General features: G+C 73.7%; 43 protein-coding genes, 1 rRNA gene and 1 pseudogene (1 of these 45 running past the window's edge). 22 read left to right on the top strand and 23 right to left on the bottom strand.

Features of this window, described 5'->3' with window-relative positions; genetic code table 11:
- The 3 genes from ACFPCY_RS26045 to ACFPCY_RS26035 all read right to left on the bottom strand — a co-directional run.
- Positions 1-344, bottom strand: partial view of a hypothetical protein gene (locus tag ACFPCY_RS26045; RefSeq protein WP_378259459.1) — the start only. The gene continues 532 nt to the left of window position 1, outside the view; only the first 344 of its 876 coding nucleotides appear in the window; the start codon lies at positions 342-344; its stop codon lies beyond the left edge, outside the window.
- 211 nt (positions 345-555) lie between these two features.
- Positions 556-1,605: a hypothetical protein gene (locus tag ACFPCY_RS26040; protein WP_378259458.1), complete on the bottom strand. Its 1,050-nt coding sequence runs from the start codon at positions 1,603-1,605 to the stop codon at positions 556-558.
- A 61-nt stretch (positions 1,606-1,666) separates the two neighbouring features.
- Positions 1,667-3,385 carry an LLM class flavin-dependent oxidoreductase gene (locus ACFPCY_RS26035; protein ID WP_378259457.1) on the bottom strand — a complete coding sequence of 573 codons (1,719 nt, stop codon included), beginning with the start codon at positions 3,383-3,385 and terminating at the stop codon, positions 1,667-1,669.
- A 198-nt stretch (positions 3,386-3,583) separates the two neighbouring features.
- Between ACFPCY_RS26035 and ACFPCY_RS26030 the strand changes: the two genes are divergently transcribed.
- Both ACFPCY_RS26030 and ACFPCY_RS26025 read left to right on the top strand, forming a co-directional pair.
- Positions 3,584-4,663 carry a CaiB/BaiF CoA transferase family protein gene (locus ACFPCY_RS26030; protein ID WP_378259456.1) on the top strand — a complete coding sequence of 360 codons (1,080 nt, stop codon included), beginning with the start codon at positions 3,584-3,586 and terminating at the stop codon, positions 4,661-4,663.
- Between the two features lie 43 nt (positions 4,664-4,706).
- Positions 4,707-7,610, top strand: coding sequence for a helix-turn-helix transcriptional regulator (locus tag ACFPCY_RS26025; protein ID WP_378259455.1), 2,904 nt, complete (start codon positions 4,707-4,709; stop codon positions 7,608-7,610).
- Between the two features lie 669 nt (positions 7,611-8,279).
- On the opposite strand, the gene ACFPCY_RS26020 is transcribed toward ACFPCY_RS26025, so the two are convergent.
- The 3 genes from ACFPCY_RS26020 to ACFPCY_RS26010 form a co-directional block, all read right to left on the bottom strand.
- Positions 8,280-9,101, bottom strand: a complete 822-nt coding sequence (locus ACFPCY_RS26020; protein WP_378259454.1) for a class I SAM-dependent methyltransferase — start codon at positions 9,099-9,101, stop codon at positions 8,280-8,282.
- Positions 9,102-9,301: 200 nt separating this feature from the next.
- Positions 9,302-10,303, bottom strand: coding sequence for a lipoate--protein ligase family protein (locus ACFPCY_RS26015; RefSeq protein WP_378259453.1), 1,002 nt, complete (start codon positions 10,301-10,303; stop codon positions 9,302-9,304).
- 227 nt (positions 10,304-10,530) lie between these two features.
- The gene (locus tag ACFPCY_RS26010) at positions 10,531-12,606 is read right to left on the bottom strand and encodes an acyl-CoA dehydrogenase family protein (RefSeq protein WP_378259452.1); all 2,076 of its coding nucleotides are present in this window, start codon (positions 12,604-12,606) and stop codon (positions 10,531-10,533) included.
- A 189-nt stretch (positions 12,607-12,795) separates the two neighbouring features.
- On the opposite strand from ACFPCY_RS26010, the gene ACFPCY_RS26005 reads away from it, so the two are divergent.
- From ACFPCY_RS26005 to ACFPCY_RS25995, 3 genes are all read left to right on the top strand, one after another.
- A complete protein-coding gene (locus tag ACFPCY_RS26005; protein WP_378259451.1) occupies positions 12,796-13,554 on the top strand; it encodes an IclR family transcriptional regulator in 759 nt (252 codons plus the stop codon).
- Positions 13,555-13,649: 95 nt separating this feature from the next.
- On the top strand, positions 13,650-14,882 hold the full coding sequence (locus ACFPCY_RS26000) for an MFS transporter (RefSeq protein WP_378259450.1): 1,233 nt from the start codon (positions 13,650-13,652) through the stop codon (positions 14,880-14,882).
- A gap of 93 nt (positions 14,883-14,975) precedes the next feature.
- Complete coding sequence (locus ACFPCY_RS25995; protein WP_378259449.1) at positions 14,976-16,427, top strand: polysaccharide lyase 6 family protein; 1,452 nt, start codon at positions 14,976-14,978, stop codon at positions 16,425-16,427.
- Positions 16,428-16,492: 65 nt separating this feature from the next.
- On the opposite strand, the gene ACFPCY_RS25990 is transcribed toward ACFPCY_RS25995, so the two are convergent.
- The 3 genes from ACFPCY_RS25990 to ACFPCY_RS25980 all read right to left on the bottom strand — a co-directional run bounded on the left by ACFPCY_RS25990 (position 16,493) and on the right by ACFPCY_RS25980 (position 20,698).
- Entirely contained in the window at positions 16,493-17,275 is a 783-nt protein-coding gene (locus ACFPCY_RS25990; RefSeq protein ID WP_378259448.1) for an enoyl-CoA hydratase/isomerase family protein, read from the bottom strand.
- A gap of 141 nt (positions 17,276-17,416) precedes the next feature.
- The gene (locus ACFPCY_RS25985; RefSeq protein ID WP_378259447.1) at positions 17,417-18,550 is read right to left on the bottom strand and encodes an acetyl-CoA C-acetyltransferase; all 1,134 of its coding nucleotides are present in this window, start codon (positions 18,548-18,550) and stop codon (positions 17,417-17,419) included.
- Positions 18,551-18,676: 126 nt separating this feature from the next.
- On the bottom strand, positions 18,677-20,698 hold the full coding sequence (locus ACFPCY_RS25980) for an MDR family MFS transporter (protein ID WP_378259446.1): 2,022 nt from the start codon (positions 20,696-20,698) through the stop codon (positions 18,677-18,679).
- A 215-nt stretch (positions 20,699-20,913) separates the two neighbouring features.
- On the opposite strand from ACFPCY_RS25980, the gene ACFPCY_RS25975 reads away from it, so the two are divergent.
- The 3 genes from ACFPCY_RS25975 (at position 20,914) to ACFPCY_RS25965 (ending at position 23,213) form a co-directional block, all read left to right on the top strand.
- The gene (locus ACFPCY_RS25975; RefSeq protein WP_378259445.1) at positions 20,914-21,075 is read left to right on the top strand and encodes a hypothetical protein; all 162 of its coding nucleotides are present in this window, start codon (positions 20,914-20,916) and stop codon (positions 21,073-21,075) included.
- A gap of 222 nt (positions 21,076-21,297) precedes the next feature.
- Positions 21,298-22,131 carry a class I SAM-dependent methyltransferase gene (locus ACFPCY_RS25970; protein WP_378259444.1) on the top strand — a complete coding sequence of 278 codons (834 nt, stop codon included), beginning with the start codon at positions 21,298-21,300 and terminating at the stop codon, positions 22,129-22,131.
- Positions 22,132-22,232: 101 nt separating this feature from the next.
- Positions 22,233-23,213 (top strand): zinc-dependent alcohol dehydrogenase family protein, encoded by a 981-nt coding sequence (locus tag ACFPCY_RS25965; RefSeq protein WP_378259443.1) that lies wholly within the window; start codon positions 22,233-22,235, stop codon positions 23,211-23,213.
- Positions 23,214-23,248: 35 nt separating this feature from the next.
- Here ACFPCY_RS25965 and ACFPCY_RS25960 read toward each other — a convergent pair whose 3' ends face one another.
- The 4 genes from ACFPCY_RS25960 to pdxH all read right to left on the bottom strand — a co-directional run bounded on the left by ACFPCY_RS25960 (position 23,249) and on the right by pdxH (position 28,895).
- Positions 23,249-25,519, bottom strand: a complete 2,271-nt coding sequence (locus tag ACFPCY_RS25960; RefSeq protein ID WP_378259442.1) for a SpoIIE family protein phosphatase — start codon at positions 25,517-25,519, stop codon at positions 23,249-23,251.
- 255 nt (positions 25,520-25,774) lie between these two features.
- Positions 25,775-26,473 carry a metal-dependent transcriptional regulator gene (locus ACFPCY_RS25955; protein ID WP_378259441.1) on the bottom strand — a complete coding sequence of 233 codons (699 nt, stop codon included), beginning with the start codon at positions 26,471-26,473 and terminating at the stop codon, positions 25,775-25,777.
- A gap of 185 nt (positions 26,474-26,658) precedes the next feature.
- Entirely contained in the window at positions 26,659-28,239 is a 1,581-nt protein-coding gene (locus ACFPCY_RS25950; protein ID WP_378259439.1) for an MFS transporter, read from the bottom strand.
- Entirely contained in the window at positions 28,236-28,895 is a 660-nt protein-coding gene (gene pdxH, locus ACFPCY_RS25945; protein WP_378259437.1) for a pyridoxamine 5'-phosphate oxidase, read from the bottom strand. Before pdxH ends, ACFPCY_RS25950 begins: the two co-directional genes overlap by 4 nt.
- A gap of 107 nt (positions 28,896-29,002) precedes the next feature.
- Between pdxH and ACFPCY_RS25940 the strand changes: the two genes are divergently transcribed.
- The 3 genes from ACFPCY_RS25940 to serC all read left to right on the top strand — a co-directional run bounded on the left by ACFPCY_RS25940 (position 29,003) and on the right by serC (position 31,781).
- Entirely contained in the window at positions 29,003-30,115 is a 1,113-nt protein-coding gene (locus ACFPCY_RS25940) for a citrate synthase 2 (RefSeq protein ID WP_378259435.1), read from the top strand.
- An 84-nt stretch (positions 30,116-30,199) separates the two neighbouring features.
- Positions 30,200-30,583: a hypothetical protein gene (locus ACFPCY_RS25935; RefSeq protein ID WP_378259433.1), complete on the top strand. Its 384-nt coding sequence runs from the start codon at positions 30,200-30,202 to the stop codon at positions 30,581-30,583.
- A 61-nt stretch (positions 30,584-30,644) separates the two neighbouring features.
- Entirely contained in the window at positions 30,645-31,781 is a 1,137-nt protein-coding gene (serC, locus tag ACFPCY_RS25930; RefSeq protein WP_378259431.1) for a phosphoserine transaminase, read from the top strand.
- Between the two features lie 248 nt (positions 31,782-32,029).
- Here the strand turns inward: serC and ACFPCY_RS25925 are convergent, their stop codons facing one another.
- On the bottom strand, positions 32,030-32,998 hold the full coding sequence (locus ACFPCY_RS25925; protein WP_378259429.1) for a class II glutamine amidotransferase: 969 nt from the start codon (positions 32,996-32,998) through the stop codon (positions 32,030-32,032).
- A gap of 155 nt (positions 32,999-33,153) precedes the next feature.
- On the opposite strand from ACFPCY_RS25925, the gene ACFPCY_RS25920 reads away from it, so the two are divergent.
- Together ACFPCY_RS25920 and ACFPCY_RS25915 are read left to right on the top strand one after the other, a co-directional pair.
- The gene (locus tag ACFPCY_RS25920) at positions 33,154-34,383 is read left to right on the top strand and encodes a hypothetical protein (RefSeq protein WP_378259427.1); all 1,230 of its coding nucleotides are present in this window, start codon (positions 33,154-33,156) and stop codon (positions 34,381-34,383) included.
- Positions 34,384-34,475: 92 nt separating this feature from the next.
- Positions 34,476-36,800: a hypothetical protein gene (locus tag ACFPCY_RS25915; RefSeq protein ID WP_378259425.1), complete on the top strand. Its 2,325-nt coding sequence runs from the start codon at positions 34,476-34,478 to the stop codon at positions 36,798-36,800.
- A gap of 22 nt (positions 36,801-36,822) precedes the next feature.
- Here ACFPCY_RS25915 and thpR read toward each other — a convergent pair whose 3' ends face one another.
- The 3 genes from thpR to ACFPCY_RS25900 form a co-directional block, all read right to left on the bottom strand.
- Positions 36,823-37,398 carry an RNA 2',3'-cyclic phosphodiesterase gene (thpR, locus tag ACFPCY_RS25910; protein ID WP_378259423.1) on the bottom strand — a complete coding sequence of 192 codons (576 nt, stop codon included), beginning with the start codon at positions 37,396-37,398 and terminating at the stop codon, positions 36,823-36,825.
- Between the two features lie 208 nt (positions 37,399-37,606).
- Positions 37,607-38,848, bottom strand: coding sequence for an MFS transporter (locus tag ACFPCY_RS25905; protein ID WP_378259876.1), 1,242 nt, complete (start codon positions 38,846-38,848; stop codon positions 37,607-37,609).
- A gap of 206 nt (positions 38,849-39,054) precedes the next feature.
- Complete coding sequence (locus ACFPCY_RS25900; protein ID WP_378259421.1) at positions 39,055-39,501, bottom strand: MarR family transcriptional regulator; 447 nt, start codon at positions 39,499-39,501, stop codon at positions 39,055-39,057.
- Positions 39,502-39,612: 111 nt separating this feature from the next.
- Here ACFPCY_RS25900 and ACFPCY_RS25895 point away from each other — a divergent pair, with 111 nt between their 5' ends.
- Complete coding sequence (locus ACFPCY_RS25895) at positions 39,613-39,867, top strand: DUF2530 domain-containing protein (RefSeq protein WP_378259419.1); 255 nt, start codon at positions 39,613-39,615, stop codon at positions 39,865-39,867.
- Positions 39,868-40,089: 222 nt separating this feature from the next.
- Here ACFPCY_RS25895 and ACFPCY_RS25890 read toward each other — a convergent pair whose 3' ends face one another.
- Both ACFPCY_RS25890 and ACFPCY_RS25885 read right to left on the bottom strand, forming a co-directional pair.
- Entirely contained in the window at positions 40,090-43,080 is a 2,991-nt protein-coding gene (locus tag ACFPCY_RS25890) for a sacsin N-terminal ATP-binding-like domain-containing protein (protein ID WP_378259417.1), read from the bottom strand.
- 619 nt (positions 43,081-43,699) lie between these two features.
- Positions 43,700-44,470 (bottom strand): annotated as a pseudogene (locus ACFPCY_RS25885) (DUF3027 domain-containing protein); the annotation flags it as partial.
- 193 nt (positions 44,471-44,663) lie between these two features.
- Here ACFPCY_RS25885 and ACFPCY_RS25880 point away from each other — a divergent pair.
- The gene (locus ACFPCY_RS25880; RefSeq protein WP_378259415.1) at positions 44,664-46,205 is read left to right on the top strand and encodes an MFS transporter; all 1,542 of its coding nucleotides are present in this window, start codon (positions 44,664-44,666) and stop codon (positions 46,203-46,205) included.
- A gap of 73 nt (positions 46,206-46,278) precedes the next feature.
- On the opposite strand, the gene ACFPCY_RS25875 is transcribed toward ACFPCY_RS25880, so the two are convergent.
- Together ACFPCY_RS25875 and ACFPCY_RS25870 are read right to left on the bottom strand one after the other, a co-directional pair.
- On the bottom strand, positions 46,279-46,677 hold the full coding sequence (locus ACFPCY_RS25875; RefSeq protein ID WP_378259413.1) for a cold-shock protein: 399 nt from the start codon (positions 46,675-46,677) through the stop codon (positions 46,279-46,281).
- A 108-nt stretch (positions 46,678-46,785) separates the two neighbouring features.
- Complete coding sequence (locus ACFPCY_RS25870; protein ID WP_378259411.1) at positions 46,786-47,475, bottom strand: HAD family hydrolase; 690 nt, start codon at positions 47,473-47,475, stop codon at positions 46,786-46,788.
- A gap of 303 nt (positions 47,476-47,778) precedes the next feature.
- Here ACFPCY_RS25870 and ACFPCY_RS25865 point away from each other — a divergent pair, with 303 nt between their 5' ends.
- Positions 47,779-48,165, top strand: a complete 387-nt coding sequence (locus ACFPCY_RS25865; RefSeq protein ID WP_378259409.1) for a hypothetical protein — start codon at positions 47,779-47,781, stop codon at positions 48,163-48,165.
- A gap of 161 nt (positions 48,166-48,326) precedes the next feature.
- Here the strand turns inward: ACFPCY_RS25865 and ACFPCY_RS25860 are convergent, their stop codons facing one another.
- Positions 48,327-48,860, bottom strand: a complete 534-nt coding sequence (locus ACFPCY_RS25860; RefSeq protein ID WP_378259407.1) for a GNAT family N-acetyltransferase — start codon at positions 48,858-48,860, stop codon at positions 48,327-48,329.
- Between the two features lie 176 nt (positions 48,861-49,036).
- On the opposite strand from ACFPCY_RS25860, the gene ACFPCY_RS25855 reads away from it, so the two are divergent.
- The 6 genes from ACFPCY_RS25855 to ACFPCY_RS25830 all read left to right on the top strand — a co-directional run bounded on the left by ACFPCY_RS25855 (position 49,037) and on the right by ACFPCY_RS25830 (position 57,489).
- On the top strand, positions 49,037-49,657 hold the full coding sequence (locus tag ACFPCY_RS25855; RefSeq protein ID WP_378259405.1) for a TetR/AcrR family transcriptional regulator: 621 nt from the start codon (positions 49,037-49,039) through the stop codon (positions 49,655-49,657).
- Between the two features lie 14 nt (positions 49,658-49,671).
- Positions 49,672-52,038, top strand: a complete 2,367-nt coding sequence (locus tag ACFPCY_RS25850) for a helicase-associated domain-containing protein (protein ID WP_378259403.1) — start codon at positions 49,672-49,674, stop codon at positions 52,036-52,038.
- A gap of 405 nt (positions 52,039-52,443) precedes the next feature.
- Complete coding sequence (locus tag ACFPCY_RS25845) at positions 52,444-54,000, top strand: TROVE domain-containing protein (protein WP_378259401.1); 1,557 nt, start codon at positions 52,444-52,446, stop codon at positions 53,998-54,000.
- Between the two features lie 181 nt (positions 54,001-54,181).
- Positions 54,182-55,834, top strand: a complete 1,653-nt coding sequence (locus tag ACFPCY_RS25840) for a DNA repair helicase XPB (RefSeq protein WP_378259398.1) — start codon at positions 54,182-54,184, stop codon at positions 55,832-55,834.
- Positions 55,835-56,185: 351 nt separating this feature from the next.
- Positions 56,186-56,350, top strand: a complete 165-nt coding sequence (locus tag ACFPCY_RS25835) for a hypothetical protein (RefSeq protein ID WP_378259396.1) — start codon at positions 56,186-56,188, stop codon at positions 56,348-56,350.
- 47 nt (positions 56,351-56,397) lie between these two features.
- The gene (locus ACFPCY_RS25830) at positions 56,398-57,489 is read left to right on the top strand and encodes a DUF6528 family protein (RefSeq protein WP_378259394.1); all 1,092 of its coding nucleotides are present in this window, start codon (positions 56,398-56,400) and stop codon (positions 57,487-57,489) included.
- A gap of 55 nt (positions 57,490-57,544) precedes the next feature.
- Here ACFPCY_RS25830 and rrf read toward each other — a convergent pair.
- Positions 57,545-57,661: ribosomal RNA gene (rrf, locus tag ACFPCY_RS25825) — 5S ribosomal RNA — on the bottom strand.
- Positions 57,662-57,671: the final 10 nt, after the last annotated feature.

The following is a 57,671-nucleotide window of genomic DNA, read 5'->3' as shown; positions in this document are numbered from 1 at the left end:
TTCTTCGCGTCCTCGGCGTCGTGGGTGATGACGATGAGCAGGACGTCGCACTCGTACTTGTCGTGGACGAACGCGACGTAGTACGGCCAGCGGCTCTGCTTGATCTCCTTGTTGTCCAGCTGCGCCTCGAAGATCATCGCGATGTCGCGGGCGTCCGTGCGGAGCTTGACGAGCGAGTCGACGCGGCGCTCGACGGCTTCGATGGTGGTGAGGTCGACGTTGAGGATCTCCGCGTCCCGCACCCGGGGGAGGCGCAGGCCGTGGACGCGTCGTAGAGCCCGCTCGACGGTCTCGGGGTTGTCGCGCGCTATCTGGTGCAGCGCTTCGTGTCTGGGGGTGACCATGACGCGAAGTTACCCACCGCGCTCGTTCGATTGCAGAGAATGACGGTTAATGGCTCGATGTGATCAGAGCCCACCCGCCCAGCCGGAACTGGGGGGTGACTCAGTTCGTCAGCAACTGACTCTCGGAACTATTTCGCTTCGGCGCCCGGATTACGAGGGTTGCCTTAGGCAGCGCCTAGTGGTTCCGCTTGGGCGCGGCTACGGACTTTACTCAGCGTCCCAGTTTAAGGATCGCGTCGTAGCGAGCTACCTCGCGCTTGTCCTGCAGCGCTCCGACCGCCCATACGGACGTGCCGCCCGGGATGAACGCCATCCCGTAGACAGCCGTCTTGTAGCCGCTGCGGGACGGCACGGGCGTGCTCGTCCACTTGCCCTTGCTGTAGTGGAAGAAGCGGCCATCCGCCTCGGCCCAGAACCCGGACGCGCCGTCCTTCGTGAGAGCGGTCAGTCCTTGCTTCGTCTTGGGCGCGGCGACCTGCTTCCAGGACGAGCCGTTCCAGTGCGCGAGGAACGGCGTGCTGGTCTCGCCGCTGGTACGCCGCCCGGAGACCCACACGTCCTTGGCGCTCTTGGCGACCACGCTGGAGTAGTCGGCGTAGGACGTCAGCGGCAGTGGCCGGAACGTCTTCCAGCTCTTCCCGTTCCAGTGGTAGACGCCCCCGGCCATCCCCGCGCGGTACGCGTTCGCGCCCACGGCCCAGATGTCCTTGGACGAGAGCGCCCTGACCTCGAAGACGATCCCCGGCCCCGCGACCTTCGACCAGCGGCTTCCGTTGTAGTGCCGGACGTCCGGGTAGAAGGGCCCGTCGCCCTTCCAGCCGAAGCTCCACACGTCCTTGGCACTGATGGCGAGGAGTTTCGGAGCCACCGGCTCGCTGAGGTCGGGGCCGGTGATGACCTTCCAGGTACGGCCGTTCCAGTGCAGCCAGAACTGCGTGGACCTGCCGTTGTGGCCGCCGATCCACACGTTGGACGACGACGAGGCGCTGACGCTGAGGAGGGAGGCTCCGGCAGCGGCCTTGGGCAGCGCGACCTTGGTCCAGGTGCGGCCGTTCCAGTGCCGCACGAGGGGGCCGGCCTTACCGCCGCCCACCGCCCAGGCGTCCTTTGCGCTCACCACGGCGACGTCGTGGAGTTCGGCGCCTGCGTCCGGAGCCGCGGTGAGGCGCCAGCCCGTGGCCGCCTCGGCGGTGGTGGCCGGAGCGAGGGCGGCGACGGCGACGGCCGCGGCGATGATCGCGGCCTGTACCCGATTGTTCACATGTTTTCCGTTCGACTGGTTCGTCCGAAGTCGGCGCAGCCTAACGGAGGTAAGGAAGGGGTCAGTACGGGGAGGGGCCGCCGAACATTTCGCTGAGGCGGGGGGCCAGCTCGAAGTCGCCGCGGATCTTGAGGCGGCCGTCCATGAGGAGGGTGGCGGGGTTGGCGTCGCCCGCGAGGACGCGCAGGAAGTCGGGGGTGGACGCGGTGATGGTGAGGGACGGGTCGCCGGACGGGCCCGGGCGCGGGTGGGCGCGGTCGCCGGCGATGGTCATCGTCCAGGTGGTGGACGAGCCGTCCGACCTGGTCAGGCGGAAGTCGATGTCGCCCTTGAAACCGCCGGACATGGACGGGTCGTAGGCGCGCGCCATGCCGGTGAAGAAGAGGCGCTGGGCGCGGGGGCCGAAGCGGCGTTCGATGGCTTCGTCCGAGGCGCTGTGGACGATCCGGTACAAGCCCTTCTGGGCGCGGTGACGGGCCTCGTGCCGGACGTCCGACAGGGTGGGACGGCGCAACCGCGGGCCTTTGTGGGCGCGGGCCACTTCGGCGTCTTCGTCCATGCGGTAGCCGATGGGCAGAGAACGGGCGGGTTCACGGCGCGCCAAGGCTCGTTCGATGGCGGGCGCTAGGCGAGCGGCTTTTTCGGCTTCTCGTTCGTCGCGTCCTTCGGTGAAGCGCGGCAGGACGGATTTACCGAACAGTTCGAGTGCTTCACAGATGTGCTCGTGTTTGTTGGGTCCGGCTTGCAGGACGAAGCCGATTTGGTCCACGCCTACGTTTTCGTAGCGGTGGATGAGGTCGGCCACTTGGTCGGGTGTTCCGATCGCTCCGCGTAGCGAACCTACGTTTACGCGCAGCGTTTGGGAATTGGCGATAATTTGCTCTCGGTCGAACCCTTGGGCGGCTCGTCGTTGCTGGAACGCCTCCCAGACATTGGTGCGTCCGGGGTCGTGGGGGGTCGTCCCGTAGTAGTGCGCTAGGGCGAAGCCGAAGAAATGCGCGCCGTCAATGCCGCGGTCGATCGCTGTGGCCTCGTCCTCGTGCAGCATCATCGGCAGGACGACGCACACGTTCGGGTTCACGGCGAAGCCCGCCGGGACGCATTCGTCCGACTCGATGATGCGGTAGTACTCCTCGACCCACTTCGCGGCGTCCTCGGGCTCGACGAACGAGAACGAGAGCGCGCCGATGCCGTTGCGGGCGGCGAACTGGATGGTCTCGCGCCGCGAGCAGGCCACCCACAGCGGCGGATGCGGCTTCTGGACGGGTTTGGGGATCACGTTGCGCGGCGGCATCCGCAGGGACGGCGAGTTCCAGCCCGCGAACGGCTCCTCCACGAACATGCGGGTGACGGCGTCGATCGAGTCCTGCCACTGGGCGCGCTTGTCGGTGCGCCGCACCCCGAATCCGCCCAGCTCGGCGCTCGACGACGACTCCCCCGTGCCGAATTCGACGCGCCCGTTCGACACCAGGTCGAGCGTGGCGATCCGCTCCGCGACGCGCGCGGGATGGTTGACGGCGGGCGGCAGCTGGACGATCCCGTGCCCGAGCCGGATCCGTTTCGTCCGCTGGGAGGCCGCCGCCAGGAACACTTCGGGGGCCGACGAATGGCTGTATTCCTCAAGGAAGTGATGTTCCACTTCCCAGCAGACGTCGAAGCCCACCCGGTCCGCGATCTCGATCTGGTCGAGCGCGTCCTGGTACAGCCGTCGTTCCCGCCCGTCGTCCCAGGGGCGCGGCAACTGGTGTTCGTAGAAGAGGGAGAACCGGATCTCGACCACCTCCACCGTCCTGACCAGGCACGACGGCCCGGTCGACCTTGACCGCCCCCGGCCAGCGTCTCCCCCGTTGGACGCGCCGTCAACACCCGTGAGCGAGAATGTGAACAAGCGCTCGCTTGACGCATCGTCCGCGGCACCGGCACCGTGGGAGCCACCAAGCCCTCGGATCGAAGCCCCGCGAGCCCCGGGAGGAGCGCGATGGCCCCGCTGTCCGGACTGCGCGTCCTGGACCTGACCATGTGGCGACCCGGCCCGTACGCCACCCAGCTGCTCGCCCAGCTCGGCGCGGACGTGCTGAAGGTCGAACCGCCCGGCGGCGAGCCGATGCGGGCGTTCCGGTCCCATTTCGACCTCCTCAACCAGCACAAACGCAGCGTCGTGCTCGATCTCAAGAGCGCGGAGGGACGGGCCCGGTGCCGGGAGCTGGCCGCGGCGGCGGAGGTGTTCGTCGAGGGTTTCAGGCCGGGCGTCGCCGACCGGCTCGGGGTCGGGCACGCGGAGCTGCGCCGGGCGAATCCGGCGCTCGTCTACTGCTCGCTGTCCGGCTACGGCGCCGAAGGGCCACTGGCGGACGTCCCCGGACACGACATCAACTACCGCGCGCACGCCGCCGCCCTCGCCCCCGACGCGATCTCCCCCACTGCCGACGAACTGCCCGTCGCGGACATGTCAGCCGCGACGATGGCCGCGTTCGCCATCACCGCGGCCGTCCTGCACGCGCGCGCGACGGGCGAGGGCGAGCGCATCGACCTCGGCATGGCGGACGTCCTGGCCCACTGGGTCGCGACCGTCCCGGAAGCCACCACTACGACCGCCCCAAGCACAGAAGCCCCCGTACCGAACGCGACGCAGCATCGCGTGGGGCCGGTCCCGGGCTACGGCGTGTATCGCACGAGCGACGGACGGGGGATCACCCTGGGCGTCGTCTCGGAAGACCGCCTCTGGGCCGCCGTGTGCCGGGCCCTCGAACTCCCCGACCTCGCGGGGCTGGGCTTCGGAGAACGCCTCAAACGCGTCCGCGAGCTGGACGAGACCGTCGCGGCGGCCGTCGCCCGGTTCCGCGCAGATGAGGCCCTGAAGCGCCTGCGGGCCGAGGGCGCGCCCGTCGCGCCCATCCTCACCAGAGCCGAGATGATGGCGCACCCGCACTTCGTCGCGCGGGGCGTCGTGGCGGACGGGACGGTCGGCAGCCCGGTGCGGACGGCCGTGGCGAAGCCGCTCCCACCTGGGGAGGCGCCCGAGCTGGACGCCCACCGCGGGGAGTTCTGGCGCGGCTGAAATAGGGACGAGAATGTCGGATCCGGCTGGCATGCTGGAGGGCGTGAGCGCACACGGGACGTCCCCCATCATGGTCGGCCGGGCCGGGCAGCTCGACCTGCTGACCGAGGCCCTCGCCGCGGCGCCCGGCGCGGTGCTGGTCGGCGGCGAGGCCGGGCTGGGCAAGACGCGGCTGGTCCGCGAGTTCGGCGCGGCCGTCAAGGACGGCGCGCGGATGCTGGTCGGCGGCTGCCTGGAGCTCGGTTCGGAGGGCCTGCCGTTCGCGCCGTTCACGACCGTCCTGCGCGGCCTCGTCCGGGACGTCGGCGTGGACGGCGTGGCGGAGCTGCTGCCGCACGGCGCGCCGGGCAAGCTGGCGCGGCTGCTGCCGGAGTTCGGCGAGCCGGAGTCGGACGCGGCGTCCGGCGAGGAGCGCGCCCGGCTGTTCGAGACGATGCTGACGCTGCTGGAGCGCCTGGCCGAGCGGTCCCCGGTCGCGCTGGTGATCGAGGACGCGCACTGGGCCGACCGCTCCACCCGCGACCTGCTGTCGTTCCTGATCCGCAACGTCGGCGCCGCGCCGCTGCTGATCGTGGTCACCTACCGGTCGGACGAGCTGCACCGCACGCATCCGCTGCGCCCGCTGCTCGCCGAGCTCGCCCGGCTCGACCGGGTGCGGCGGCTGGACCTGCCGCGCCTGTCCCGCGAGGAGGTCGGCGAGCTGGTCGCCGACATCCTCGGCCGCACGCCGGACCCGGAGTTGATCGACACCGTCTGCTCGCGCAGCGAGGGCAACCCGCTGTTCGTCGAGACCCTCGTCGACTGCGACGAGGGCGCGCTCGTCTGCGAGCTTCCCGAGACGCTGCGCGACCTGCTGCTCGCCGGGGTGCAGCGGCTTCCGGAGGAGACCCAGGAGGCGCTGCGGGACGCGTCCGGCGGCGGCACCCGGATCGAGCACCGGCTGCTCGCCGCGGTGACCAGGCTGGACGACGCGGCGCTGACCCGCGTGCTGCGCCCGGCGGTCGCCGCGAACGTCCTGGTGGTGGACGGCGACGGGTACGCGTTCCGGCACGCCCTGATCCGCGAGGCGCTCCACGACGACCTGCTGCCGGGCGAGCACACCCGGCTGCACACCCGGTACGCCGAGGCGCTGGAGAACGACCCGGACCTCGTCTCCGCCGACCGCCTCTGGCACGAGCTCAGCCACCACTGGCACGCCGCGCACGACGCGCTGTGGGCGCTCGTCGCGTCCTGGCGGGCGGCCGGGGAGGCGCGCCGCCGGGTCGCCTACGCCGAGTGCCTGGACATGCTCGCCCGCGTCCTGGAGCTGTGGGACCGGGTGCCCGACGCGGCGACGCGCATCGGCGCGTCCCGGATCGAGGTGTTCGAGCAGGCGATCATGGCCGCGGAGAGCGCCGGGGAGCTCGACCGGGGCGTGAAGTTCGCGACCGGCGCGCTGCGGATGGTCCCGGACGTCCCGGAGAACGCCGCCCGCCGCGCCGCGCTGCTGGAACGGCGCGGCCGGATGCTGTTCGACCAGACCGTCCCGGAGGCGGTGGACGACCTGCGCGAGGCCGTCCGGCTGCTGCCCGCCGACCCGCCCACGGCCCAGCGCGCGCGGACGCTCAACACGCTCGCCACCGTCGGCCGCCTGCTCCAGCACTCGGACGAGCCCAAGCGCGCCGCGCACGAGGCCCTCGCGATCGCCCGGACGGTCGGCGACCGGCAGGCCGAGGTGGAAGCGCTGCTCACGCTGTCCTGCGTCGACTTCGACTACGGCGCCGGCTACGGGCACGGCGGCTCGCCGACCGAGGAGGTGCTCCGCAACTCCCAGCGGCTCGCCGAGCAGGAGAACGACGACCGGCTGCGGCTGCGCGTCGCGATCAACTGGTCGCACTACCTGGAGGGCTCCGGACGGCACGCCGAGGCCGTCGAGGTCGCCCGCCGCGGCGTCGCCAAGGCGCAGGAGAACGGGGTCGCCCGCACCCAGGGCGCGTTCCTCGCCATCAACCAGGCCGAGCCGATGGTCTCGCTCGGCCGCTGGGACGAGGCGGACGCGCTGCTGCGCCGCACCATCGACCAGCGCCCGCCGCTCAAGATCCGCACCTCGCTGTTCGCGCTCGCCGGGGAGATCGCCACCGCGCGCGGCGACCTCGACCGCGCCGTCCGGATGCTCGGCCGCGCCCGCGAGGTCACCTGGCCCAAGGTGCAGGACCTGTTCGCCACGCGCCGCATGGAGGCGGCGCTGCGGCTCGCCCAGGGCCGTCCGGACGCGGCGCTCGTCGCCATCGAACCCGTCCTCGACGACCCGGACCAGACGCTTCCCGACGACAGCCGCTACGCGTGGCCCGTCCTGGTGCACGCCGCGACGGCCTGCGCCGAACTCGGCTGCCCGCCCGACTTCGAGCGCGTGGAGAAGCGCGCGCAGGCGACGCTGGTCCTGGGCGAGTTGCAGCAGGCCTGGAAGCTCACCTACGACGCGACCGCCGCGCGCGCACGAGGCGACCTGAACGCCGACGACTGGGACGAGGCCGCGGCCGCATGGCAGGCGCTCGGGAACCCGTACCAGGAGGCGCTCGCCCTCTCCTGGGCCGGTCAGTCCGCGCTGCACGCCGGGAACCGGGACGCCGCCCGCGCCCGCCTGTCCCGCGCCACCGACCTCGCCCGCGGGCTCGGCGCCGTCCCGCTGCTGGACCGGCTGTCCGCGCTGACCCAGCGGGCCCGGCTCGGCGCGCAGGCCGAACCCGCCGCCGCGCCGTTCGGCCTCACCCCGCGCGAGTTCGAGGTGCTGCGCCTGGTCGCCGAGGGGCACAGCAACCGCGACATCGCCGAGGCCCTGTTCATCTCCGCGAAGACGGCCAGCGTGCACGTCTCCAACATCCTGGCGAAGCTGGAGGTGACCAGCCGGGGCGAGGCCGCCGCCACCGCGCACCGCCTGTCGCTGTTCACCCCGGCCGCCCAGCACTGACACCGCCGGCCGCGAGAGCGAACGGCCCGGCCGTCCGCGTGGACGGCCGGGCCGCACTCTCCAGACCCGCCCCTGGCCCGGTCCCTGTGCTCCCCGATGGGACGGGCCGCCCCCCGGTCGGCCCGTCCTTCCCCCCGCTGGTCCAGCCGTCGCAAGCACGACTACCGCCGCTCCGGGTGCCCGCCGGTCCATGTGCCCGCCGGTCCGTGTGCCGCCGGTCCGGTCATGCCGTGGGAGTAGCACGCCCGGACCGGCGGGACCGGACGCCGCCGGCGGGACGGCCGCGCCCAGGAATCCGTCCGGCCGGTGGCACACTCCGGGGTTCGCCACGCGCTCCCGGGTCCGGTCCGGGTCCGATGACGGGCGCCTCCCCTCCCGGGCACCCGCCACCGGACCGTCGGACCACACGGGAACTTCAGTGGCTGTCCTCGCGGAGCGGAGTTCGCGGAAGCCGCGGGGCTCCTCCATGCAGGAGGGGCGTTCTCCGAACCGCTCGGACCCCACCGAGTCTGCCGGTCCGGGGCGTCCGGGGCATCGGCAAACCTCCCGAGCGGGATACCTAAAAGGCGATACGGATACCGTCCGGAAGTACCGAGTGACGCATGCGGACAGGGCCCGGCGCGCCGTACGGCGTACCGGGCCCTGCCAGGTGGGAGGCGTCCTCCCGGGTCACTTCGGGACGCGGGCCACGCAGAGGACGGTCTGCCCGAACGGCGGCCGGACGATCCGCTCGATGGCGCGGGTCGTCGGGATGACCGTCCGGTCGTAGATCTTGACCAGGCGGGGGTCGGGGTAGCCCGCGCCGCCGCGCCGGACCGCCGCCCACCAGGCGATGCCGCCCAGGAAGTTGATCGGCTTCAGCACGTCCGGCACCAGGCCCGCCTCGCGGACCGACTTCTCCAGCGTGGCCGGCGTGTACCGCTGGACGTGCCCGACCTTGCGGTCGAAGTCGCCGTACAGCTGCATGTAGCCGGGCACCCAGATGACGATCCGGCCGCCGGGCTCGGTCACCGCGGCGAGGTCGCGCAGCGCCTGGACGTCGTCCTTGATGTGCTCCAAAACGTTCATCATGACGACGGTGTCGACCTTCTGCCGGATCTCGATCGTCGCCGGGAGCTCCAGGTCGAGGACCTCGACGTCGTCGTTGCCGTCGTAGCGCTTGCGCAGCTCGCCGACGCAGTAGGGGTCGTTGTCGCTGACGACCAGGTAGTCCAGGCGGCCCGCGAACTGCTCGGAGAAGTGGCCGAGCCCGGAGCCGATCTCCAGCAGCTTGCGCCCCACGTGCGGGGCGACCATGTCGTACTCGTACTTGCGGTAGTTGCGAGCCTCGTCGCCGCCGAGATGGTTCTCCAGCGCCCCCTCGCCCGCGGCGGGCTGGACGACGTCCTCGCCGGCGGCGGGCGGCGCGGCGGGCCCGCCGTGCTTCGGGCCGCTGCTCAGCAGATTGAGGACGCCGCCCATGATGCTCTTCTTCTGACCTGGTGACTGCATACTTCCCGCTCGCTCGGATGCTGTTCGACAGACCGATGCCGATCTCGGGCACAAAGGTCGGGCCAGTCTACCCACAGCGGACGCCGCGGACGGTCCCATCGGCCCGGCCGCGCCGGGCCGGGAGATCACCAGGTCAGCGTCCGGTGAACTCCCGGCCGGGCAGCGGTGAACTGCCGGTGGGGCGGCGGTGAACCGCGCGGTCAGCCGCCGGTGAACTCCCTGGCGGCCCGCCTAGGGCCCGCGGGTCCCGAGAGGTTCCAGGTGACGTCGCCGTACCGGACGCTGTAGAGGTGGTCGCGGAGGGCCTGCTCCTCCGGGTCCGGACGCCGGGTGCGCGCGATCCCGTACACGTCCATGATCTCGCTCAGCACGGCCGCGCGGACGGTGTCGAGCGTGATGGGCGCGCCGAGGTCGGCGAGGGTGTGCCGGCCGGACACCTCGGACGGCGGAGGGTTCCGGCCGCGCGCCGTCCCGCCGTCCGGCGGCATGAGGTACACCGGCCCGTACGCGTTGATCGGCGTGACGTGCACCGCGAGGTGGGTCAGGACGGCGTCCCGCGCGTGCAGCCACGCCACCTGCACGATCCCGCCCGCGTTGCCCCCGAGACCGCCGCCCGCCTTGCCGCTGAGACCCGCGCCCGCCTTGCCGCCGAGGCCGCCGGACGCGAGGACGTCGGGCGGGTAGCCGAGGCGGCCGAGCGCCGTGCGGACGAGGACGTCGAGGTCGGGCGCGTCCGGTGAGATCCGTCGTTCGCCCGGGCGGGGCCGCCTGACCAGGCTGAACAGCAGCGTGCCCGAGTCGGTGTAGACCGCGCCGCCGCCGCTCGCCCGGCGTACGACCCGGACGCCGTCGCGCGCGCAGGCGGCGAGGTCCACGACCTCCTCCACGTTCTGGAAGCGTCCGATCACCACGCTCGGCGCGTTCTGCCACACCCGCAGCACCGGGACGGACCGCTCGGCGGCCGTGCGCCCGGACGGGACGCCGTAGGGCGAGACACCGTAAGGCGGGACACCGTAGGGCGCGGCGCCGTGCGACGGCACGCCCGGCCGTTGCGGCGGCACCGAGCCCGGTCTCCCCGGTCTTCCCCGGCGCCGGGGAGCCGGGCGCCGCCCCCCGCGCGGCCCGGGCACCCGCGCCAGGGCCTCGTCCAGCGCGAGGTTCCACGCCGGTTCCCGCACGTCGTCGACGATCATGCTGAGCATCCCGCCGTCCCTCCGCTCACCTCCGTGTCGACCGTCTCGGCCGATCCGGCCGCCGGGCGCCCCGGCGATCGCACCACCGCCGGATGGCTGAAACATATCGACACACCGGGCCGATGACAGGCGGAGAGTTTTCATATGGTGACACTGTGCGATGATCCCCGGGTAGTCCGTCCTCTCGGGAGTCTCATGTTCAGGGCCGGCGCGGGCGGGCGGCCCACCCCGGACGGTCAGCCGATGAACCGGTGGACGTCCTCCCGCTCGCTCGGCCCCGGCTCGGCGGGCGCGATCCACGGCCCGGGGACGGACGGGTCGAGCACGCCCTCCTCCAGCCAGGCGAAGTCGCCGTCGAGCACCTCGCGGGCGAGCCGTCCGTCCTCGGCGTCGGTGTTGCGCCAGAGCGCGTCGAACAGCTCCTCGACGCGCACGCGCGACTGGCGGCAGAACGCGTCCGCCAGCCGGATCGCCGAGGCGGGCGGCTCGACGCGCGTCTCGCCGACCGGCTCGCCCTCGGGATGGGCGTCGGCGTAGGCGCGCACGCAGACCGCGCTCATCGCGTACAGCTCCGCGCCGATGTCGACCATCCGGCCGAGGAAGCCCTGCCGGCGTTCGAGACCGCCCTGCCAGCGCGCCGCCGCGTAGAACGTCGAGCGCGCGAGCTTGCGCGATGCCCGCTCGACGTACCGCACGTGCTTCGCCAGCGGCCCGAACTGGCCGTACGCCCCCGGGCGCCGCCCCGCGCCGGTGACCAGCGTCGGCAGCCAGCGCGCGTAGAAGCCCCCGGCGCGCGCCGCCGCCCGCGCCTTCTCCCGGGCCGACGCGTCGGGGTCGATGATGTCACCGGCCACCGACAGATGCGCGTCCACCGCCTCGCGCGCGATCAGCAGGTGCATGATCTCGGTCGAGCCCTCGAAGATCCGGTTGATGCGCAGGTCGCGGAGCACCTGCTCGGCGGGCACGCCGCGCTCGCCGCGCGCGACGAGCGACTCGGCGGTCTCGTAGCCGCGCCCGCCGCGGAGCTGGACGAGCTCGTCGGCGATCCGGCAGGCCATCTCGGACGCCCAGAGCTTGGCGAGCGCGGCCTCGATCCGGATGTCGTTGCGCTCGTCGTCGGCGAGCTGCCCGGACAGGTCGAGCATGGCCTCCAGCGCGTACGAGGTGGCGGCGATGAACGCGACCTTCTTGGAGATCGCCTCGTGCTCGCCGACGCGCCGTCCCCACTGGACGCGTTCGTTCGTCCAGCCGCGGGCGATCCCTGTGGCCCACTTCCCGGCCGCCGCGCACATCGCGGGCAGCGAGAGGCGTCCGGTGTTCAGCGTGGTCAGCGCGACCTTGAGGCCCGCGCCCTCCGGCCCGATCAGGTTCGCGGCCGGGACCCGGACGTCGTGGAACCGCGTCACGCCGTTCTCGATGCCGCGCAGCCCCATGAACGCGTTGCGGTGCTCGACCGTGATGCCGGGACTGCGCATGTCCACGACGAACGCCGAGATCCCGCCGTGATGCCCCTCGCCCTTCGGGACGCGCGCCATCACGACGACCAGGTCGGCGACGACGCCGTTGGTCGTCCACAGCTTGACCCCGTTGAGGACGTACTCGTCACCGTCCGGGACGGCGGTGGCGCGCAGCCTGGCCGGGTCGGACCCGACGTCCGGCTCGGTGAGCAGGAACGCGGTGACCGAGCGGGCGCTGACCGGCAGCCAGGCGTCCTTCTGCTCGTCGGTGCCGAACAGCTTGACCGGCTGCGGGACGCCGATGGACTGGTGCGCCGAGACGAGCGCGCCGAGCGCCGGGCTGACCGAGCCGACCACCATCAGCGCACGGCCGTAGTGGTACTGGCTGAGGCCGAGCCCGCCGTACCGTTCGGGGATCTTCATGCCGAGCGCGCCGAGCTCGCGCAGGCCCTTGACGACCTCGTCCGGGATGCGGGCCTGGCGTTCGATCTGCGCGGCGTCGACGCGGGTGGCGCAGAACTCGCGGAGGCGCGCGAGGAACTCCTCGCCCTTGCGGCGCGCCTCGGCGTCCGGGCGCGGGTGGGGATGGATCAGGTCCAGGCGGAAGTCGCCCAGGAAGAGCTGCTTGCCGAAGCTGGGCAGGCGCCACTCGGTCTCGCGGGCCTCCTCGGCGACCCTGCGGGCGGTGCGCTCGTCCACCTGCGTCCCAGCGTGGACGGCGTGGGCGGCCTGCGTTGCGGGGGTCGCCTCTGCGGCGGAAGTCGCCTCTGCGGCGGAAGTCGCCTCTGCGGCGGAAGTCGCCTCTGCGGCGGAGGTCGCCTGTGCGGCGTGGGCGGCGTGGTCCGGCTGGTTCATGCCGACTCCTCGGACGTGCTCCCGAAGGCTCTCCCCCGCGAAGTTACTCCCGAGTGGTACCGATGAGTAGGGGCGCCGCCGAGACCGACTTGGCGAAAACGCCCTCCGGGCCGGACGGAAGGTGATCCAATGGTCGCGTACCGCCCATGTCCTTGGCCTCTGCCCGGCCGGAGGGGTTCGCTGTGCGTGATGGATGAGACACGGAAACCTACTCTCATCTCCTCGGTGCAGCGCGCGTTGCGGCTGATGGAGGCCGTGGCCTCGCATCCCAACGGCGCGCCCGCCAAGCAGCTGTCCCGCGAGGCGGGACTGCCGCTCGCCACCACGTATCACCTGCTCCGCACCCTCGCCCACGAGGGCTACGCGCTGCGGCTCACCGACGGCGCGTGGGTGCTGGGCGACCGCGTCCACTCGCTCCAGGGCCAGGCGCGCGCGCAGCAGCTGCTGACGCGGATCCGCCCGGCGCTGGTCGCGCTCCGCGACGAGCTGGGCGTCGCGTCCTACTTCGGCATGCACGTGGACGACGAGATCCGCATCGTGGACATCGCCGACGGCCCGCGCGCGCCGCGGGTGGACCTGTGGGTCGGCTTCGACGAGGCCGCGCACGCGACCGCGATCGGCAAGTGCATGCTCGGCCAGCTCGACGACGCCCGCCGCCGCGACTACCTGGCCCGGCACCCGCTGGTGGACCTGACGCCGCACACGATCACCGAGCCGCGCCGCCTGATGCACGTGCTGAACGCGCAGGCGGAGCTGTCCCTCGACCATGAGGAGTACGCGCTCGGCACGGGGTGCGCGGCCGTCCCGGTCAGCGACGCGAAGGGCACCGTGGTCGGCGCGCTCGCGATCTCGTGCCGGTCCACGAAGCTGCCGAAGGTGGAGGCGCGGGTGCACCGGATGCAGGCGACGGCCGCGCGGATCCAGCGCACGCTGAGCCTCACCCTCTGACCTTCATGTAACTGTCGAAACGGGATTGACTAGTTACGGTCCCGACCCTACGGTCGTAACTGTCATTATTGCTCATGACAGTTACGGAGGTCGTCGTGACGCGGAGTCGCCTGCCCCGGAGCGTCTGGCTGCTCGTCGCCGCGCGGGCCGTCAACCGGCTGGGGGCGTTCTCGGTGCCGTTCCTCGCGGCGCTCACCGTGACCCGGTTCGGCGCGAGCCCCGCGACGGCCGGGCTGATCATCGCGGCGTTCGGGGTGGCGACGGTACCGTCCCGGCTGATCGGCGGGCGGCTCGCCGACCGGATCGGCCGCCGCCGGTCGATCCTGCTCGGCCTGGCCGGATGCGCGGTCGCGCAGCTCGCGATCGCCGCCGCCGGGACGGTCTGGCAGGTGCTCGCGTTCGCGGTCCTGCTCGGGCTGGTCTACGAGATCTACGAGCCGGCGAGCCAGGCCATGATCGCCGACGCGGTCGGCGCGGCGGACCGGGCCCGCGCCTACAACCTGCTCAACGCGGCCCTCGCCGCCGGCGGCACCGGCGCCGGGCTGCTCGCCGCCGCCGTCGGACGCTGGGACCTGCGCTGGCTGTTCGTGCTCGACGCCGCGTCCTGCCTGGTCTGCGCGGTGGTGGTGCGGTGCGTGCTGCCGTTCGACGCGCCGCTGCGCACCGGGACGCGCCGCGCCGGCGCCTCGCCCTGGCGCGATCCGGCCCTACTGGCGCTGCTCGCCTGCGGGACGTTCTACGCGCTCGTCTACACGCAGGTGATGGTCGCGCTGCCCCTGTCGATGCGGCAGAGCGGGCTGAACCCCGCCGACGCCGGGATCCTGTTCGCCGTCGCGGCCGTGACGACGATCGCGGGCCAGCCGCTGATGCGCCTCGGACGGCTGGCCGCGATGTCCACGCCCGTCATGGTCGCGAGCGGCTGCGTCCTGCTCGCCGCCGGGTTCGGCGGGTACGCGTTCGCGTCCGGCCTCGTCCCGCTCGGGTTCGCGACGGTCGTGTGGAGCGTCGGCGACCTGTTCATCTTCGGCCGCGTGTACGCGGCCGTCGCCGATCTCGCCCCGGCGGAGGCGCGCGGACACTACCTGTCGGTGTTCGGGCTGAGCTGGGGTTTCGCCGCCATCGCCGCCCCGGTCGGCGCGACGCAGCTGCTCGAACGCGCGGGCGTCGCCGCGCTCTGGTCGAGCACGGCCGCCGTCTGCCTCGTCCTCGCCGCGCTCCAGTTCCTCGTGGTCAGGCGCCTGCTCCCGGACGCGTCGCCGGACGTCCCGGAGGAGGCCGTCGTCACGGAGGCGGTCGCCGTCCCGGCCGTGCCGCCGGCCGGGAGTTGAACACTCGGCTCGGAGTCGGGGCTTTCATCCCCACAGGCACCGTTTCGCCCCTATGCTGCCGCCAGCCCAGACGATCACGGAGGTCACACGGCGATGCGGCGGACGGCACGGATCACGGTACTCACGGCCGGCGCGGGCGTGCTCGCCTGCGGGGCCACGGCGGCCGTCGCGGTGGCCGCGACCGGCGGCGGGCCGGGTGGCGGCTCCGGCGGCGGGCCGGGCGGGCAGGGCACGGCGGTCTCCGCGGTGGCCGGGCGCACGGTGCTGGCGTCCTCCCCGGCCGATCTCCAGAAGAAGGTCAACGCGGCCCGGCCGGGCGACACCGTCCTGCTCCGGGACGGGTCGTACACGCTGGACGAGCCGGTCGCGATCACCGGACGGGCCGGGACGAAACGGGCGCGGATCACGGTCGGCGCGCAGCACACCGGCAAGGTCGTCCTGTCCGGAAAGGGTGGGATCACGCTGTCGCGTTCGCCCTACGTGACCCTCTCCGGGTTCGTCTTCCACACCCGGCAGGCTCCGGCCGTGCCCGCCGACTCGCCCGGCGTCCGGCTGACCCGCAACACCTTCCGGCTCGCCGAGCCCTCGGGGAAGAACAACTGGGTGAGCGTCGAGGCCGACGACGTCCAGGTGGACCACAACACGTTCGCGCACAAGCGGTCCCAGGGCGTGTACCTCCAGATCAACGGGCCCGGCAAGACGATGGCGCAGCGGACGCACGTCAACGCCAACCTCTTCAGCGACCACGGGTACGGCGGGTCCAACGGCGGCGAGTGCGTCCGGCTCGGCTACGGCGACAAGGGCGCGGTCCCTGCGCACGCGCTGGTCGAGGGCAACCTGCTCGACCGCGCGAACGGCGACGTCGAGGGCATCTCGGTCAAGTCGTCGAACAACGTCATCCGCTACAACACGTTCCGGAACAGCAAGGGCTGGATCGTCCTGCGCTTTAGCAACGACTCGCAGGTGTACGGCAACCACCTGTTCGGTACGTCCGGCATCCGGTTCTACGGACGCGGCCACGACATCCACACGAACTACGTGGAGGGTGGCGTGACCGTGGGCGGCGGGACGTCCGACCCGAACGCCTACTGGCCCGCCGACCATGTGCGGTTCACGCACAACACCGTCCTCGGCCAGGTGAAGAGCGACCATTCGGGCGGAGGCAAGGCGCACGACCTGACCTTCGCCGACAACGTCGTCCGGACGGCGAAGGCCCCGGCGGTGAGCCTGAGCGTGCTGAATTCGGCCTTCGCGGGGAACCTGTTCTTCGCGCCGTCCGCCGGAGCGCCGGGCGTCCCGGCGTCCGGCTACCGGTTCGCCGACCCCAAGCTGAAGGCGTCCGGCGGCTTCCAGCACATCGTCAAGGGCAGCCCCGCCGTGAACGCCGCGAAGAACCCGTTCCCCGGCACCGGCAACGGCGTCGGCGCCGACATCGACGGCCAGCCCGCCGCCGGGCGCGCGGACATCGGCGCGGACGAGCTGTCCACCGCCCGCGTCACCCGCACGCCGCTGACCACCGCCGACGTCGGCCCGTCCGCCCGCTGAGCCCTGACCGCTGAGCCTTGACAACCCTGACCGCTGAGCGGTGACCGCGGCGCCTCCTCGGACGGTCAGCGGCCCTTGAAGTCGGGGGTCCGCCGTTCGAGGAAGGCGGTGATGCCCTCCTTGGCGTCCTCGGTGGCGGCGAGTTCGACCAGCTCGCCGAGCAGGTACTCGACGGCGTCCTCCAGCGGACGGCCCTCGACGGCGAAGAAGGCGTCCCGCCCGCGCCGCAGCCCGATCGGCGACTTGGCCGCGATCGTGCGGGCCAGCTCGTCCACCCGGGCGTCCAGCTCGGCGCGCGGGACGACCTCGGTGACCAGGCCGATCTCGCGCCCCTCGGCGGCGCTGATCTTCTCGCCGGTGTAGTAGAGCTTGAACGCGTGCTTCGGCGCGACGTTCCGGTTGATGATCGCCATGATCATCATGGGCCAGAGGCCCACGTTGACCTCGGGCGTCGCGAGCTTCACGTCGTCGGCCGCGATGACCAGGTCGCAGGCGGCGGCGAGGCCGAGGCCGCCCGCGACGGCGTGCCCGCCGAGCCGGGCGAGCACCGGCTTGCCGATCGTCGGGAACGCGGTGAACAGCCGGAACGGCGCGCTGGCCCGCAGCTCCTCGGGCGTGGCCGCCACCCCGGACGCCGCGAGCCCGCCCAGGTCGGCCCCGGCGCAGAACGCCCGGTCTCCCGCCCCGGTCAGGACGATCACCCGCACCTCGTCGTCGCCGCGCGCGCGGTCGAAGGCGTCGAGCAGCTCGTCCACCATCACGTCGTTCAGCGAGTTCCGGGCGTCCGGACGGTTCAGCGTGATGCGCGCGACCCGCTCGGACACGGAGTACAGGATCGTCGAGTACAAGGGTCCTCCAAGAAGAACGGGCGGGACCAACAACGTGGTCCCGCCCGAACGATGCCAGACGTCAGCGGCCGGAGGCGCTCAAAGGCGCAGCCTCAGCGGCGCCCGAAGGCGCAGCCTCAAGGGCGCTCAACAGGCGGAGCCTCAGAGGCGCTCGATGATGGTGGCGTTGGCCTGGCCGCCGCCCTCGCACATCGTCTGGAGGCCGTAGCGGGCGCCGGTGCGCTCCAGCTCGTGCAGCAGCTTGGTCATCAGGATGCCGCCGGTCGCGCCCAGCGGGTGGCCGAGGGCGATCGCGCCGCCGTTCGGGTTGGTCTTCTCCAGGGACGCCCCGGTCTCCTGCGCCCACGCCATCGGCACCGGCGCGAACGCCTCGTTGACCTCGAACACGTCGATGTCGTCGATGGACAGGCCGCTCTTGGCCAGCGCCTTCTCGGTCGCCGGGATCGGGCCGGTCAGCATGTAGACCGGGTCCGAGCCGGTGACGGCGAGCGTGTGGATGCGGGCGCGCGGGGTGAGGTTGTGCCGCCGGACGGCCTCCTCGGACGCGATCAGCAGCGCGGACGCGCCGATCGAGATCTGCGACGACACGGCCGCGGTGATGACGCCGCCCTCGCGGAGCGTCTTCAGCGTGGCCATCTTCTCCATCGTGGTGTCGGGGCGGGCGCCCTCGTCCTTGGTCACCCCGGCGAGCGGGGCGATCTCGCGGTCGAAGTGGCCGGCCTCGATGGCCTTGGCGGCGCGCCGGTGCGACTCCAGCGCGAACCGCTCCAGGTCCTCGCGGCTGTAGCCCCACTTCTCGGCCATCAGCTCGGCGCCGCGGAACTGGGAGATCTCCTGCATGCCGTAGCGCTCGGCCCAGCCCTCGCCGTACGGGAAGTCGAGGCCCTGCACGATGGACGCGCCCATCGGCACCTTCGCCATGTGCTCGACGCCGGACGCGACGACCAGGTCCTGGGTGCCGGACAGCACGCCCTGCGCGGCGAAGTGGATCGCCTGCTGGGACGAGCCGCACTGCCGGTCGATGGTCACGCCGGGCACGTTCTCCGGCAGCCCGGCCGACAGCCACGCGGTGCGCGCGATGTCGAGGGCCTGGCCGCCGACCTGCATGACGCAGCCCATGATGTTGTCCTCGACCGCGGACGGGTCGACGCCGGTCCGGTTGACCAGCTCCTTCAGCACGTGCGCGCCGAGGTCGGCGGGGTGGACGTCCTTCAGTGCGCCCTTCTTGGTACCGACGGGGGTACGGACCGCGCCGACGATGTACGCCTCGGCCACTGCGCCTCCAAAAGCCAGGGGTTGGGGTTCCGTCCCGAAACCGAGTGAGATTCGGTCAGTCAGTATGAGATTACAACGCCACCGGCGCAATCCCGTGTGACCTGGGTCTCGGTAGCCCCGTCCAGGCTAGTGGGCGCGGTGCCGGCCGCCGGAGTGCACGGCGCGTCCCTCGGCGTCGTCGCCCAGCGTGGCCCGGCTGAGCCGGGTCAGGACGTCGGCCAGCTCCGGGTTCTCGTCCGGGGACCAGTCGGAGATCTGTCGCGCCAGAGCCGCGCGCCGCGCCCGGATCAGCCGCTCGGCGACCTCCGTGCCGCGCAGGGTGGGCGCGAGCACCCCGTCGTCCGAGGTGACCAGGCCCTCGTCCACCAGGCGGCGGACGTGCGGACGGCCCTCCTCGACCGACACCCCGGCGCGTTCGGCCAGCTCCGGGCCCGAGACCGAGCCGTCCCGGACGATCCGGCACAGCGCCCACATCTGCTCGGGCGGCATCGAGACCCCGGCCGCCTGCGCGAGCCGCGCGTACAGGTCCAGCGCGGACGGGTCGTTCCGGATGAGCTCGCTGAGCGCGCGCTCGGCCGCGTGCCGCGACGAGCCGTCCCCGGGCGCCTGGACGGCCCCGGTCGCCGCCGCCGACCGCAGCGGCGTCTCCTTCATGAACCAGGTCAGCACGCACGCGACGATCGCGACCGGCACCGCCCACAGGAACACCGTGGAGATCGCGTCCGAGTAGGCGTGCAGCAGGTCCGTGCGGACGTTCGGCGGCAGCTTGTCCATCAGCTTCGGGTCGCCCTGGACGGCCGCGGGGTTGAACCCGCCGCGCAGCTCGCCCTTCTTCGCCAGGTCGGTGATGTTGTCGGAGAGCCGGTTCGCGAACACCGTGCCGAACGCCGCGACGCCGAACGACCCGCCGATCTGCCGGAAGAACGTCACGCCGGACGTGGCCGCGCCGAGGTCGGCGTAGTCCACCCGGTTCTGCACCGCGATGACCAGCACCTGCATGACCAGGCCGAGCCCGAACCCGAGCAGCGCGAACCGCAGGCTCATCGTCCACGTGGACGACCCGACCCCCATCCGGGACAGCAGCCACAGCGCGATCGCGACGAGCGGCGTGCCGACGACCGGGTAGATCCGGTACCGGCCGGTCCGGCTGATCAGCTGCCCGGACCCGATCGAGGCGACCAGCAGCCCGAGCATCATCGGGAGCAGGTGGACGCCCGACATCGTCGGCGACACCCCGTGCACGACCTGGAGGAACAGCGGGATGTAGACCATCGCGCCGAACATCGCGAAGCCGATCACGAACCCGATCGCCGAGGACAGGTCGAAGGTCGAGTCGCGGAACAGCCGCAGCGGGATGATCGGCTCGGCCGCCCGGTGCTCCGCCCAGACCCACGCGACGATCAGCACCACGGCCAGCACGCCGAGCCCGATGATCTGCGGCGACACCCAGTGGTACTCGGTGCCGCCCCAGGTCGTCATCAGCACCAGCGCCACCGACCAGCCGATGATCAGGAGCGTGCCGAGGTAGTCGATCCGGTGCCGGTGCCGCTCGGACCGCGCGTGCAGCGCGAACGCGATCGCGGCCAGCGCGAGCAGCCCGACCGGCAGGTTGATGTAGAAGACCCAGTGCCAGGAGAGGTTGTCCACGAACCAGCCGCCGAGCAGCGGCCCGCACACGCTGGACACCCCGAACACCGCGCCGAACAGGCCCTGGTACCGGCCGCGCTCGCGGGGCGGCACCACGTCCCCGACGATCGCGATGGCGAGCACCATCAGGCCGCCGCCGCCCACGCCCTGGAGCGCGCGGAACGCGATCAGCTGGCCCATGCTCGCCGACAGGCCGCACAGCGCCGAGCCGACCAGGAAGATCACGATGGACGCCTGGAACAGCCGCTTGCGCCCGTACTGGTCGCCGAGCTTGCCCCACAGCGGCGTGCACGCCGTGGACGACAGCAGGTACGCCGTCACCACCCAGGACAGGTGGTTCAGCCCGCCGAGATCGCCGACGATCGTCGGCAGCGCCGTCGACACGATCGTCTGGTCGAGCGCCGCCAGCAGCATCGAGAGCATCAGCGCGCCGAGGACGACCGCCAGGTCCCGCCCCTTCGGCATCTGCGGCGTGCCGGATTCAACCGCTGTTGTGGACATCCCACGCCCCCCAAAGGCCCGTCCGGTCCCCCCGAACCGTCCGCACGTCTCGCAGGGGACCTACCCAGAGCCCCGCAAAGATCACGTGTTTGGCCGGGAGACCAGGTCACGGGCGACCTCGGCCGCGCCGAGGGCCCTCTCCCGCGCCGCGAGGACGCCTCTGCGGGTTATGGTCGGAGGCGAAGGCCAGTCCCCCGGAACGAAGGTGGCCGTCCATGCAAGCACTCCTGACCCTGCTCGTCATGGGGCTGCTCGCCGCGTTCTGCGTGCGCTGGGTGGCGGTGAGGCTGCGGGTGAACGCTCCCACGCGGACCGCCGTCATCACCGTGTTCGTGCTGGTCGTGCTGGCCCTGTTCGGTCGCCAGTTCGGCGGCTGACCGCCGCGGACGGGCCCGGCGTGGCCTCCTCCGGCCAGGTTCTCCGGGAACCGGATCCAGACGTTCTCCATCGGAGTCGAACCTATCCCCGGGTCACGGAGTCATAACTGACGAAACCGGCTTCACCCCTCCCCGCTCGGCGCCCGCCGGACGTCCCCGTCCGGCGGCGGGCGGGTGGGACCCCGCCGCATCGCCGCCCCCGAGCCGAGGGAGAGTCCAGACGTGCCGCACCCGGCGACCACACTCCAGGAGCCCGGCCGCGCCGTCGCCCCCCACCTGCGGCGGCTGCTCGACTTCGCCGAACCCCGCGCCGACGACGTCTGCCTGGACGTCGCGCGCGGCCCGGGACCGCTGCCCGCCGCGCTCACCGGCCTGGTGCGCCGGGTGACCGCCGTGGACGCCGCGTCCCCGCCGCGCTCCCCGAGCCCGCTCGGCGCCCGGAACCCGCGGACGGCCACGACGACCTTCGCGACCGGCCCGGTCCGCATCGCCGTCCTCGGGGACGAGCCGCCGGACGCCGTCCCGCCGTCCTCCGGGGCGCCGTTCGAGGCGCGCCGCCTCCCGGCGGGCGCGGTGCGCGCCGACGCGTCCGCGCTGCCGTACCGGAACCGGTCCTTCTCCCTGGTCACGACGCGGTTCGCGCTGTTCCACCTGGGCCGTCCGGAGCTGGTCCTGCGCGAGCTGCTGCGGGTCTGCCGCCGGGACGGCCGGGTCGTGATCGCCGACCTCGTGCGCGGCAACACCGCGGGCACCGACCGGGACCGGATCGAGCGCCTCCGCGACCCGAACCATCCGGGCACGCCGTCCATCGCGGGGCTCACCGAGCTGATCGTGTCGGCGGGCGCGAACGTCCGGCGGCTGGACGTGTTCACCGTGGAGCGCCCGCTCGAACCGTGGCTGGCCGGGGCGTCCGACGCCGACGCCGCCGACGTGATCCGCACCGAGCTGCTGGACGAGGTGGACGGCGGCCCGCGCACCGGTGCGAAGCCGCGCATCATCGGCGGCGAGCTCTGGTTCACCCAGTCCTGGGCGCACCTGGCCGTCGAGCCCATCTGAGCCCGGCCGCCCCGTCCGAGCCCGGCCGCCCCGTCCGAGCCCGGCCGCCTCCTCCGAGGCCGTCTGAGGGCCGCCGGGGCCGTCCGGCGTAGCGTGGGGGCATGCGCGCGTGGACGGTCCCCGAGCCGGGGACGCTGCTGCGGACCGAACGGGACGCGCCCGAGCCGGGCCCCGGCGAACTGCTCGTGCGGGTGCTCGCGTGCGGGGTGTGCCGCACCGACCTGCACGTCCTGGACGGCGACCTGCCCGTCCACCGGAAGGGCGTCGTGCCCGGCCACGAGATCGTCGGCGAGGTGGTCGCGGCCGGGCCGGGATGCCTGCGCGGCCCCGGAGACCGCGTCGGCGTCGCCTGGCTGCGCGGCACCTGCGGTGCCTGCAAGTTCTGCCGCCGCGGCGCGGAGAACCTCTGCCCCAACTCCGTCTACACCGGCTGGGACGCCGACGGCGGATACGCCGATTTCGCGATCGCCGTCGACGCGTTCGCCTACCCGCTCCCCGACGAGCTGGACGTCGTCGGCACCGCGCCGCTGCTCTGCGCGGGCATCATCGGCTACCGCGCCCTGCGCCGCGCGGACGTCCCGCCCGGCGGGCGCCTCGGCATCTGGGGGTTCGGCGGATCCGCCCACCTGGCCGCGCAGATCGCCCTGGCCGAGGGCGCGGAGGTCCACGTCTACACGCGCGGCGCGCAGGCCCGCGAGCTCGCCCTGGAACTCGGCGCGGCGTGGGCCGGCGACTCCTTCGACGAGGGTCCGGCCCTCCTGGACGCCGCCATCTGCTTCGCCCCCGCCGGAGAGCTCGTCCCGGCCGCCCTCGAACGGCTCGACCGCGGCGGCACGCTCGCCATCGCGGGCATCCACCTCACCGACGTCCCGTCCCTGGACTACCAGCGCCACCTGTTCCGGGAACGCCAGGTGCGCTCGGTGACGGCCAACACCCGCGCGGACGGCGAGGAGTTCCTCACCCTCGCCGCCCGGCTCGGCCTGAAGGTCACCACGCACCCGTACCCGCTGGACGCCGCCGGCCGTGCCCTGGACGACCTGCGCGCCGACCGCTTCGCCGGCGCGGCCGTCCTGATCCCCTGACGCATCCGCCCGCCGCGCGCCCGGGGGGATGTCGCCTATCGCAGTGGAAGTTGGAACCAGACGGCCTTGCCGTCCTGGGTGGGGCGGGCGCCCCAGCGGGTGGCGAGCTGGTCGACCAGGTACAGGCCGCGCCCGCCCTCGTCGGTCTCCCCGGCGCTGCGGATGCGGGGCAGCCGCATGTCGGTGTCGAAGACCTCGACCCACACGGCGTCCGCGCCCTTGCGGAGGCGGACCCGGAACTCCTTGGTGGGGGGTTCGCGGCGGCCCAGCTCGGCGCCCAGCACCGCGGACGGGTCGGGCCCGCCGGGCGCGGGCAGGCCCCAGTCGTCCTCGTCCAGGTTGAAGTGGACCGGAGGGCCGCCGTCGAGCACCAGCTCGCGCCGGGGCGCGGGCGTCGCGGTGGCGTGCAGGACGACGTTGGTGACGACCTCCGACACCAGCAGGCAGGCGAGTTCGGCCTGCTCGGCGGGCATGCCCCAGGCGGCGAACGCGTCGGAGGCCATCCGCCGCGCCTCCGAGACCATGATCGGCTCGGCCGGGAAGGTGCGGTCGGCGACGGGCAGCTCCTCCGGCGACGTGCGGATCACGACGATCGCCACGTCGTCGGCGATGTCGCCGGGGATGGCGTCGTAGGCGGCGCCCGCGATGGCCTCCACGTCCTTGCCCGCGACGGCCGCGACGGCCTTGCGGACCGCCTCGCGCGCCTGCTCGCGGGTGTGGTAGCCGCCGTCGTCGCGCGGACGCCGGTCGATCAGCCCGTCGGTGTACAGCACGAGCGTGGAGCCCGGTTTCAGCTCGGTGGTCTCCTCGTTGAACAGGATCTCGCCGCCGATGCCCTGGGCGCGGACGCCGAGCATCGCGCCCTCGCTCTCGAACTCCAGCTCGCGCACCTCGCCGTCCACCACCAGCAGGGGCGGGTCGTGCCCGGCGTTCGCGAACTCCAGCACCCGCGACCACGCGTCGTAGACGAAGTAGGTGCACGAGACCAGCGGCGGCCGGACGAGGTCGTCGTTGTTCCAGCCCGAGGTCATCCGGGACGGCCGGGTCATCGTGCGGACCCACTCGTCCAGCTTGCGCAGGATGTCGGCGGGGGGCTTGTCGTCCTGCGCGAACGCGCGCAGCGCCGCGCGGAGCTGGCCCATCACGGCGGCGGCCCGCGCGCCGCGGCCCTCGACGTCGCCGATGACGAGGCCGACGCGTCCGGCCGACAGCGGGATCACGTCGTACCAGTCGCCGCCGACCTGGGTCTGGATGCCGTGGCCGTGCGACTCCAGCGGGCGGGCGGGCTCGTACCGCCAGGCGATCTGGAGGCCGTCCGGCCGCGGCGGGCGCTCGCCGGGCAGCAGGTGCTTCTGGAAGGCGAGCGCGGTCTCGCGCTCCTCCTCGAACAGCAGCGCGTTGTCGACGGCGAGCGCGATCCGGGACGCGATCGCGCCGATCAGGTCGCGGTCGAAGCCGTCGTAGTGCGGGTCCGGACGGCGGGACAGGTTGGACAGCGCCAGCGACATCACGCCGAGCAGCTCGCCCCTGGCCAGCAGCGGCGCGGCGATCACCGAGGTGACGCCCATCGCGTCGCCGAGCCGCTGGGACTCCTGCGTCGGCGCGGAGAACCGGTGCTGGAGCATGTCCTCGACGAGGACGGCGTCGCGGCGGTTCATCGCGCGGGTCGCGAAGTGGCCGGGCGGGTACGACACGGGCTCGCCGACCTCGGCCCAGGTGCCGGGCGGCGGCTCCCAGTCGTTCGCGTGCGCCGACACCCGCCGGTACAGCCGGTCGCCGCTGAACAGGTCGATGAAGCAGTGGTCGGCGAACTGCGGGACGAGCGTCTCGGCGACCCGCTGGAGGGTTCCGGCCAGCTCCAGCGACGCCGACAGGCGCTCGCCGATACGTTCCAGAAGGCCGTACCGGTCCTGCTCGCGCTGGTTGGAGCGGAGCGCCTCCCGGGCGAAGATCACGATGCCGTCCACCGCGCCGGACGGGTGCCGCAGCGGGACAGCGTGCGCGCGCGTGTACACGGTCGAGCCGTCGGCGCGCTGGTTGCAGAACGTGCCCTCCCAGACACCGCCCTTGAGCACGTGCTTGGCCAGCTCGGTGGCCTGCTCGTGGTCCTCCTCGGCGATGCCGAGGGACAGGATCGAGTGCCCGATCACGTCCTCGTCGCCGTAGCCGAACAGCTGCCGCGCGAACTGGTTCCCGTAGATGACGTTGGAGAACCGGTCGCACACCACGACCGCCATCTCCATCTGGGCGAGGACCGTCTCGGGCGGCAGGTGCGCCTCGAAGGGCGACTCACCCCATCGCTTCATGATCCGCTCCCCCGGGGGGCGACGCGCCGGCCCGGGGCGGGACGCGCCCCACCCGTGCCGGCCTCGCCGGTCTCCGTTCGTCCGCTCACCACAGCCCTTCCGCGCGACGCGTCCCGGGGCGGACGGACTGGCCGACCCGCGCCGGACGCCACTTGAGGTATTGAACGACGAACCGGCGTCCCGGACGCGCCGGATCGTGGCGACGAATCGGAGATCTTTGGTGTGGCTCCGCCCATGGGGGCATGGGCGGCCCCGTCAGCGGCGGCTGACGAACACGTGTCCGGCGATGTCCACCGGAAGGTCGGTCTCCGGGCCGTCGGTCTCGTCGTCACAGACCACCCGCACCCCGTCGTCGGTCGTCCGAAGAGTCACCTCTCGTCCCGGTTGTATCCCGATCTGCTTGAGTCTAAGCATGAGATCACTGTCACTCTGCACCTGTTCGGAAATACGCCGAACAATCGCCTGCGTCCCGGCCGCGGACGCCGCCGCGGACATCGGCACCACCGGCGCCTCGTCGTCCCCGGCGTGACCGCCGAGCTCCGACAGGCCGGGGATCGGGTTGCCGTGCGGGCACATGGTCGGGTTGTCGAGCAGGGCGACCAGCCGCCGCTCGACCTCCTCGCTCATCACGTGCTCCCAGCGGCACGCCTCGATGTGGACGTCCTCCCAGGGCAGGCCGATGACGTTCACCAGCAAGCACTCGGCCAGCCGGTGCTTGCGCATCACCGACACCGCCAGGCTCCGGCCGGAGTCGGTCAGTTCAAGGTGCCGATCCCCCTCGACCCTGAGCAGGCCGTCCCGCTCCATGCGGGCGACCGTCTGGCTCACCGTCGGGCCACTCTGCGAGAGGCGCTCGGCGATGCGCGCGCGGAGGGGGACGATCCCCTCCTCTTCGAGCTCGAACACCGTCCGGAGGTACATCTCCGTGGTGTCGATCAGGCCGTGTGAGGTCACGAGCTCCCTCCAGTGTCGTGGCCACCGAGTCTACTTGCTGCGGCCCCTCCGGACCGGGGCGTGCGAAGATCCCGCCGGCGCCGGATATGACACAACACCGCGGGTCCGGCCGATCTTCCCGGCGCCGCCCCGTCCCGCCCGCACCAGGGCGGACCGCCACCTGTCACCCGCCGTCTCCGCCCGGCTCAGTCGCGGGTGTCGTAGGTCATCAGAGTCGGGACGGTCAGTCCGACGATCACCACGAGCACCGCGCAGGCCACGCCGCCGCCGACCCAGGACGCGCCCGCCCCGGTGACCGACGCCACCGCGCCGGCGCGCAGGTCGCCGAGCCTCGGCCCGCCCGCGACGACCACGGTGAACACGCCCTGGAGGCGTCCGCGCATCTCGTCCGGGGCGTAGGTCTGCAGGATCGACTGGCGGAAGACCGAGGACACCAGGTCGGCCGCGCCGCCCACGGCGAGCAGCGCGAACGCCAGCCAGAGCGAGTGCGCGAGCCCGGCGACGGCGACCGCGACGCCCCAGACCGCGACGGCCGCGACGAGGGCCGCGCCCTGCCGGTGGATCCGGCCGATCCAGCCGGACAGCAGCCCGCCGAGCAGCGCACCGAAGCCGATCGCGGCGACCAGCCAGCCGACCGCCGCCTGGCTGTGGAACCGGGTCTCGGCCATCTCGGGGAACAGCGCGCGGGGCATCGCGACGACCATGGCGATGAGGTCCACGACGAACGACATCAGCAGGACGGGCTGGGTGACGATGAAGCGCAGGCCGTCCACGACCGAGCGCAGGCCGAGCACGCCGGTGCCGCCGCCGAGCGGCGGGATCGCGGGCAGCCGCACCGCCGCGTACAGGCCGACGGCGAACAGGACGGCGTCCAGCGCGTAGGCGGCCGGGTAGCTCCAGTGCGTGAGGATCAGCCCGGCGAGCAGCGGCCCGCACAGCGTCCCCACGGTCTGGACGGTGAAGTTCAGCGTGTTCGCGGCCGGGACGAGCGGCTCGTCCAGCAGCCGCGGGATGATCGCGCCGCGGGTCGGCGAGGACACCGCGAACCCGACCGACTGGATCGCCACGGCGGCGAGGATCAGCGCCAGGCTGCCCGCGTGCAGCAGCGCCTGGAGCATCAGCGCCAGCGTCGCCGCCCAGGACACGCAGGACGCGGCCAGCAGCAGCCGCCGCCGGTCCATGTGGTCGGCGACCGCGCCGCCCCACAGGCCGAACACGATCAGCGGGACGAGGTTGGCGATGCCCAGCACGCCCACCCAGAGGGACGAGTGGGTCATGTCGTACACCTGGACGGGCACGGCGACCGACGTCACCTGGAACCCGACGAACGACACCCCCTGGCCGAGCCAGAGCCGCCGGTACGCGGGATGCGCCAGCGGGCGGGTGTCGATCGCGACGCGCCGCCAGAGCGGCGTCTTCTCCGGCCGTCCGTCCGCGCCCTCGCCGGGCGTGGCCGCTTCGCCGGGCCGCGCCGTTTTGCCTGGTCGCACCGCTTCGCTTGGTCGCCCTGCTTCGCCGGGCCGCACCGCTTCGCCGGGCTCGGCGGCCCGGCCCGGTTCGACGGCCCTGGCGACCTCCTGTGCGGCCTCGACGGGGTCGTCGGATCCGGCGCGTTCGCCGGCTTCCTCGGGTTCGTCAGGTTCTTCGGGTTCGTCAGGTTCTTCGGGTCCGGCGGGTCCGGCGGCGTCCGCGGGGGCGTCCTCCCGGAGGGCGGACGAGACGGACGGGCCGGTCTGCTTCTGGTCTTGTCGTTCGGGGGAGCTCACGGGGCGAGTCTCTCGACCTTCCATTCGTCGCCGTCACGGCGGTACCTGATCCTGTCGTGGAGGCGGTTGAGGCGTCCCTGCCAGAACTCCACCGCCTCGGGGACGACGAGGTAGCCGCCCCAGAAGTCGGGGAGCGGCACGTCGTCCGGCCACCGCTCCGACAACGCCGCGTAGCGCTCGTCGATTTCCGCGCGGCCCCCGACGACCTCGGACTGGCGGCTCGCCCAGGCCCCGATCCGGGACCCGTGCGGGCGGCTGTCGAAGTAGGCCCGGACGTCCTCGCGGGGCAGTTCCTCGACCGTCCCCTCGACCCTGACCTGGCGGTACATCGGGTGCCAGGGGAAGACGAGCGCGGCCCGCGGGTTCGCGGCCAGCTCGCGGCCCTTGCGCGAGCCGAGGTTGGTGAAGAACCGGAAGCCGTCCGGTCCGAAGCCCTTGAGCAGGACGGTCCGGGCCGAGGGGGCGCCGTCCGGCGCGGCGGTCGCGACGATCATCGCGTTCGGTTCCGGCAGGCCGACCGCCGCGGCCTCGGAGAACCACTGGGCGAACAGCGGCAGCGGCTCGGCGGGGAGGCCCTCCTCCGGCAGTTCGCCGCGTGCGTAGGATTCCCGGAGCCGTGCGGGATCGGGCGCATTCACATCGCTTGAGCCTCTCACCTGGGCATTGTGCAACTCACAGGGGCCTGGGTACTAGCCAGTAGGGCGGACAGGGTTCAATGGCACGGCACCGCCTTATCACTCATGGGGACGAAAGGCAGGACGACATGTCCGACTTCAAACCCGGTCTTGAGGGGGTCGTAGCCTTCGAGACCGAGATCGCCGAACCGGACAAGGAGGGCGGCGCCCTCCGTTACCGCGGCGTGGACATCGAGGAACTCGTCGGGCGCGTCTCCTTCGGCGACGCCTGGGGCCTCCTGGTCGACGACTCCTTCGACCCGGGCCTCACCCCGGCGCCGCCGCTCGCGCTGCCGGTCGTCTCCGGCGACGTCCGGGTGGACGCCCAGGCCGGGCTGCCGGCCCTCGCCACCCGCTACGGCCTGCGGCCGCTGCTCGACATCTCCGACGAGCAGGCCCGCGCCGACCTCGCCCTCGTGTCGGCGAACGCGCTGTCGTTCGTCGCGCAGTCCGCGCGCGGCGTCGGCGTCCCGGTCGTCCCGCAGTCCCGGGTGGACGAGGCGCGGACGATCACCGAGCGGTTCATGATCCAGTGGCGCGGTGAGCCGGACCCCCGGCACGTGCAGGCCATCGACGCCTACTGGGTTTCCGCCGCCGAGCACGGCATGAACGCCTCGACCTTCACCGCCCGCGTCATCGCCTCCACCGGCGCGGACGTCGCCGCGTCCATCGCGGGCGCGATCGGCGCGATGTCCGGCCCGCTGCACGGCGGGGCCCCGGCCCGCGTGCTGCCGATGATCGAGAAGGTCGAGCAGATCGGCGACGCGCGCCGCGTGGTCACCGACATCCTCGACTCCGGCGACCGGCTGATGGGCTTCGGCCACCGCGTCTACCGCGCCGAGGACCCGCGCGCCCGCGTGCTCCGCCGCACCGCCAAGGAGCTGGACGCGCCGCGCTTCGAGGCGGCCAAGGCGCTGGAGGACGCCGCCCTCGCCGTCCTGCGCGAGCGCCGTCCGGACCGCGCGATCGAGACCAACGTCGAGTTCTGGGCCGCGGTCATCCTCGACTTCGCCGAGGTCCCGACCGCGATGATGCCCGCGATGTTCACCTGCGGCCGCACCGCCGGCTGGGCGGCGCACATCCTGGAGCAGAAGCGCACCGGCCGGCTCGTCCGCCCCTCGGCCCGCTACACCGGCCCCGGCTCGCGCTCGATCAACGACGTGGCCGGCTCCTCCGACGCCCTCAAGCGTTACGCGGCCTGACCTCCCTCCGCGACGCCCCCCGGCGACACGGCGCATGAGGCCCCTGGTTCACCAGGGGCCTTTTCGTGTCTACCCTCTGCGTCCATGGACGACGAACCCCTCGAAGGCGATATCGGCCCGTCCGCCTCGGTGACCGCCGAGCGGCGTCCGCCCGCCGCGCCCTCCGCGGACGTCCCCGCACCGGACGACGCGCGGCGGGTCGCGGCGGAGATGCGGCGGCTGGAGGCCGAGCGCGAGGAACGCCGCCGCCGCACGAACGCGGTCGCCGGACGGGTCGCGTTCTGGCTGCTCTCGCTCTTCCTGGCCTTCCTGGCGTACGACTCGGCCGAGACCGCGCACGAGGCGCGGGAACGCGGCGACGACTGGGTCTACCCGCCCGCGGTGAACGCGGTCCTGTGCATCCTCGGCGTCCTGCTCCTGGTCGGGTTCGCCCTCTGGCGCCGCCACCGCCGACGCCCTCACAGGTGAGAAGCGTCTCGGCATGTGAACCGGACGGCGATCTTGAAAGGCCGGTCGGTACCCTTCGGGAGTGACCGAGAGCGCGAATCCATCCCTTGTCATTCCCGCCGATCTGAAGCCCGCCGACGGCCGCTTCGGCTGCGGGCCGTCCAAGGTCCGTCCCGAGCAGCTCGCCGCCCTCGCCGAGTCCGGCGACACCTACCTGGGCACCTCCCACCGGCAGAAGCCGGTCAAGTCGCTGGTCGGCCGCGTCCGCGCCGGGCTGGCCGACCTGTTCTCCCTCCCGGACGGCTACGAGGTCCTGCTCAGCAACGGCGGCACCACCGCCTTCTGGGACGCCGCGTCGTTCGGGCTCGTCCGGAACAGGTCGCAGCACCTGTCGTTCGGCGAGTTCTCCAGCAAGTTCGCCAAGGTCACCAAGGGCGCGCCGTGGCTGGACGACCCGTCGGTGATCGGCGCCGACCCGGGCTCCCACCCGCAGGCGCGGGCCGAGGACGGCGTGGACGTCTACGCCCTCACCCACAACGAGACCTCCACCGGCGTCGCCATGCCGATCGCGCGCCCCGAGGGCACCTCGGCGGACGAGGCGCTCGTGCTCGTGGACGCCACGTCCGGCGCGGGCGGCCTCCCCGTGGACGTCAGCGAGACCGACGTCTACTACTTCGCGCCGCAGAAGTGCTTCGCGGCCGACGGCGGCCTGTGGATCGGCCTCGCCTCCCCGGCGGCGCTGGCCCGGATCGAGGAGATCGCCGCGTCCGACCGGTACGTCCCGGAGTTCTTCAACCTGAAGACGGTCGTGGACAACTCGGCCAAGGACCAGACCTACAACACGCCCGCCGTCGCCACCCTGCTGCTCCTCGCCGAGCAGATCGAGTGGATGAACGGCAACGGCGGCCTGGCCTGGACCACCGCCCGCACCGCCGACTCGTCCCAGCGCCTCTACACCTGGGCCGAGAAGACGTCCTACACCACGCCGTTCGTCGCCGACCCGGCCCAGCGCTCCCAGGTCGTCGGCACGATCGACTTCTCCGACGAGGTGGACGCCGCCGCCGTCGCGAAGGTCCTGCGCGCCAACGGCATCGTGGACACCGAGCCCTACCGGAAGCTGGGCAAGAACCAGCTCCGCATCGGCATGTTCCCCGCGATCGACCCCGCCGACGTCGAGGCCCTGACCCACTGCATCGACTACGTCGTCGAGAACCTCTAGCAAGAACCCGAGTCGTGCCCCCGGCGCCAAGACGGCGCCGGGGGCACGACGCATTCCTCAGCCCCCAGGCGGAAGCTGATACGGACCCGGCACCTGACGCAAACCCGCGGACAAGCGCAGACGCGGGGATTGATGCAGACACCGGGCAGGCACGTACGCGCGGGCAGGCGCGGGCGCGGGGGTTAGCGCGGGCGCGGGGGTTAGCGCGGGCGCGGGGGTTAGCGCGGGCGTGGGGGGAGTTGGGGGCGTTAGGCGACGGTGGCGGGTTCTTCCGCCGGAGGGGTGGGGACCAACGGGGCCACGCGGTGGCGGAGGGCGGCGCGGTCACGGGCGCGGTCGGTGGGGGTGAAGCCCGTCCAGACGCGGTCGTCCAGGTCGAAGGCGCGGGCGGTGGGGGTGAAGCCGGCGCCGGTGAGGATCTCCGGGGGCGCGCCGGGGGACGGCGGGCCAAGCCGCAGGTAGGTGCCCTCGCGGAGCATGACGATCGTCGCGAAGCGGACGCTGGTGTGGCGCTCGGCCAGCCGGAACCACTTCGGATTGGACGCCCAGTAGATGTTCTGCTCCTCGTCCACCGCGACGGTGAGCGGGCTCACGGCGGCGCGGGCGAGATGGACGACGTCCGGACGGGCGCGCTCCACCCAGGCGAGGGCGGCGCGGCCGACGAGCGCGGTGAGGGCGGCGGTGACGTCCGGGACGGACGCGCGGCCCGCGAGCACCTGGAAGATCGGCTCGGAGTCGGTGCCGCCGGTGGGCGGGGGCGGGCCGTACCGGGCGCGCAGCGCGCCCGCCTCGATGTCGCCGTTGTGAGTGGCGACGATCCCGGCGGCGCGGGCCGCGAGCGGGCCCGCCGCGGCGGCGCCGCCGACCACGAGCGGGCTGGCGTTGTCGAGCGAGTGCGGCGTGCCCTGCGTGGCCCAGCGGGTGTGGCCGAGGACGGCGGGCGCGGCGTCCAGCTCGGGCAGCAGGTCCGGGCGCCAGACGGCCGAGAAGGCGCCGCGTCCCTTGACCACGCGGCATCCGTCGTGGCGCAGGTCGCTGCCGCGCTCGTCGGCGACGCCCTCCAGCGGGGCCGCGTCGCGTCCGGCGGGACGGCCCGTCAGGAGGGCCAGTCCGGCCGAGTCGGTGCCGCGTTCCTCGGCGAGGGTCCCCAGGGCGACGACGACGTCCGACGCGCGGTCCGGGTGGGCCGCGGCGGGCGAGCGCAACAGCCCGAACAATCCGCACATGCTGGATGAGACGTATCTCATGAGGGGCCGGTTCGAGGCCCTTCCGCGGCCGAATAAGCTCGGAACGTGAACCGCGCGCCCCGATGGCTGCTCCCGACCGTGCTGACCGCGCTCGTGCTCGCCGTGGTCATCGGCTCCGTGCTGCGTTGAGCCGGGTCGCCGCGTCGGTGCTGGCGCTCGCCGTCGTGTCCGCCTCCCTCTGGCCGGTTCCGGCCGCCGCCGTGCCCCTTTCGCCCCGTTCCGGTCCATCCGCGTCCGGTCACGGGCCGTCCGCCCCGCCCGCATCCGCGCCGCCCGCGTCCGCCCCGCTCGCATCCGCCCCGCCCGCGTCCGCCCTGACGGGCTTCAGCGTGCCCGCGTCCGGCACGCCCGCCTCCAGCGCGCCCGCGTCCGGGGCGCCCGCGTCCGGTCCGGGGCCGTCGGCCTCGGGGGGAACAGGCGGGGCGCGGGTCGCGTTCAAGATCGACGATGAGCGGATCAGGGAGTCGAGCGGGCTGGCGGCCAGCGCCGCGCATCCCGGCGTCGTGTACACGCACAACGACTCCGGCGGCACCGCGCAGATCTTCGCGATCGGCCCGGACGGCGGCGTGCGCGCCGTGCTGACCGTCGGGGGCGCGCGGAACCGCGACTGGGAGGCCATCGCGATGGGCCGCGACGACCGCGGCCGTCCGGCGATCTTCGTCGCGGACATCGGCGACAACCTGGGCGGGGCGTGGCCGTACGTGACCGTGTACCGGATCACCGAGCCGCCCGTGCTGCGCAGCCAGACCATCGAGGCCACCGCGTTCCGCCTGAAGTACGAGGACGGCCCGCGCAACGCCGAGACACTGATGATCAACCCGCGCACGAACCGCCTCTACATCGCGAGCAAGCTGCTGGCCGGCGCCCTGTACGAGGCCCCGGCGAAGCTGTCCGCGAGCGGGTTCAACAAGCTCCGCCGCGTCGGCGACGCCCCGCCCATCGCCACGGACGGCGCGTTCGCGCCCGACGGCAACAGCTTCGTCATCCGCACGTACTTCGGCGCGCGCATCTACCGGATGAAGCCGGACGGCACGCCCGGCGACTCGCACTCGATCCCGCTCCCGCAGCAGAAGCAGGGCGAATCGGTCACCTACACGCCGGACGGCTCGTCCCTGCTCGTCGGTTCCGAGGGCGACGCGCAGCCGGTGTACCAGGTGCCGCTGACCGGCGCGGACGCGGTCAACGGCGCGACCCCGCCGCCCGATCCGAGCGGTCTCGCCTCGCCGCCGGCGAAGGGCAGGGACGATCATGACAGGGGCCGGCTGAAGCACCCCGACGGCAGGCGGGTCGCGCTCGTCCTGACCCTGGGGATCGCCGCGCTCGTCGGTTACGGACTGGTACGGCGCCGACACTGAACCGGCGCAAACCCCCTACTGACCGTCAGAACGGCCACCGGATCGGAAAAGGAGGCGACGTGCCCGGCGGTTCCCGCGAGAGGATGCGGACTGTGGAACATGAGCTGGTCGGCCTGCACGGGTTCGGCGGCCGGTTTCGCCCGGTCGCGCCGGGACCGTTCGTCCTGCTGGCAGTGGCGGCGGCGCTCGCGCCGGTGCGTCCCGGCTGGCTGTGGGGCGCACTGATCTTCGCCGCGGCGGCCGGGCCGTGGCTGGCCGGCGCGGTCGCGGCCGTCCTGCCGTGGACGGCGCGGCGGCGCGGCCCGGCCTACTGGCGGCTGTCCGAGCGCGGCCTGGAGCGGATCGGCCCGGACGGCTCGGTCCTCACCCGGTACGAGCGCGACCGCATCGAGGGCCTTGGCGTCACCACCGGGGACGGCGTGCTGGTCGTCCAGCACAAGTTCGGCACCGCCGCGATCGGCCCGCTCCAGGCGCTCGGCCTGGAGCCGCTGGCGCTGTTCGTGACCGCGCGCCGCGTCGGGATCCCGGTGCGGCTGGTGCACGGCGAGGTGTCCGACCTGCTCGACCCCGCGCTGGACGACTCGGGCCGTCCGCCCGGCATGGACGACGACGCCGAGGTGGTCATCCCGCTCGGCCCGACCCGCGACCTGGCGGCCGAGCGGCGGCTCCTCGACCAGGAGGCCGCGCTGCTCGCCGCCGCGCACGAGGAGATCACCGAGGAGTCGGCCGCGTCCCCGGCGGAGCCCGCCGTGCTGGCGTCGGCGGAGCCGGTGCCGTCCCGCCGCCGCGTCCTGCTGCTGGGCGGGCTCGCGGGCGCGCTCGGCGCGGTCATGATGCTGCGGCTCGCGGTGGACGGTCCGGCCGGGTTCGGCGTCCGGGTCGCGGCGGCCTGCTGGATCCTGGCGTCGCTGGTCGCCGTCCTCGCGACCCGCCGCCGCTCGCTGGCGTCCGGACGCACCGTCTGGACGATCGACCGCGACCTGATCCAGGTCTCCCGCCGCCCGCGCCGCAAACGCCCCTCCTCCTCCGCCGCGCCCACCGGTTCCCCATCCTCCGCCGCGCCCACCGGCTCCTCGCCCGCCGCCGCGCCTGCCGACTCCTCGCCCGCCGCCGCGCCCGCCGGCTCCTCATCCGCCGGCTCTTCGCCCGCCGGTTCCTCGCCGGCCGCTGCCGCATCCGCCGGCTCCTCGTCCGCCGTGCGGGTGTCGCCGGCGGCGGAGGCGCGCGGCGTCGTTCCGGCACGCGGGGCGCTCGTCGTTCCGGCGTCCGAGATCGCCGCGCTCGTCGTCGGGCCCGGCCTGCGCGCCGACCCGCTGACCGGACGGCCCCGGCGCAGCGAGCTGTCGGTGCTGGCGTTCGACCACCGGCTGCGGCTGGTCGCGCGGCTGCCCGCCCACGGCCTGGACGCCTTCCAGCTCGCGCACGCCCTCGCCGACCGCGGCTACCGCGTGGTCACGCCCGGCGCGCGCCCGCCCCGCTCCCCCGAGTACGGCCTGGAGGGCCTGCCCGACATCTTCGCCCGCGTCCCGGGCGGGCGGCTCGTCGTCGAGGACGGCGGCCTCGGCTGGGCGGACGCGGCGGGCGAGGTCGTCCTGCGCATGCCCGAGGAGCGCCTGGGCGGCATCGAGCTGCTCACCATCGCCGGACACGCCTGGGTCCGGCTCTACGACTCCGACGGGGACGAGTTCTTCGCCGCGCCGCTGTCCGCGCTGCGCATCACGCGCACGGATCTTCGTGAGGCGGCCCGCCGCGAGGGCCTGCCGGTGAACGACGCCGAGTACGACGCCTACCTGAGCGCGGCCTTCCACTCGGCGGTGTCCACGTTGACGCTCCCCGCGTCCGGGGACGCCGAGACCCCCGCTCTGACCGCGGGCGTCGAGGCCGAGACCGTCGCGGTGCCCGAGCTGACGGCGCCGCCCGCGCCGTCCCCGGCCGACGCGCCCGGCGTCCTGCTGGACGCGACGCGCCGGTCCCGGTTCGGCACCTACGGCGTGAGCCTGGTCCTCGCCGAGATCGTCGCCGTCGTCGGGGCCGCGTGGCTCGGCCCGGAGCTCGGCGGGTTCCTCACCACCGCGAGCTGGTCCATCCCGGCCGGGCTCCTGGTGGGCCTCGGCGGCTACTGGCTGCACGACCGGGACCGTCCGCGCCTGCGGGTCTCCCCGGCGGGCATCGCCGTCGTGACGCGTCGCGGGCGCGTCCGCTGGGAGCTGGCCCGCGACCGCGTGGCGGGCATCGGCATCGACGACGCCGCCGAGCGCCTTCCCCGCCTCGTCGTCTGGAGCCCCACCGGACGCGTCCTCCGGCAGGTCACCTTTCCGCCCGACCTCGCCGAGCTCCGCCGCGCCTGCGAACGCTACGGACTCCCCTGGGGCCCGCCCGACGCCGACCACCCGACACCTCCGCCACCCGAGCTCTGACCCCACCCGCCCAGCGGGCGCTCTAGTCCCTGGGGGCTCTGAGGGGCCAGGACTCCAGGGGTTCGTAGTCGACCTTCGTGCGGCCTCCGGCGGGGAGGCGGCTGCGGATCAGGTGGACGGTGGCCGCCGTCCAGGGCGCGCTCGCGAAGGACGACATGGGCTCCAGCAGCGGGCGGACGTCCACGGGCCGGCGGCTGCGGGCGAGCGTCAGGTGCGGGCGGAAGGTGCGGTGGCTGTCCGGCGGGGTTCCGGCGCGGCGTCCGGCGGCGGCGGTGGAGGCGGCGAGCCCGGCGAGGCCGCGCCGGTCGCCGTAGAGGCCCGTCCAGAGGACGCGGGCGTGCGCGCCGCCGCCGGGGAAGGCGCCGCCGCCCGCCAGGGACAGGCTGAGGCGGTCATGGCGCCCTGTGGCGCGTTCCAGGCGCGGCAGGAGGCGCTCCAGCGTCCGGTCGTCCACCTCGCCGAGGAAGCTGAGCGTGACGTGCAGCAGGTCGCGGTGCGTCCAGCGCAGGCCGGGGACGACCTGGCGCAGCGGCGCGACGAACGTCTCCAGCTCGTCCAGGACGTCCCGGGGCGGCAGAAGTGCGACGAACAACCTCATGCGACCGTCCGGGCTCCCACATGCTCCAGCCTTTCAGCCCGAACCCGTCCTTGTCACGTGGAACGCCCCTCCCACGTGCGAGATCAGCCTCCCCGGCGGGCGCGGCGCGCGCCACGCGGGGTCAGCGTCCCCGCGGTCGCGGGCGCGGGGCGCGGCGCGCGGGGTCTGCGCCTCGCGAGGGCGGTGGGGGCGGTGGGGGCCGTGGGGGTCAGCGTCCGGCGGTTGTGGCGCGTAGGCGTGCGAAGAGGGGGGCGATCTGGGCGCGCGGGATCGCGGCGATGCCGACGGCCAGGGTCGCGACGATCGCCACGAGCCCGCCGATCACGACGCTGGACCGGGGGCCGAACGTCTCGGACATCCAGCCGACCATGGGCGCGCCGAGCGGGTTCGTCCCGAGGAAGACCAGCATGTAGAGGCCCATGACGCGGCCGCGCATCTCCGGCTCGACGCCGAGCTGCATGGTCGCGTTCGCGGACGTCGTGAAGGTCATCATCGCGATCCCGGCGGGCACCAGGGAGATCACGTAGGACCAGTACGTCGGCATGAGCCCGCTCGCGACGACCAGGACGGCGAAGACCAGCGCCGCCCCGAGCAGCACCCGGAACCTCGGCCGCGCCGCCCGCCGGGCCGCCAGCAGCGCGCCGGTGAGCGCGCCGACCGCCATCATCGTGGACGCCAGCCCGAACGTGGACGCGCCGGAGTGGAACACCTGCCGCGAGATCAGCGCCACCGTGATCTGGAAGTTCATCGCGAACATCGACACGACGCCGATGAGCACGAGGACGAGCATCAGGTCGCGCCGTCCGCGCACGTAGCGGAGCCCTTCGCGGAGCTGGCCCCTGGCCCTGGCGACGGGCTCGACGGTGCTCAGCTCGTCCGTCCGCATCAGGTAGAGCCCCAGCAGGACGGCCCCGAACGACGCCGCGTTGAGGAAGAACACCGGGCCGGTGCCGATCGCGGCGATCAGCAGTCCGGCGACCGCCGGGCCGACGAGCCGGGCGCCGTTGAACGTGGCGCTGTTCAGCGCGATCGCGTTGGGCAGGTCGTCCCGGCCGACCATCTCCACCACGAACGACTGCCGCGTGGGATTGTCGACCACGGTCGCGAGGCCGAGCAGGAAGGCCAGGACGTACACGTGCCAGACCCGTGCCTGCCCGGTGACGGCGAGGACACCGAGGACCAGCGCCAGCATGCCCATCGCCGTCTGGGTGAGCATCAGCACGCGCCGCTTCGGGTACCGGTCGGCGATCACGCCGCCCCACAGCCCGAACAGCAGCAGCGGCAGGAACTGGAGCCCGGTCGTGATGCCGAGCGCGCTGCCGCCGTTGCCGTGCGCGAGGCCCAGCACGAGCCAGTCCTGCGCCACCCGCTGCATCCAGGTCCCGGTGTTGGACACGACCTGCCCGCCGGTGAACAGCCGGTAGTTCCTGTTCTTCAGCGACCGGAACATCCCGCCCCGGGCCGCGCGCCCCTCGGCGACCCTCTCGTCGGCCCCTTCGGCACGCTCGGTCTTCTCCGCCGTCTCGGTCCCGAGGGCCACCCCCACGCAGACACACCTCCGCCGCTCGCAAAGTCTTTTACTTTGCTAACGATATGCCCGCGCGTTGCATTCCGCTATCACCGCGGTCGTGACGAACGGGCAGCGGACGCGGCGAATCAGGTGGAGCGGCTGAGCTTGTCCAGCACCGGAGCCGCCCGGTGGAGGATCTCGCGCTCCTCCTCGGTGAGGTCGGCCAGGCGGCGCGCCAGCCACTGCTCCTTGCGCCGCCGCTCCTCCGCCAGCAGGGCCTTGCCCGCCTCGGTCGGCGCCAGGACGGCCTGCCGGCCGTCGGTCGGATGCGGCGTGCGGGCCAGGAGCCCCTGGTCCTCCAGGAAGGCGATGACGCGCGTCATCGACGGCGGCTGGACCTTCTCGTGGTCGGCCAGCTCGCGCGGGGTCATCGTGCCGTGCCGGGCCAGCGCGGCCAGCGCCGCGAACTGGGTCAGCGTGAGCGGCGGGCGGGTGTCGTCCGGACGGGCCGGACGCAGCGTGCGCAGGCGGCGGGAGAGCCGCGCGACGGAGATGCGCAGCTCCTCGGCCAGGCTGTCGGCGGTGGTGTCCAACGGTCAGATGCCCTCTCCCTGCGGTGCGCTGCCTCCATCGTCCCACGTCGGCGGCGGAATCGAACCCGGCCCGGGGACCCGGACGGCGCGGCCAGCGCCTAGGCTGAGCGCATGAGCCGTCCGCGCCGCCCCGACCCGCCGCCGCTGGCGACCAATGACGTCCACCTCGCGATCGCCGGGACGGTCGCGTGGGGGATCGCGCTCGTCGTCCTGCTGCTCGTCGGGCTGCCGTCCGGGGAGCGCTGGTGGCTGTGGGTGTGCGTCGTCGGCATGGGCTGCGGGCTGTTCGGCGTCTGGTACATCCCGCGCCTGCACTCGTCGCGGGCGCGCCTGGCCGCCGAACGCGCAGCCAAACGCGGCTCCTAACCCCCTCCCCGAGTTCCCCACGCGCGCAACCTCACCGCGCGACCTCACCGCGCAACCTCACCGCGCGACCTCACCGCGCAACCTCACCGCGCAACCTCACCGCGCAACCTCACCGCGCGGAGGGGTTACCGGGCGGAGGGGTTACCGGGCGGAGGGGTTACCGGGCGGAGGGGTTACCGCGCGGGGGTTACCGCGCGGGCGGTTCCGGGCGGGAGCGTGGGGTTAGGGCTCTAGGTCGGCTTCGGCCAGCAGGGCCGCGGTGTGCTGCGGGTCGCGCAGGACGGCCTCGGCGAGGTGCCGGTCGGACCATGCGCCGCTCGTCCAGGCCAGGGCGCGCGCCAGGCCGGACGGCCCGGCCGCGTGGATCTCGCCGTCGCCGACCCACCACGGGACGTCCACGCCGTCCACGGTCAGGCGGTCGTGCGCCAGATACGTGCCGGGGACGTCCGGAAGGACGGCCCGCACCGCATCCGGAACCGGCGTCGGCGTCCCCAGCTCGGACGGCGTGCCCGTGACCTCCTCGCTCGCGCGGGGCAGGTCGAGCAGTTCGGCGAGCGTCCCAGCCGCGCCGGACGCGGCGATCACCAGCGGCTGGCCGGTCAGCAGGGGCAGCAGGTCGGGACGGTCCAGGACGAGCGCGTCGGCGGCGTCCACGACCTCGACGCGGCCGTCCACGATCGCCCGGACGGCCTCGGGCGGCTCCACGGCCCGCCCGGACGCCGCGAGCGCCGTCCACAGCACGCCCAGGTGCTCGCGGGAGATCTCGCGCGCCGGATCGGCCATGCGGTCGAGGAGTTCGGCCGCGCCGCCGGGCTCGTCGAGGAGGTCGTCCAGGGTGGTGCGGACGCCGAGCGCGAGCAGGAAGCCCTCGTCCAGGCCCGGCGGGGCCTCGTCGTAGAGGCCGCTCAGGAGGTCGTCGCCGTCCGGGAGGCGGTACCGGCCGGGGAGGCGGCCGTCCAGGACGGGATGCCGCCGCAGCCACCACGCGGTGTAGGACGGCACACCCGCGCGGCGGCCGTCGTCCAGGCTGACCAGGGCGGGTTCGACCACGGCCGCGCGCAGCGGCGGCCGGGCGAGCAGCTCCAGCGCGGCGGCCCAGTCGTGCACGAGCTCCAGGTCGCGGACGGCGGCGAACTCGGGGATCAGCGGCGGGAGGTCCTGGTCGCCGATGCGCCGCAGCACCTCCTCGGCCCACTCCTCCTCGCCGTCGAGGTGGAGGGTGTCGGCGGCGTCGGCGAGGCCGATCACGTTGACGTCCTCGGCGCGCAGGGTCGCCAGGCCGTCCAGGACGCCGGCGGCGGCGAGGGTCTCGGGCCCGAAGCGGTCGGCCAGCTCGGCGGACACGGTCGCGAACGGCGCGTCGTCCGCCATGATCGCGTGCAGCGGGCTGCCGGGCAGCAGCAGCTCCCCCGCCGCGTACAGCTCGCCGTCGCCGTCGGGCAGGGCCAGGTTCTCCAGCCACGGCTCGTCGCCGGGGTCGAGCCGCGCGTCCCGGACGAGGGTCAGCACCGCCTCGGCGAGCGCGTCCGGGTCGTCGGCGTCGAAGGACTCCTCGACCGCCGCCCGGACCGGCGGGTCGGCGAGGATCTGGCGCGGCCCCGCCTCGATCGCGCCGAGCCTGGTCAGCAGCCCGTGGACGGCCTCGGGATGGACGATCCGCAGGCCGAGCGGTTCCAGCGCGGCGACGTCCCCGGAAGTGATCAGCGTCCCGCGCGGGCCGCGCGCGAGGCGGCCGTCGGCGAGCGGGACGGGCAGCGCGCCGAGCCCGTCGGTGGACGCGCCCGACAGCGCCTCGTAGAGCGACTTCCACCACGCGGGCGGGCGCTCCAGGGAGATCAGCGCGTCCACGACGTCGGCGATCTCCATCCGCCGGACGCCGAGCGCGTCCAGCGCGGGGTTCCGGACCGGCCAGCCGGGCGGCAGCAGGCCGGGCATGACCTCGGCCATGAGGTCGAGGAACGGCGGCGGCGCGTCCAGCGCCACGGCGTCCCGGCCGCGCATCGGCCCTGGCAGAAGCGGGGTTTCGGGCAGCCGCGCCAGGATCGCGCGGCGGAGCCTGGCGTCCAGCTCCCCGGCTCCCACCGGCCCGGGGACGAGGTCCAGCACGGCGGGCGCGACGGGCAGCCCGCGCATCAGCTCGACATAGGCGTCGGCGGCACGCTCGATCAGGAAGTCGGTCAGGGGCCCGGGCGCGACATGCCGCCGGTCCGGCGCGAGCGGGAACGACGCGATCAGCAGCGCGGGAAGATCGATCCGCTCGTCCGAAGGCGTCGGCGCATGCAGGACCGCGGGAACGCCGGCCTTCTCCGCCGACACCACACCCGAAGCCCCGAATCCGTCGGAGGCGTCCGGGCCGGTCGTCGGGTCCGGGAGAGCCCAGCGGACTTGCCAGGCCCCGCGCAGGCGCTCCTCGGTCGGACGGTCGGCGAGCAGGTCGGCGGGGATGTCGCCATGGGCCTCGACCGTCCGCCACGCGCCGAGCACGACCTCGCGGACGTCGCCGTCCACGTCGATCTCGACCGATTCCAGTGCCGGGAGGGCCAGCAGAAGCGCGGGACCGACCTCGCCGAGCTGCGCCCGGACGCGATCGACCGCCGTCCCGTCCCGCAGCGGCAGCCGTACGACCGTCGCGAACCCCTCCGGGACCGCGACGTGCGCCTCGTCCTCGGCGAAAGGCAGCCGCAGCAGCGGAACGTGGCCCGATCGCGCGGACAGCTCGGCGGCGAGTTCCGGCACGTCCGCGACCAGCGTCCGCGCCCGCTCCAGCGACCAGGCGACGCCGCCCGAAGCGGACGAGATGGACGGCTCGTCGCTGACCGAAACGACCGCGGCGAAGCCGACGCCGAAACGCCCGACCGATCCGGCCTCGTCCCGCTTCGCCGAGGCGCGCAGCGTGGACAGCGCCTCGACGCCCTCCGCGGTCAGCGGCGCGCCCGTGTTCGCCGCCGTCAGCACGTCACCGCGCAGCGCGAGGCGCAGGCGTCCGGGAACGCCCGCGCGCAGGGCGGCGTCCGCCGCGTTCTGCGCCAGCTCGACCACGACCCGGTCGCGGTAGCCGCCGAGCGCGAAATCCTCTTCGGTGTTGGCGTCGGCGCGGAAGCGCGCGGGCGACTCGGCCCAGGCCCTCAGGACACGCGCGCGCAGCGCTTCCGTGCCGAACGGATCGTCCACAGCCGCGTCAGCCGTCGCCGCCGTCCGCCACAGGTTCGGCATCGGCGTCGGCGGCCTTGGCCGCGCTCCGCTTCCGCGTGCGCCCCTTGGCGGCCGTGGTGCCGTCTTCGGCGCGCCGCGCGCGGCTCCTGGTCGTCTTGGCCTTCGTGCCGGTGCCCGCGTCCTCGGGCGCGTCGCCTGCGGCGTCCGCGGCCTCCGGAGCCGTCTCGGCCTTCGCCGTGGAACGTGCCTTGCGCGGCGCGCGCGCCTTGGGTGCGGCGGCCTCCACGTCCCCGCCCTCCGCGACGGCGTCAGCGTCGGCGTCGGTTTCGGCGTCGGCGGACTTGCGCTTGGAGGTGCTCGACGCTGCGCGCTTGGACGCCGCACGCGGCTGCCGGGTGCGCTTAGGAGCCGCGACGGTCTCGGACGCGCCGTCCTCCTGCCCACCAACCTCGGACGCCGCGTCGCCGTGCTCGACCGCGGCAGACCCCTCGGCCGCGGCGGGGACGCCCTCAGCGGCCTCCCCAGCGGCGTCGGCGGCTTCCTCGGCGGCGTCGGCGCGCTTGGACGCCTTCCTCGTCGCGGTGCGCGTCTTGCGGGCAACGGGCTTGGAGGCCTTCGCGTCCGTAGCCACCTCGGCAGCAGCGCTCTCCGGCTCGTCCGACTCCTCGGCAGAGGTGTTCGGCACGACCTCGAAGTCGAGCTCGTCCAGGACGGGCGGCCCGTGCTCGGAGGCCGCCGGAAGCGTGATCGCGTCCGAGTGCGCGCCGCAGCCGTGGTCGGCCGACACGACGCGGCCGTCGTCGGGGGCGTACTCGTTGGCGCAGACGCCGAAGACCTGGCGCAGGCCGCCGGCGAGCGGCACGTAGAAACCGCAGGTCGCGCAGTGAGCGGGCGCGGACGTCGCGATCGGGGCGCGCGGGCCCGCGACGCCCTCGTACCAGCGCTCGGCGGCCTCGTCGCGTCCCTCGGCGGACAGCACGCGCGGGCGCCCGAGCCCCAGCTCCCACTGGACCTGGCGCTCCTCGGCGTCGCTCGTCTCGGTGTAGCCGGGCGCGAGGCGCGGGTCGTCCGGCGCGGTGGGCATGAGGTCGCCGGGGCCGAGGTCGCCGGGGCGCAGCCGCTCCAGCCACGGCACCCAGGCCGGGGCGAGCAGCGCGTCGTCGCCGGGCAGCAGCACGCACTCGTCGACGGTCACGTTCCGGGCGCGGGACGCGCGGGCGACGGTGACCGCCCAGCGCCAGCCGCGGTAGCCCGGGTCCAGGCAGGCGAAGTAGTGGGTGACGACGCGCTCGGCCTCGGCGTGCACCCCCAGGTGCTCGCCGACCTCGGCGGGCGCGGCGGTCTCCGCCGCGGCGGCGCGGGCGAGCTCGACCGCCTCGGCGCAGGCGGCGTCGACGGCGGGCGGACGGCTGCGCCGCGCCCCGCCCGCGGCGGCGCCGGCGCCTGACACGCCGGACCGGGAGCCGGTGGAACGCTCGGTGCTGGACTGACGGGTTGGGCTCACCCTCCAATTCTCGCCCATGGAAGGACGTGGCCGGGCACGCGCCCGCCCTCCGGACGGTCGATCACCGCTCCGGCGGGAACATACCCTCGTTACAGGCCCCCGGCCGACCGTCCGCCACCGAGGAGCACGCCCGGCCCAGATGTCCGAATCCGCAGGTCATCCCGCTGAGGACCGCCGACACCGCGGCCCCGGTGGCGCACGCGCCGGCGCGGGTCACACCTCGGCCACGAACTCGGCGGGCCCCGGCCGGACGCGTGTCCTCGGGCGGGTCCGGAGCGGAGCGCGGTCGGTCGGCGGCGGTTTCCGGCGGGTCGGACGGGCCACCCGGCGCGCCACGTACGCGCAGGGCGCGGGCCGCAGCGGGCTCGGCGCGCTGATCGAGAGCACCGCGGTCAACTCGGCCGGGGACGCGCTGGTCGCGGTCGCGCTCGCCGGAACCCTGTTCTTCAACCTGGACGTGAACCAGGCGCGCGGCCAGGTGGCGCTGTACCTGCTGGTGACGATGGCGCCGTTCGCCCTGGTCGCGCCGCTGATCGGCCCGGCGCTGGACCGGACGCGGCACGTCCGCCGGTACGCGCTGGCCGCGACGATGGCCGGGCGCGGCCTGCTCTGCTGGGCGATGGCGGGCGCGGTCCTGCACGGCGACCAGGTGACCTTCCTGCCCGCCGCGTTCGGCGTGCTGGTGCTGTCGAAGGCGTTCGGGGTGCTGAAGTCGGCGGTCACCCCGCGCGTCCTGCCGGACGGGATCACGCTGGTCACGGCCAACGCCCGCGTGTCGTTCGCGGGGCTGCTGGCGGCGGCGGTCGCGGCGCCGCTCGGCGGCGGCGTGGCGCTGCTGGTCGGCGCGGACTGGCTGCTGCGGCTCGCGCCGGTCGTGTTCGGGCTCGGCGTCGTCCTCGTCCTGCGGCTGCCCGAGCACGTGGACGACCCCGACGCCGCCAAGCCGCCACGCCCCGCGGACGGCGAGGCCGCAAAGCCGCCGTCCGCCGCGGAAGGCGAGGCCGCCACGCCGCCACGCGCCGCGGTCGGCGAGGCCGACGGGACGTCCACCGGCCCGGACCGCGCGGCGGAGACCGTCCGGGGACGGTGGCGGACGCTGCACCGGGTCGGCCCGGTCGTGGCCGAGGCGATGCAGGCGAACGCCGTGCTCCGCGCGTTCTCCGGCTTCCTGATCATCTATCTGGCGTTCGTGCTGCGGCAGGAGAAGTTCGAGCCCGTCCCGCACAACGTGGCGCTCGGGCTGCTCGCCGCGTGCGCGGGCGCGGGAGGCCTCGCCGGGACGGCCCTGGGCGCGTGGATGAAGGCCCGCGCCCCGCAGTTCATCGTCTACGCGACGCTCGGCTTCGTCACGGCCGTCGCGGCGGCGAGCGCGGCCCTGTTCGGGCTGTGGGCGGCGCTCGCCGTCGCGTTCGCGGGCGCGGTCGGGCAGACCCTCGGCAAGCTCTCGCTGGACGCGGTGGTGCAGCGGGAGATCGGCGAGGAGGTCCGCTCGTCCACCTTCGCGGTGTCGGAGACCCTGCACCAGCTGGTCTGGGTGGCGGGCGGCCTGCTCGGCCTGGCCATGTCCATGGTCGCGGACGGCCGGGTCGCGCTGATGCTCGTCGCCGCCGTCCTGGGGATCGCCCTGGCCCTGCTGCTCGTCCGCCGCTCGGGCGCGCGCCGCTCCGCCCGTCCCGGCTAGCCGGAACGGACCGACCGAATCCCGGCCGAACCCCGACCTATCCCCGACCGAACCCCGGACGAACCGGTCGAAGCTAGGGAGCCGCGAGGTCGTCGGCGACGGCGCGCAGGACGGTCGCGATCTTCTTCGCCTCGGCCGGAGCCGGGTGCTTGCCGCGCCGGTAGGTGTTGGAGATGCCGTCCAGGAGCTTGATGAGGTCCTCGGTGATGACGACCATCTCGTCCGGCTTCTTCCGCTTCTGCCGTGCGATGGCCTTCTCCACCGAGGGCAGGGTGTCGAGCGTGCGCAACTGGTGGGCCTGCTGGCCGCGCCTGCCCTCGACCACGCCGAACTCGACGCGCTGACCGGGCTTCAGCGTCGTCACGCCGCCGGGGAGCGCCGAGGAATGCACGAAGACCTCACCGCCGTCGTCGCGGGTGAGGAAGCCGAATCCCTTGTCGGCGTCGTACCACTTGACCTTGCCAGTGGGCACGGGAACCTCGTCTAGCTCGTTCTGGGTTGGCCCTCAAGATTAGTGCCTCGCCGACTGCCGGAGAACACGCCCTCGACTCCGGAAACCCCTGCGCGGCAAGGACTGAAGCTACAGCCGGACGTCCGGAACGGCATCCGAATATCCCTCCCTGCGCCCTTCCGGATGACCGTTCGCGTAACCGCCTGCGTAACGGCCGGTCAGCCAATCCGGGAAAGCGTGCAGGTCGGGCAGGACGATGTCCGCGCCGTAGTCGATGAGGGCCGCGACGTCGTATCCGCCGGTGGCGACGCCGATCGAGGTGATCTGCGCGGCGCGGGCCGCGTCCACGTCGCCCGGATGGTCGCCCACGTACGCCGTCGCGCGGTGTTCCCGCAGCGCGACGCCCTTGTCGGGGCCGAACAGGCCGCCGACCACGACGTCCACGGGAAGGTCCAGGTGCCGGACGGTCCGCTCGGTGTCGGCCTGGTTCTTGCCGGACACCACGACCACCCGCGCGCCCATGGCGCGCACCGCGTCGAGGGCCTCGCGCGCGCCCGCCATCGCCACGGTCGCCGGGATCGCGATGGACGGGTACACCGCGCGGTACCGGGCCGCCATCTCGGTGACCCGCTCCGGCGGGTACCAGTAGGCGATCTCCTCCTCCAGCGGCGGCCCGATCCGCCGGACGACCGCGTCGGTGTCGATCGGCACGCCCGTCTCGGCGGAGAGCGCGCGGTAGACGGCCGCGATGGCCGTCCGGGTGTCGGCGAGGGTCAGGTCGAGGTCGAAACCGATGGCGAAGGGCTCTTGGTAAGGCACGCCCCAAAGGGTAAAGGGGAGTTATGACGGTTCCGCCGGTGGCGGCCGCCCGCCGGTCGCGGTCCGCCCCCACCCCTCCCCCGCGGGAAGGTCCCCTGAACACGCGTACCCGCGCTCTCCCGGTAGTGGCGATGCGACGGGATCCGAGTAGGAGAGCGCGGGAGCTTTGTACGCGTCCGGTGCTGCACCGGTGCGGTGTTGTGGTGGTGCCTGCTGGAGTTATCCCCGCCGCCCCCGGCGAGAACCTCCTCATCAGGCAAAACACCGGTCTGGAAAGTCCCATGCGCTTCCCGGGAGGATGCGATGACGCACGAGCGTGACTCCGCGGCCCGTACCGAGCCCGGCGGGACGTCCCGCACCCGGCGGCTCGGGCCGTCCGGTGAGGGCGGCGGCGTCGCGGCGGCCCGGCGGCGCGCCGTCGCCTGGGCCGTGACGCTGATCTCGGTCGTGACGGGCGTCGTGGTGGTGATCCTCGCCGTCCACATCGTCTTCGTGGCGTTCGACGCCAACACCGGCAACGCCCTGGTGCACCGGATCAGCGTGTGGGCGGACAACCTGGCCTGGGAGTTCAAGGACGTCTTCCAGCCGAAGAACCACAAGGCCGAGGTCGCGGTGAACTACGGCCTGGCCGCCGTCGTGTACCTGGTGATCGGACGGCTCCTGATCGCGCTCGTGCGGCGCGTCCGCTAGCCGGCCCTGGCAGGACGAGGACGGCGTCCGCCGTAATCCGGGTGTCCGTAATCAACCTCGGACGCCGCGCGACACGCCCGACGATCCGGACCGTCCGTAACAGCCCGGGCGTGACGCGCAGCCGGCGCCGAAGCCGCGGAAAGCCGACGCGGAAAGCGGGCTCAGAAGGGTTCGAGCGGGACCGCCTCGACGAGTTCGGGCGGCCCGCCGTCCGGGTCCAGGACGCGGACGGCCACGAACGGCCACGACCCGAGCCAGTGCCGGACGAAGTCGGCCAGCTCCTTCCCGAGCCCCGGACGGTCGCCGTTCGACCGCACCCAGAACGACAGGACCGCCTGCGCTCCGTCCGCCGCGTCCGGCTCGGCCGGGAACACGTGGATGCGGCCGAGCTGGCGTTCCTCGTCGGGGGTCGTCACGACGTAGGTGAACTGGCGGCGCAGTTGGCCTTCCTTCTGCATCCACGCCACGTCCACCAGGGCCTGCTCGACGGTGAAGTCCGGCTCCGGCCAGCCCCACTCGGCGTGGAAGCGTTCCCGCAGCTCGGGCAGGCTGTCCATCACCGCGGCGTAGTCGCGCACGGCGTCGTGCACGGTGATCGGACGGATCCGGAAGCCCTGCCCGGCGACCAGGGTGGGCACCACGAAGTCCTCGGGCAGGAAGTCCGCCCGGACTCCCGGCCGCGGCGACAGCGCCATCGTCGAACCTTCCCGCTCCGGCCCCTCCCGGCGACGGGGGCGCGAAGCCAACGACTCTAGCCGCAGGCGGCCCACCCGAACCCGGTAACCCGGTTTCGGGCCGCCCGGCGGCGGGGTGAGGGCGCGCCCGGCCGGGCTCGATGCCTTAGCCTTTGAGCGGAGGGGTGCACATCAACATGACGACTTCTACGCGCGAGCGGATCGTGGCCGAGTCGCTCCGGCTGTTCGCCGACCGGGGCTACGCCGCGACGTCGGTCGCCGAGATCGAGGCGGCGGCGGGCCTGTCGCCCGGCGCGGGCGGCCTGTACCGCCACTTCCGGTCCAAGGAGGAGGTGCTCGCCTCGGCCATCCGCGAGCACATCGAGCGGACCCGGCAGCAGGTCAGCGACGTCCTGGACCAGGCGGCCCAGTACGAGGAGCGCCCGCTGGAGGTCCGGCTGCGGATGACCTGCCAGGCCGGGCTGGCCAAGATGCGCGAGGAGCAGGACCTCATCCGCGTCCTGTTCCGCGACCTGGACCAGTTCCCGAACCTCGTCGCCGAGATGCGCGAGGGCATCGTGAACCCGCTCTACGACGGCATCGCCACCTGGCTCTCGCAGCAGCCGGAGTTCGCGGACGCCGACGAGGACTGGGCCGCGATCGCCTCCATCCTCGGCGGCGCGGTGGTGAACTACTGGCTGGCCAACGAGTCGATGTACGAGCCGCCGACCCGGATCGACGAGAAGCGGTTCGTCGCCGGCTGGGCCCGGCTCGGCCTCGGCCTGGTCAACCTGGACCGCGCGCCCGCCTCGTCCTGACGCCGCGTCCGGCCATGGTGGACAGCTTCGCGGACTGGTTGCGCGGACGCGACGACGGCGAGCTGCGGGCGCTGCTCGCGGCGCGCCCCGAGCTCGTCGCGCCCGTGCCCGCCGACCTGACCGCGCTGGCCGCCCGCGCCGCGTCGCCCGCCGCGGTCGCCCGCGCGCTGGACCGGCTGGACGCGTTCGCCCTCGCCGTCCTCGCCGGGGTGCTGGTGCTGCCCGATCCGGTCCGGGTCACCGACCTGGCCGTCGCGCTGCCCGCGCCGCGCCGCGCCGTGTCGGCGACGCTCGCCGCGCTGCGCCGCGACGCGCTCGTCTGGGGCACCAAGACGTCCCGCGCGGCGCCCGGCGTCCGGCAGGCGCTGCCGCATCCGGCGGGTCTCGGCCCGCCCGCCGCCGAGGTGTTCGCCACCTACTCCCCCGAACGGCTCGCCGGGCTGCTCGCCGACATCGGCGGCGAGGTCCCGCGCGGGTTCACCGACGCGGGCCGGCTGATCGCGCGGATCGCCGAGCGGCTCGCCGAACCGGCCGACCTGGTCGCGGACGCCGGCGACGAGGCCCGCGCCGCGCTGGACCGGCTCGTCTGGGGCCCGCCGGTCGGACGCGTCGCCGACGCCCGCCGCCCGGTCCGCATCGACACCGCCGAGACCCCGATCGAACGGCTCCTCGCCCGCGGCCTCCTCGCCGCCGAGGACGACCGGACCGTGACCGTCCCCCGCGAGGTCGCCCTCCACCTGCGCGGCGGCCGCCTCTTCCGCGACCTCGCCGCCGCCCCGCCGCCGCTCGACGGCGGCGGCGCGCGCGCCCGCGACGAGGACACCGTCGTCCGCGGCGCCGCGGGCGAGGCGTTCACGGTCGTCCGCCAGGTCGAGGAGCTGCTGGAACGCTGGGGCCTGGAGCCGCCGCCCGTGCTGCGCAGCGGCGGCCTCGCCGTCCGCGACCTGCGCGCCGCCGCCGCGCTGCTCGACGTCCCCGAGTGGCGCGCGGCGCTGCTCGCCGAGATCGCGCAGGCGGCGGGCCTGCTCACCCGCTCCGGCGACCTGGACGGCGAGTGGCTGCCCACCCCCGCCTACGACCTGTGGCTGCGCCGCGACATCGCGGGCCGCTGGGCCGAGCTCGCGCACGGGTGGCTGCGCACCGACCGCGTCCCCGGCCTGGTCGGCGAGCGCGACGACCGCGACCGGCTCGTCAACGCGCTCAGCGAGTACGCCCGGCACGGCAGCGCGCCCGCGACGCGGCACGCGGTCCTGTCCGTCCTCGCGGACGCGCCGGACGGCACGCCCGTCACCGCGGACGCCGTCCGCGCGCGCCTCGACTGGCTCCAGCCCCGCCGCGGCGGACCGTTCCGCGACCGGCTCGCCGACTGGACGCTCCGCGAGGCCGCCGTCCTCGGCCTGACCGGCTTCGGCGTCCTGTCGCCCTTCGCCCGCGACCTGCTGGACGGCGCCGACCCCGAGCCCGGCCTCGCCAAGCACCTGCCCGAGCCCGGCGACAAGGTCCTCATCCAGGCCGACCTGACCGCCGTCGCGCCCGGCCCGCTCGTCACCGACCTCGCCCGCGAGCTGGCCCTCACCGCCGACGTCGAGTCCACCGGCGGCGCGACCGTCTACCGGTTCACCGCCGAGTCGATCCGCCGCGCCCTGGACGCCGGACGGTCCGCCACCGACGTGCTCGACCTGCTGGCCAAGCACTCCGCGACGCCCGTCCCGCAGCCGCTGACCTACCTCGTCGAGGACGTCGCGCGGCGGCACGGCCAGCTCCGCGTCGGCTCGCTGGTCTCCTACGTCCGCGCCGACAACCCCGCGACGCTGGACGAGATCCTCGCCGACCGCCGCGCCGACGGGCTGCGGCTGCACCGGCTCGCGCCGACCGTCCTGGCGTCCGGGCTGGGCCGCGCCGACCTGCTCACCGGGCTGCGCGGGCTCGGTCTCGCCCCGGTCGCCGAGTCGCCGGGCGGCGGCGTGATCGTCACCCGCCCGGACGCGCGGCGCGCCGAGCCGCCGCCGTCCACCGAGATCGTCCGGCTGCGTCCGGCCGACGCCGCCGAGGACTCGGTGATCGCCGCTACCGTCCGGGCGCTGCGCGCGGGCGAGGAGGCGTCCCGTCTCGGCGCCGCCAGGCAGGCCGCCGCCGGCCCGGACGGCGAGCCGCCGCGCTCCCCCGCCGTCGCGACCGTCGAGCTGCTGCGCGGCGCGGTCGAGAAGGGCGGCCGCGTCTGGATCGGCTACCTCGACCAGCAGGGGCAGGCGTCCAGCCGCATCGTCGAGCCGATCCGCGTCGAGGGCGGCTTCCTGACCGGCTACGACGCGACCCGCGCCGCCGTCCACCGCTTCGCCCTGCACCGCATCACCGGCGTCACCGAACTCGCGGCCGAATAAATCCGGTTGCCGCCCCGCGCGCTTTCGCGGCAAGCTGTTTCCCGTACGGCGACGACGGCCCGAAAGGAGGGCTCCGGAAATGCAAAGGCCGAAGCCCGAACCAGCGGGCTGCAAGAAGGCCGTCCCCAGACGCGCGCCCGGTGCGTAGGTAGCGGTTACTTCCGCTTATAACGGGGTGACGCGGGTTCGAATCCCGCCCGTCCGACTCGCCGGACGGTAGCTCAGCGGCCAAGAGCGCCTATGTACCGCAGCCGCCCTTGATCTCGGGCGCGCTCCTCGTCCCCTCCCGATGCGCAGGTCGAAGCTACTTCGGCACGTTGCGGGGCTCTGAGCCCGAACGTCATGCTCCGGCCGTTTCCGGCCTCGGGAGGGGCTTCTTTTCTCCGCCTCCCAGGAGGTTTCACCATGTCCAAGTTCAACCGTGTCCGCATTTCCGGCGCACCCGGCCCGGTGAAGTCCCTTTTCCGGCCGACCGGACGCACCCACGAGGGCGCGCCCGGTTTCGCGCGGGACACCAAAAGCGAGCTCTTCCTTCTCGCGGTTTCCAACATGGTGGGCGAGCAGACCTTCTACGAGCGGGCAGACGACCGCGACGGCCGTTTCCGCGACCTGGTCCGCGAGGTCGCCGTGGACGACGTGGACTGGCTGACCCGCATGGTCGGCTGGCTGCGCGACTCCGCCGGGATGCGCTCGGCGAGCGTCGTGGCCGCCGCCGAGGGCGTCGCCGCCCGCCTCGCCGCGGACGCCTCCGGCGGGAACCGGGCGCTGATCCGCGCCGCCCTGCGCCGCGCGGACGAGCCCGGCGAGCTGCTGGCGTACTGGCGGTCGCGCTACGGCCGGACGCTGCCACAGCCGGTCAAGCGGGGCGTCGCCGACGGCGCCCGCGCGCTCTACACCGAGCGGTCCCTGATCAAGTACGACACCGGGACCGTCCGGTTCGCGGACGTGCTGGAGCTCACCCACCCGCGCGCCGCCGACGGCCGCCAGGGCGACCTGTTCCGGCACGCGATCGACCGGCGGCACGGCCGCGGCGACGACGTCCCCGCGTCCCTGACGATGCTGCGCGCCCGCGCGGCGCTCCTCGCGCTGCCGCCCCGTGAGCGCCGCGACCTGCTCACCCGCCCGGACGCCGCCGACATCCTCGCCGCCGCCGGGATGACCTGGGAGTCCCTCGCGGGCTGGCTGGGCGGCCCGCTGACCGCCGCGTTCTGGGAGCGGATCGTCCCGTCGATGGGCTACTTCGCGCTGCTCCGCAACCTGCGGAACTTCGACAAGGCAGGCGTCTCGGACGAGCTCGCCGCCGGGATCGCGGCCCGCCTCGCGGACCCGGCGAACGTGGCGCGCTCCCGCGTCCTCCCGATGCGCTTCCTGGCCGCGCACCGCGCGACCGGATCGCTGCGCTGGGCCTGGCCGCTGGAGCAGGCCCTGAACGCGTCGCTGGCCAACGTCCCGGCCCTCCCCGGCCGGACGCTGATCCTCGTCGACCGCTCGGGCTCCATGTTCGGCCGCCTGTCCGCGCGCTCGGACCTGACCTCGGCGGACGCGGCGGCCGTCTTCGGCACGGCCCTCGCCCTCCGTGCCGAGCACGCCGACCTCGTCCAGTTCGGCACGCACCACGAGCCGATCCCGTTCCGCCGCGGCGACTCCGTCCTCACGATCGTCCAGCGGTTCGCCAACCTCGGCGGCACCGAGACCGCCGCGGCCGTCCGCGCCCACTACCGCGGCCACGACCGTGTGGTCATCGTCACCGACGAGCAGGTGTGGGGCACCGTCCGCGGCCGCGAGCCGACCCGCTCCGTCCCCGACCGCGTCCCCGTCTACACCTGGAACCTGGTCGGCTACCGCCACGGCCACGGCCCGTCCGGCACCCCGACCCGCCACACCTTCGCGGGCCTCTCCGACGCCGCCTTCGCCATGATCCCGCTGATCGAATCCGCCCGCACCACCACGTGGCCGTTCTGATCGACCGGGGCGTCCGCCCGGACGCCCCGGTGCCACGGCCGGGCCGACCGGAGCCGGCCCCGGGGCGGCGACCGGGCACCCGGGGAAGAGTGAGGGCGCGGCGGGCGTTGAGAACTCGGGGTAGCGTGCGGGGGTCGCCGCCGTCCCTCTTCCCTTCCACCGAACCTGGGGGCACCGTTCCGTGACCGATGGGCCGTTGATCGTCCAGTCCGACAAGACGCTCCTGCTGGAGGTCGACCACGAGCTGGCCGACGCCTGCCGGCAGGAGATCGCGCCGTTCGCGGAGCTGGAGCGGGCGCCCGAGCACGTCCACACCTACCGGGTGACGCCGCTCGCGCTGTGGAACGCGCGGGCCGCCGGTCACGACGCCGAGCAGGTCGTGGACGCGCTGCTGAAGTTCTCGCGCTACCCCGTCCCGCACGCGCTGCTCGTGGACGTCGCCGACACCATGGCCCGGTACGGCCGGCTGCGGCTGGAGAAGGACCCCGTGCACGGGCTCGTCCTCTCCTCGTCCGACCGCGCGGTGCTGGAGGAGGTGCTGCGCGCCAAGAAGATCAAGGGCATGATCGGGGACCGGGTCGGGGACGACGCGGTCGCCGTCCACCCGAGCGAGCGCGGCGCGCTGAAGCAGGCCCTGCTCAAGCTCGGCTGGCCCGCCGAGGACCTCGCCGGATACGTGGACGGCGAGGCGCACCCCATCCACCTGGACGAGGACGGCTGGGAGCTGCGCCCCTACCAGCGGGAGGCCGCCGACGCGTTCTGGCACGGCGGGTCCGGCGTGGTCGTGCTGCCGTGCGGGTCGGGCAAGACGACCGTCGGCGCGGCCGCCATGGCGAAGGCCGAGGCGACCACGCTGATCCTCGTCACCAACACCGTCTCCGCGCACCAGTGGAAGCAGGAGCTCCTGCGCCGCACCACCCTCACCGAGGACGAGATCGGCGAGTACACCGGCGCGAAGAAGGAGATCCGCCCGGTCACGATCGCCACCTACCAGATCATGACGACCCGGCGGAAGGGCGTGTACCCGCACCTGGAGCTGTTCGACGCCCGCGACTGGGGCCTGGTCGTGTACGACGAGGTGCACCTGCTGCCCGCGCCGATCTTCCGGATGACCGCCGACCTCCAGGCCCGGCGGCGGCTCGGCCTCACCGCCACGCTCGTCCGCGAGGACAACCGCGAGGGCGACGTGTTCTCCCTCATCGGCCCCAAGCGGTACGACGCGCCCTGGAAGGACATGGAGACCCAGGGCTGGATCGCTCCCGCCGACTGCGTCGAGGTCCGCGTCACCCTCACCGACTCCGAGCGGCTCGCCTACGCCACCGCCGAACCGGACGAGCGGTACCGCTTCTGCGCCACGACCGAGACCAAGACCCGCCTCGTCGAAGCCCTGGTCAAGCGGCACGCCGGGGAGCAACTGCTCGTCATCGGCCAGTACATCGACCAGCTCGACGAGCTGGGCGCCCTGCTCGGCGCCCCGGTGATCAAGGGCGAGACGCGGGTGAAGGAGCGCGAGCGGCTGTTCGACGCGTTCCGGTCCGGCGAGCAGAACGTCCTGGTCGTGTCGAAGGTCGCCAACTTCTCCATCGACCTGCCCGAGGCCACGGTCGCCGTCCAGGTGTCCGGCGCCTACGGGTCGCGCCAGGAGGAGGCGCAGCGGCTCGGACGCCTGCTGCGGCCCAAGGCGTCCGGTGCGGGCGCCCGCTTCTACGCGGTCGTCGCCCGCGACACCCTCGACCAGGACTACGCGGCGCACCGGCAGCGCTTCCTCGCCGAGCAGGGATACGCCTACCGCATCGTCGACGCGGACGCCGTCCTGTCCGGCGAGGAGATCTGAGTCCGGCGAGAAGACTTTTCTCCCTCCCGCCACACCTGTGTGCTCACATGGCGATGATTACTCCCGAACCTCTCGACACGGTGGCCGGCTGATCGCGAGCATTGGCGCGCCCTCGTCTCCGTTCGGGAGGACCGTCCATGCCATCGCCCACCACCCGCCGCGAACCGACCCCACCGCGCGAGCGCGCGCTCACGCAGGAGCGCCGAAACAGGCGCGACCACAAAGCTAAGAGCACCCGCGAGCCCGAGCGCGCACGCGAACACGGAGGCGGACGCGAGCCCGAGCGCGAACACAGACCCGGACGCGAACGCGAACACGAACGCGAACGCGCAGGTGGAGACGGAGGCGGACGTGCAGGTGGCCGCGAGCGCGCAGGCGGAGGCAGTCGCGAGCGTGCAGGCGGACGCGAGCGCGCAGGCGGAGGCAGCCGCGGACGCGAACGCAGACGCGAGCGCGCAGGCGGAGGCAGCCGCGGACGCGAACGCAGACGCGAGCGCGGAGGTGGTCGTGGTTTAGCGCGTGCGGCCGTCACCGTCGGGTTCACCGCGTCCGCCCTGGTCTTCGTGGACGGACCGGCCTCGGGCGTCGGGCCGGTCGCCGCCGCTTCGACCGGTACCGTCGTGGCTGCCCCGGCCCCCGACCTCGCGGCCGCCTCCGGCACGCCCGTGGCCGCCGTGAACGAAACCACCAAGTCGATCGAGTTCTATCCGGCGCCGCGTCCGGGCAAGCCGTGGAAGCCCACCGGCCGGTGGCGTCCCGTGAAGGACTGGGGCGGCGGGGTGGACGTCAAGCTGCGTCCCGGCGGACCCTACGGTGGGCGCGTCCTCGCCGTCGCCGACGGCGCCTCCGGTTATGTCGGGATCTACTCCTATCCCGGACGGGTGCGGAAGTGGTCGGCGCGCCTCGGCCGCGGCCGGAAGGCGAACGTCCACGGCGTCGAGTTCCTGCCGGACGGCAACGTCGCGATCGCCAGCGCGGCCGGCCCCGACGGCGGAAGCATCAAGATCCTCGCCCGGAAAGGCGCGAAGGTTCTGACCTCGCGGACGTACCCGGGCGCGCACGAGGTGCTGTACGACCCGTCCCTGCGGGTCCTGTGGGCCATCGGCAACGACCGGCTCACCCGGTTCCGCTACCGCGCCGGCAAGCTCGGTACCGCGATCAACTACAAACTGCCGCGCTCGTCGGCCTATCCGGCGTCGAAGAACGCCCCCTCCTTCGGACACGACGTCCAGCCCGTATACGGCCGCAAGGACCGCCTCTGGATCCTGACCAGCGGCGGCGTCACCCAGTTCTCGAAGAGAGGCACGAGGCGCTGCAAGATCGTCAGGACGGCGGTGAACTGGCCACTACCCGGCCTGGACGGCGCGGGCCGCCGCTACTGCAACGACTTCCACGGCGCCGCCACGCTCAACGCGGGCAACGAATTCCCGGACCGGGAGGGGAGCTACCGGCGATTCCCCAAGTCCATCGGCAACGACCCGGCGACCGGACGCGTCCTGCTCACCTATCCGGAACCGGTCCCGGAGGCCCATTCTTGGACGACGCCGTTCGCCACTCTCTACGGACGTCCCAACTGGAAACCCGTGCAGTTCAGCCCGGACAGGGCGACGACCGCCTACTACCGCGTCCGCTGGCTGGTGGCCGCGTACCAATAGGCGGGAAAAGCAGTGAGGCCCCGCCATCGAAATGGCGGGGCCTCACCCAATATATGTCCGGCGGTGTCCTACTCTCCCACACAGTCTCCCATGCAGTACCATCGGCGCTGAGGGGCTTAACTACCGGGTTCGGGATGGGACCGGGTGTTTCCCCCTCGCCATAACCACCGAACGACCAACGC

The sequence above is a fragment of the Actinomadura gamaensis genome, assembly GCF_042652125.1.
Lineage (GTDB): Bacteria > Actinomycetota > Actinomycetes > Streptosporangiales > Streptosporangiaceae > Spirillospora > Spirillospora gamaensis.
This window is presented reverse-complemented; position numbering and strand designations above follow the sequence as displayed.

What these genes read in the sequence shown, in the direction of transcription:
- thpR (WP_378259423.1), bottom strand. Translation starts at nt 37,398, where the DNA reads ATGAGGTTGTTCGTCGCACTTCTGCCGCCCCGGGACGTCCTGGACGAG.
- ACFPCY_RS25965 (WP_378259443.1), top strand. Translation starts at nt 22,233, where the DNA reads ATGCGCGCGTGGACGGTCCCCGAGCCGGGGACGCTGCTGCGGACCGAA.
- ACFPCY_RS25880 (WP_378259415.1), top strand. Translation starts at nt 44,664, where the DNA reads ATGTCCGAATCCGCAGGTCATCCCGCTGAGGACCGCCGACACCGCGGC.
- ACFPCY_RS25995 (WP_378259449.1), top strand. Translation starts at nt 14,976, where the DNA reads ATGCGGCGGACGGCACGGATCACGGTACTCACGGCCGGCGCGGGCGTG.
- ACFPCY_RS25935 (WP_378259433.1), top strand. Translation starts at nt 30,200, where the DNA reads ATGGACGACGAACCCCTCGAAGGCGATATCGGCCCGTCCGCCTCGGTG.
- ACFPCY_RS26005 (WP_378259451.1), top strand. Translation starts at nt 12,796, where the DNA reads ATGGATGAGACACGGAAACCTACTCTCATCTCCTCGGTGCAGCGCGCG.
- ACFPCY_RS25960 (WP_378259442.1), bottom strand. Translation starts at nt 25,519, where the DNA reads ATGAAGCGATGGGGTGAGTCGCCCTTCGAGGCGCACCTGCCGCCCGAG.
- ACFPCY_RS25890 (WP_378259417.1), bottom strand. Translation starts at nt 43,080, where the DNA reads ATGCCGAACCTGTGGCGGACGGCGGCGACGGCTGACGCGGCTGTGGAC.
- ACFPCY_RS25845 (WP_378259401.1), top strand. Translation starts at nt 52,444, where the DNA reads ATGTCCAAGTTCAACCGTGTCCGCATTTCCGGCGCACCCGGCCCGGTG.
- ACFPCY_RS26015 (WP_378259453.1), bottom strand. Translation starts at nt 10,303, where the DNA reads ATGCTCAGCATGATCGTCGACGACGTGCGGGAACCGGCGTGGAACCTC.
- ACFPCY_RS25980 (WP_378259446.1), bottom strand. Translation starts at nt 20,698, where the DNA reads ATGTCCACAACAGCGGTTGAATCCGGCACGCCGCAGATGCCGAAGGGG.
- ACFPCY_RS25850 (WP_378259403.1), top strand. Translation starts at nt 49,672, where the DNA reads ATGGTGGACAGCTTCGCGGACTGGTTGCGCGGACGCGACGACGGCGAG.
- ACFPCY_RS26020 (WP_378259454.1), bottom strand. Translation starts at nt 9,101, where the DNA reads ATGCAGTCACCAGGTCAGAAGAAGAGCATCATGGGCGGCGTCCTCAAT.
- ACFPCY_RS25860 (WP_378259407.1), bottom strand. Translation starts at nt 48,860, where the DNA reads ATGGCGCTGTCGCCGCGGCCGGGAGTCCGGGCGGACTTCCTGCCCGAG.
- ACFPCY_RS25905 (WP_378259876.1), bottom strand. Translation starts at nt 38,848, where the DNA reads ATGTTCCGGTCGCTGAAGAACAGGAACTACCGGCTGTTCACCGGCGGG.
- ACFPCY_RS25895 (WP_378259419.1), top strand. Translation starts at nt 39,613, where the DNA reads ATGAGCCGTCCGCGCCGCCCCGACCCGCCGCCGCTGGCGACCAATGAC.
- ACFPCY_RS25855 (WP_378259405.1), top strand. Translation starts at nt 49,037, where the DNA reads ATGACGACTTCTACGCGCGAGCGGATCGTGGCCGAGTCGCTCCGGCTG.
- ACFPCY_RS25940 (WP_378259435.1), top strand. Translation starts at nt 29,003, where the DNA reads ATGTCCGACTTCAAACCCGGTCTTGAGGGGGTCGTAGCCTTCGAGACC.
- ACFPCY_RS26030 (WP_378259456.1), top strand. Translation starts at nt 3,584, where the DNA reads ATGGCCCCGCTGTCCGGACTGCGCGTCCTGGACCTGACCATGTGGCGA.
- ACFPCY_RS25975 (WP_378259445.1), top strand. Translation starts at nt 20,914, where the DNA reads ATGCAAGCACTCCTGACCCTGCTCGTCATGGGGCTGCTCGCCGCGTTC.
- ACFPCY_RS25865 (WP_378259409.1), top strand. Translation starts at nt 47,779, where the DNA reads ATGACGCACGAGCGTGACTCCGCGGCCCGTACCGAGCCCGGCGGGACG.
- ACFPCY_RS26010 (WP_378259452.1), bottom strand. Translation starts at nt 12,606, where the DNA reads ATGAACCAGCCGGACCACGCCGCCCACGCCGCACAGGCGACCTCCGCC.